This window comes from Micromonospora sp. AB353, assembly GCF_049538395.1.
Lineage (GTDB): Bacteria > Actinomycetota > Actinomycetes > Mycobacteriales > Micromonosporaceae > Micromonospora > Micromonospora aurantiaca.
The window spans coordinates 109,016-165,750 of the sequence record NZ_JBMVFV010000006.1 but is presented as its reverse complement, the minus strand read 5'-3'; the positions used below and the strand labels follow the sequence as shown (position 1 = coordinate 165,750).

Below are 56,735 nucleotides of genomic sequence, written 5' to 3'. Positions count from 1 at the left end.
CCGGGACGTCTCGAACATGATCACCGGGCCGGTGGAGCCACGCGCCTCCAGGTTGAGCACCACCCCGCCGTCGCGGGCGAGCGGATGGTCGCCGGCGAACCCGGCGGCCCCGCACAGGCACGCCTCCTCCGCGTCGGTGAGCACGAAGACGATGTCGTTGCGGGGGCGCGGACCGGTGGTCAGCGCCCGCGCCACCTCCAGGATCGCGGCGGTGCCCGCGGCGTCGTCGTTGCCGCCCGGCCCGGTCTGCACCGAGTCGTAGTGCGAGACCAGGAACACCTTCCCGGTCGGGTCGGTGCCGGGGAGCCGGGCCACCACGTTGCGCACCCGGGCCAGCGTCGCCCCGCCCGCCGCGCCGGACAACTGCCCGGCCTCGGGCGCGACCGCGTCCTGCACCTCGGTCTCCAGGCCCAGTCCGCGCAGCGTCGCCACCAGGTGCTCACGTACCCGATCGTTTGCGGCGCTGCCCGCCACGTGCGGCTCGGCGGCGATCACCTCGACGTTGCGGAACGCCCGGGCGGCGCTGAACTCGCCCTCGGGTGCGTCCGCCGGACGCGGCGCCGGGGTGGAGAGGCCGGCCAGGACGCCCGCCCCGACGGCGAGCAGCGCGACGAGCGCGGCGACGGCGGCGATCGGCCGCCGCCGGGGCCTGGTGAAGGCGCGGTCGGCGGGGCGGGTGGGGGGTGCGCCCACAGGGACTCCTCGGGGTGGATCTACGGGGGTGGGGATCATCCTGCACCCCCGGGGGCTGCGGCGGCAGTCCTCGGTCGGTGCGCTGCGGGCGTGACAGCGCTCCCGGCGTAACATCGTCTGTCGGCCGTGCCGCTGTGGAAGTGGATCGGTCACACGCTCCGCCGCGCCGGTGCCGGTCGCGTTGTGTGCGACTGTTGTCTGAGTCAGGATCAGCAGGGCATTCGGAAGGAGCCCGACATCACCAGCGAACTCCCGCGTCTCGCGGCGGTTACCCGACCGCAGCGGGGTTCCGGCGCGTCGGGTGCCGTCCACATGCCGTCTGCCGGGGCAGGCTTGCACGGCGTACCGCCGGGCGAGCGGCTGCGGGTGCTGCTGGTCGAGGACGACGAGGGCGACGCCTTCCTGGTCGGCGAACTGCTCGCCGAGACCAACTCGATGATCGATCTGCTGGTCGCCACCAGCCTCAGCGAGGCCCGGCAGCGGGTGATGGGCGTGGACTGCGTCCTGCTCGACCTGGGCCTGCCGGACGCGCAGGGCCTGGACGGGCTGCGCCGGGTGCTGGAGATGGCCAGCGGCGCCGCGGTCTGCGTGCTGACCGGCCGCTCCGACGAGCACCTGGGCATCGTCGCGGTCGCCGAGGGCGCACAGGACTACCTGGTCAAGGGCCAGGTCGACGGTGTCCTGCTGACCCGGGCGCTGCGGTACGCGGTCGAGCGCAAGCGGGCCGACGAGAACGCCCGCCGGCTGCGTGAGGTGGAGCTGCGCCAGGCCGAGTCCGCCCGCCTGGAACGCGGCCTGCTGCCGCAGCCGCTGATGACCACCGACGAGGTGTCGGTGCACACGTTCTACCGGCCCGGCCGGCACGCCGCGCTGATCGGCGGCGACTTCTACGACGTGGTGCAGACCCAGCCGGACCGCATCGACCTGATCGTCGGCGACGTCTGCGGGCACGGCGTGGACGAGGCCGCCCTCGGCGTCGAACTGCGCGTGGCCTGGCGGGCGCTCGTGCTGGCCGGGGTGCCGGACGACGAGGTACTGCCCGCGCTGGAGCAGGTGCTGATGAGTGAGCGCCGCCTCCAGGAGATCTTCGCCACGGTGGCCACCACCCGGCTCGACCTGGCGTCGGCGCGGGCCACCGTACGCCTCGCCGGTCATCCGCCGCCGCTGCTGCTCAGCGGTGGGACTGTCGCGCCGGTGCCGGCCAAGGGCGGGTTGCTGCTGGGCGTACGCCCGCGCCGCCCGGTCGCCTTCGACCTGGAGTTCGACACCGACGACTGGTCCCTGCTGATGTACACCGACGGTCTGATCGAGGGCCGGGTGGACGGCGGTGACGAACGCCTCGACGTGCCGGGCCTGACCGGGCTGCTCGCCGACCCGGCGAACCGGGCGGTGCCGCTGGCCGAGCTGCCCGCCTGGCTGGTCGGGCGGGCCGAGCAGATCAACGGCGGCCCGCTCGCCGACGACGTGGCGATGTTGCTGGTGACGCGGGGCAGCGGCCGGTGAGCGCTGAGGGCCCCGCGGTCGAGAACGACGATGATGCGGTGAAGGGCAACGGGGAGGAACCGGTGAAGGCGTACCAGCAGGGGTGGACCCTGCGGCGGCGGGTGGTCGCGCTGCTCGGCGTGGTGGTGGTGCTGCTGCTCGGGCTGGCCGCCGCGGAGGCGGCGGTCGCGGCGAAGAACCGCGAGAACATCGACGCGGTGCTGCTCAAGACCGGTCCGTTGCGCGTGCAGGCGCAGGAGCTGATGAGCGTGCTGCTCGACCAGGAGACCTCGGTTCGCGGGTACGCGGTGAACGGCGACCGCAGCGACCTGGAGCCCTACCGGGAGGGCGTGCAGCGCGAGCAGAGCCTGGTCACCTCGATCCGGAACCTCTCCGCCGACTACCCGGACGTGCGCCGGTCGCTGGACGTGGTGGAGCAGCAGACCGCGCAGTGGCGGGCCCAGGTGGCCGAGCCGGTGATCACCACTGTCGACCGGGACGGCGCGGCGGCCGGCCAGGCACTGATCACGGACGCGACACGTCAGCAGTTCGACGGCATCCGCGCTTCGGTGAACACGCTCCAGGACGAGATCCTCACCGTCCGGCAGGAGACCGCCGAGCGGGTCAACGCGACGAGTAACGCACTCGTCGTGCTGCTGATCATCGCCGCGCTGGTGGTGACGACGGCCGGTGTGGTGATGCTGGTCTCGCTGGACCGGATCCTCATCCGCCCGCTGGCCGCCCTGGTCGGCCAGGTGCGCGAGGTGGCCGACGGCGACTACCGGCACCGCATCGAGGGGTCCGGCCCGCCGGAGTTCCGCCGGCTCGCCGAGGACATCGACCAGATGCGCATGAAGATCGCCCGGGAACTGGACGAGGTACGCGAGGCGCGGGAACGCATCGAGTGGGTGAACAGCCAGTTGCAGAAGCAGGCCGAGGAGCTGACCCGCTCCAACCGTGACCTGGAGCAGTTCGCGTACGTCGCCTCGCACGACCTGCAGGAGCCGCTGCGCAAGGTGGCGAGCTTCTGCCAGCTCCTCCAGCGGCGCTACGCCGGGCAGCTCGACGAGCGGGCCGACCAGTACATCGCGTTCGCGGTGGACGGCGCGCAGCGCATGCAGCGGCTGATCAACGACCTGCTGGCGTTCTCCCGGATCGGCCGGCTGACCACCGGTTTCACCGAGGTCGACCTGAACAAGGTGATGGGCGACGTGGCGGGGCAGACCGAGGCGGCGTTGCAGTACGCCGACGCGGACCTGACCTGGGGCGAGATGCCCACCATCCGCGGCGAGGAGCCGCTGCTGACGAACCTGCTGGTCAACCTGGTCAGCAACTCGGTGAAGTTCCGCCGGCCCGACGTGCCGCCGAAGGTGCACGTGTCGGCGCGGCTGGTGGACGGCGAGTGGGAGATCAGCTGCCGGGACAACGGCATCGGGATCGAGCCGGAGTTCGCCGACAAGATCTTCGTGATCTTCCAGCGGTTGCACTCGAAGGACGCGTACCCGGGCACCGGCATCGGGCTGGCCATCGTCAAGAAGATCGTGGAGTATCACGGCGGCCGGGTCTGGGTGGACACCGACGCCGACGAGGGCACCACGATCCGGTTCACGCTGCCCGCGCTGGAGGCCGACATCGAGGCCGCCAAGGCGGCGGAAGCGGCAGCGGACGGCGACGCCACGGACGGTGCGGAGCCGGCCGAGGCGCCGGCCGCCGAGGGCGCCGAGACCGACCCGGCGGACGCCGGGCGGCAGCCGGACGGCGAGGCACGCGAAGAGCCGCCCGCGGAGGCGGACCGACACGGTACAAACGGTGGCATGAAGGAGACGGTGGGATGACCGCGCCCGCGGACGGCAAGAGCCCGATCGAGGTCCTGCTCGTCGAGGACGACCCCGGCGACGTGCTGATGACCCAGGAAGCGTTCGAGGAGCACAAGCTCCGCAACCGCCTCACCGTCGTCTCCGACGGCGCGGAGGCGCTCGCCTACCTGCGCCGCGAGGGCCAGTACGCGGACGCGGTGACGCCCGACCTGATCCTGCTCGACCTGAACCTGCCCCGCCGGGACGGCCGGGAGGTGCTGGAGGAGATCAAGAAGGACGAGGAACTGCGCCGCATCCCGGTCGTGGTGCTCACCACCTCGCAGGCCGACGAGGACATCCTGCGCAGCTACCAGCTGCACGCCAACGCCTACGTGACCAAGCCGGTGGACTTCGAGCGCTTCATCTCGGTGGTCCGCCAGATCGACGAGTTCTTCGTCAGCGTGGTCAAGCTGCCGCCGCGTGGCTGACCCGCTGCTGGACGACGTCGGCGCGCTGCTGAAGGAGGCGGCGGCCGAGGTCGTCGTGCCGTTGTTCCGCCGGCTCGACGCGTCCGACATCTCCGAGAAGGCGCCGGGCGAGGTGGTCACCGTCGCCGACCGCGAGGCCGAGGTGCTGATCTCCGAGGGCCTGCGGCGGCTGCGTCCCAGCTCGGTGGTGGTCGGCGAGGAGGCCGTCGCCGAGGACCCGGACCTGTTGCGGCACCTGCGCGGCAGCGGCGACGTGTGGCTCGTCGACCCGGTCGACGGCACCTCCAACTTCGCCGCCGGCCGCCGGCCGTTCGCGCTGATGGCGGCGCTGCTCACCGACGGCGAACCGGTTGCCTCCTGGGTGTACGACCCGCTCGACGGCACGATGGCGGCGTGCCGGCTCGGTGCCGGCACCGAGCTGGACGGGGCGTCGCTGAGCGCGCCGCCGGCCGAGCCCCGGGTGGGCGCGCTGCGCGGCACCGCGGCGACGACGTTCCTGCCGCCGGACTTCCGCCGCCGGGTGGAGGAGGGCGGCCGCCGCATCGGTGAGCTGCTGCCCGGCCAGCACTGCGCGGGGCGGGAGTACCTGGACGTGCTCACCGGCGCGCAGCAGTTCGTGCTGTTCTGGCGCACCCTGCCGTGGGACCACACACCCGGCACGTTGCTGGTGCGCGAGGCCGGTGGCGTGGCCCGCCGGTTCGACGGCGCCGACTACCACCCGGCCGACGACGGCCGGGGACTGCTCGTGGCGTCGAGCCCGGAGATCTGGGACGAGGTGAGCGCCGCCCTGCTGGGCGGATGAGCGGCGCTGCGCGACGGGCACGGCACGCTGCGTCGACGTCGGACGCCGTACGCCGTCGCCGGCCTGGCGCGTCGCGTGTGGTCCGGTATCGTGACCGGCGGTCTCCGCCAGCAGGCCGCCGTCCGGCGCCGGCGGAGACGCCGCTCGGTGTACGGGGGCCGGCGGTCGACGGAAGGACCAACACGTGCCCAGGACCAGCCCTACCGGCCGGCGCGTCCGGCGGTCGCTGCTCGCCGCGTTCGCCGCGGTGGCCGTGCTGCTCGGCTCCGGCGTGGCCGCCGGCCCGGCTGCCGCCGTACCCAGCCCGAACGCCCCGAACGAGGGCGGCAGCAAGCAGCTGCGGGCGGCGTTGGAGGCGGCGGCGAAGGGCCACATCGAGGCCCAGAACAAGCTGGAGAACTCCAAGCGCCGCCAGAAGGCGCTCGCCGCCCAGCTCAAGGACGTCGAGGTACGCCTCGTCGGGCTCAGCGCGCAGGCCGGTGAGGTCGCCGCGCAGTCGTACCGGATGGGCCGGCTGACCGCGACGTCGATGCTGCTCGCCAGCGCCGACCCGAACGACTTCCTCAAGCGCGCGGCCGAGCTGGACGTGATGGCCCAGCGGGACAGCAAGCGGCTGCGGGAGCTGGCCGACGCGAAGGCGCAGGCGGCCGAGGCGAAGCTCGCCATCGACGCCGAGGTGCGCGAGCAGGCCAAGCAGGTCGCCGTGCAGGCCCGCAAGAAGAAGGACGCCGAGGTGGCGCTGGCGAAGGTCAGCTCCGGCGCCGGGTCCGGGTTCAACGGCACCTCCTCGTCGGCGAAGCCCGCCCCGCGCAGCTCGGACGGCTCGTGGCCGTCGGAGTCCTGCTCGGTGGACGACCCCACGCCCGCGTCCGGCTGCATCACGCCGCGCACGCTGCACATGCTCCAGCAGGCCAAGGCGGCCGGTTACAAGCGCTACGCCTCGTGTCACCGCAGCGGTGGCGGCGGCGAGCACCCCAAGGGCCGGGCCTGCGACTTCTCCGCCGCCAGCGGCGGGTTCGAGGACAAGACCGCCACCGGCGGCGACAAGGCGTACGGTGACAGCCTCGCCGCCTGGGCGAAGAACAACGCCAACCGGCTCGGCATCATGTACGTCATCTGGTATCGGCAGATCTGGATGCCGAACACCGGCTGGCGCGCGTACAGCGGCGGTGGCAGCCCGGCTGCGGACCACACAAACCATGTTCACATCTCGATGTATTGACCCGGCCCGCCGCGAGCGCTGCGTAGCATCGCCACGGTGAGCAGCACATCGTCAGACGTCATCGCGGGACCGGCGGCCGACGCCCCGGTCCCGCCCCGGGCCCTGCCCAACGGGCTCGCCGCGTTCCTCGTCTTCCTCTCCAGCGGGGCCGTGCTGGTGCTGGAGACCGTGTCGCTGCGCCTGGTCGGCCCGTACGTCGGGGTGACCCTCCAGGTGACCAGCTCGGTGATCGGCATGGCGCTTGCCGCCATCGCGTACGGGGCGTGGTTCGGCGGGTGGCTCGCCGACCGGCGTGACCCGCGCACCCTGCTCGCCCCGGCGCTGGTGCTGGCCGGCATCGCCACCGCCGTCACGCTGCCGATCGTCAGGTACGCCGGTGAGGCGCTGCGCGGCGGCGCGGCGAGCGCGGTGCTCCTGCTGACCGCGCTCACCGTCCTGCTGCCGGCCGCGCTGCTGGCCGGGATCACCCCGCTCGTGGTGAAGCTCCAACTCGCCGACCTGCGCCGGACCGGGCAGGTGGTGGGCAAGCTGTCCGGCATCGGCACGCTCGGCGGCATCACCGCCACGCTCGGCACCGGCTTCGTGCTGGTGGCGGCGCTGTCCAGCACCGTCATCGTGCTGGGGCTGGCCGCCGTGCTCGGGGTGACCGGGCTGGCGCTCGGCGTCTGGCTGCGCCGGCAGGCCGGTCCGAGCGGGCTGTCCGCGCCGGGCCGGGTCAAGGCCGCGCTGGCGCTGCTCGGTCTGGCCGCCGCCGGGCTCACCGCCGCGGCGCCGAACCCGTGCGACGTGGAGACCGCGTACCACTGCGCCCGGGTCGAGGTGGACCCGTCGTGGCCGCAGGGACGCACGCTCTACCTCAACTCGGCCGAGCACTCGTACGTCGACCTGGGCGAGCCGACCCACCTGAAGTACGCGTACACGCAGTGGATCGGCCTGGTCGCGGACGTGGCGCGGCCGGCGAGGCAGCCGATGGACGCGTTGCACCTGGGCGGCGGCGGCTTCACCGTGCCGCACTACCTGGCCGCGACCCGGCCCGGCACCGACAACCTGGTGTTCGAACTCGACGGCGGCCTGGTCGAGCTGGACCGGCGGGAGCTGGGCCTGCGTACCGGATCGGGGATGCGCGCCGAGGTGGGTGACGCGCGGGTGCTGCTGCGCGGCGAGCCGGCCGACAGCCGCGACTTCATCGTCGGCGACGCGTTCGGCCACCTGGTGGTGCCGTGGCACCTGGCGACCCGGGAGATGGCCGCCGACATCCGGCGGGTGCTGCGCCCGGACGGGATCTACGTGCAGAACGTCATCGACTACCCGCCGGGCCGGTTCATCCGGGCCGAACTGGCCACCGTGAAAGCCGAGTTCGCGCACGTCGCGCTGATCGCCCCGCCCGGCGCGATCGACGGGAAGCAGGGCGCCAACTTCGTGATCGTCGCCTCGGACGCGCCGCTGCCGCTCGCCGCGATCCCGCCCGGCCTCAAGCTGCTGCCGGATCCGGCCTCGCTGATGGACGAGGCGGCGGTGACCGCATGGGTCGGTGACGCGATGGTGCTCACCGACGACTACGCGCCGGTGGACCAACTGCTCGCGACCGCCTGAACGGGTGACTTTCCTGACCGATTCCGACCGCTGAGGTGTATCGGGGCCCACTTCGGGCAACAGGACCGACCATGGGTGGACCGGTCAGGAACGGCGTGCAACTGCTCGGCGAGCGATATCGGCTCGTCGAGCAGTTGGGTGCGGGCGGCATGTCGGTCGTCTGGCGCGGCTACGACGAGGTGCTGGGCCGTCAGGTAGCGGTCAAGGTGCTGGCCTCGCGGCTGGCCAGCGACAAGGCGTTCCGGCACCGGATCCGGGTGGAGGCGCAGGCCGCCGCGCGGCTGTGCCACCCCAACATCACCAACGTGTACGACTACGGCGAGTCGGTGCAGGTCGGCCTGACCGTCCCGTACGTGGTCATGGAGCTTGTCGACGGCGGTCCGCTCAGCGGGCGGCTCGGCCGCGACGGGCAGCTTCCCTGGCGGGAGGCCATGACGATCGGTGCGGAGGTCGCCTCGGCGCTGGCCGCCGCGCACGCCCGTGGCGTGGTGCACCGGGACGTGACACCGGGCAACGTCATGCTGACCCCGACCGGGGTGAAGGTCGTCGACTTCGGTATCTCGGCGCTGGTGGGGGAGAGCGACAAGGGGCCGGACGGCGCGCTGCTCGGTACGCCCGCCTACCTGGCGCCGGAACGGCTGGACAACGGGCACGTCTCGCCCGCCACCGACGTGTACGCGGTGGGGCTGCTGCTCTACCGGATGCTCACCGGCCGCCTGCCGTGGCAGGCCAGCACCACCACCGAGATGCTGCGCGCGCACATGTACCGCGACCCGGACCCGATGCCCGCGGTGCCGGGGCTGCCCGAGCCGGTCGCCGCGCTGGTGCAGCGCTGCCTGGCCAAGCGCCCCGAGGACCGCCCGGCGACCGCCGAGGTGGCCCGTACGCTCGCCGAGGCGGCGGGTATCGCGGCGATCGTGCCGGTGTCGCCGGCGTTCGGCCGGACGGACCCGGCGCTCGCCGAGAACGCCGGCACCACGATCCTGCCGTGGTCGGCGGAGACCGACGCGCTGCCGTTCTCGGTGGTGCGGACCCGCACGAGGCGGGCGGCGGCGCGGCGGCGCAAGGTGGAGGCCGGGGTGGCCGCCGTCGGCCTGATCGCGGTGACCGCCACGATGTGGGGACTGACGTCGCGGAGCCCGGCCAGCGGCGGGGTGGAGCCGACCGAGGCGCGGATGAGCATGCCCGAGCCGATCCCCTGCGCTGTCGACTACTCGCTGCGCCGGGACACCGGCAAGGACTTCTCCGCCGAGCTGACGCTCACCAACACCGGCGACCGGGAACTGCGTGGCTGGACCATGAACTTCACGTTCCCCGGCAAGCAGACGGTCACCACGGCCCAGCCCCCGGCACGTCAGGCGGGGCGTACCGTGTCGATCGCCGCACCCGCGACGGGCCCCGCGCTGGCGCCCGGCGCGTCGACGAAGCTGACGCTGGCCGGCCGCTACACCGGGAGCAACACGCTGCCTGTGGAGTTCACGCTCGGCGGCAGCACCTGCGGCGTGCAGGTCTCCGGCATCGCCGGTTCGGCACCGACCACCGCGCCGCCGGTGAAGACGCCGGTCAAACCGGCCACCAAGACCACCACCAAGAGCGGGCCGGCGAAGGCCAAACCGGCGCCGGCGAAACCGAAGCCCAAGGCCGCGCCGAAGCCCAAGGGCAAGGGGAACGGCAAGGGAAAAGCACAGTAGACCGGCCGAAGGGGGGTGAGCACGGCAAGGGCAAGGGTCCGAAGAAGGGCTGACCGGTGCGACCTGTCGTCAGCTCAGCGCGGAGAAGCGCTGCACCTGGGTGATGCCGCCCTCCACGATGAGCACGCTGTCCGCCTCCAGCACGGTGTCCGGCCCGGCGTACCGGAACGGTTCCCCGGCCTGCTTCTCACCCACCACCATCACGCCGTACCGGTCCTGCGGTGCGATGTCGCGCAGCGACCGCCCGACCAGCGGCGCCGGCACCTTGATCTTGGCGATGGCGAAGTCGTCGTCGAACTCGATGAAGTCGAGCATCCGGCTGACGATCAGGTGCGCCACCCGCTCGCCGGTCTCCGCCTCCGGGAAGACCACGTGGTGCGCGCCCACCGAGTGCAGGATCTTCGCGTGCTTCTCCGAGGTGGCCCGCGCCCAGATCTGCTCGATCCCCAGCTCGGCCAGCGCCAGTACGGTGAGCACGCTCGCCTCCAGCGACGCCCCGATCGCGACCACGACCCGGCGGAAGTCCGCCAGCCCGAGTTGCCGCAGCGCCACCTCCTCGGTGCTGTCCGCCTGCACCACCCGGTCCAGGTCGGCCGACCAGTGCTGGACCCGGTTCGGGTCGCGGTCGATCGCCAGCACCTCGTAACCGAGACGGGACAGGGAGTCCGCCAGGCGCGCGCCGAACCGGCCCAGGCCGATCACCGCGATGCCGGTCTCCTCCGGATGTCTAGCCGACAATGGGTTGCTCCTCCGGGTAGCGGTACAGCCGTCGACGGGTGTTCAACGCGATGGCCGAGCCGAGGGTGAGTGGCCCGATCCGGCCGATGTACATGAGCGCGGTCAGCACGTACTGGCCCGGCGGTGAGAGCTGCCCGGACACCCCGACGGTCAGGCCGGTGGTGCTGAACGCGGAGGTGACCTCGAACAACGCGGCCGAGAACGATATGTGCGAGGTCAGCGCGATCAGGCCGACCGTCCCGCCGGCCACGAGCGCCACGCTCAGCAGCGCCACGGTCAGCGCCTGCCGCTGGCTCGCCGCCGCCACCCGGCGGCGCCCGACAGTGGTGTCCGGTTCACCCCGCAGCTCGGCCCAGATGGCGAAGCCGAGCAGGAAGAACGTGGAGACCTTGATGCCGCCGGCGGTGCTGGCGCTGCCGCCGCCGATGAACATCAGGCCGATCAGCATCGGGTAGCTCTCGTCGGTGAGGTGCCCGACGTTTATGACGTCGAAGCCGCCGGTACGGCTCAACGCGATCTGGGTGAACGACGCCAGCAGCTTGCCCGGCACGTCGTACGTGCCGATCGTGAACGGGTTGCCCCACTCGGCCATCAGCAGGTAGGCGACGCCGAAGACGGTCAGCACCACGCTGCCCCAGACGGTCAGCTTCGTGGCGACCGCCCAGCGCGCCGGCTGCCGCCACTCGCGTACCGCCTCGAACAGCGCCGGGAAACCGAGCCCGCCGATGATCGCGCCGATGCTGAGCGGCAGCGCCACCCAGCCGTCGCGGGAGAACGCGATCAGGCCGTCGGAGTAGAGCGCGAACCCGCCGTTGTTGAACGCCTGCACCGAGTGGAACACCGCCGACCAGAGCGCCCGGCCCGGCCGGTAGTCGTACGCCAGGAACAGGCGCGTGGCGATCACCGCAGTCATCAGGGCCTCGGTGACGAAGACGGTCGCCGCGATGCGCAGCAGCAGCCGGCGTACGTCGCCGAGGCCGAACTCGGCGGTCTCCGCCTGCACGAGCAGCCGGTTCCGCAGGCCGAGCTGGCGGGAGACCGCGAGGATCACCAGCGAGGCCCCGGTCAGGATGCCCAGACCACCGAGCTGCGTCAGCACGGTGATCATCACGAGCCCGAAGCCGTTCCAGTAGTTCGGGGTGTCGGTCACCGCCATCCCGGTCACCGACACCGCCGACGTGGACGTGAACAGCGCGGTGACGAACGGGGTGTACCGCTGCTCGCTGGTGGCCCAGGGCAGCATGAGCAGGCCGGCGCCGACCAGGATCACCGCCAGGAACCCCAACGGCACCAGCCGTACGGGCTTCCGGAGCAGGCGGCGCATGCCGTCATCTTCCGTCCGGAGATTCACCGGCAGGTCAGGAACCGACCAACTGGCGGTCAACCACGCCCGATCTGCTGTGCGTACCCATCGACGACAGGAGACGGCGTTGCGACGTACACTTTCCGCCCTCGGCGTGGCCGGCGCGCTGCTCGCGGCCGCTGTGGTGGTGCCGGCCATGGCCGCCCAGGCCGGCCCCGACCACCGCGCCGCCGAGCAGGCCCGCGCGACCCAGCGGCCGATCGTGATCGGCCACCGCGGCGCGAGCGGCTACCGCCCGGAGCACACCCTGGAGGCCTACCGGCTCGCCATCCGCCAGGGCGCCGACTTCATCGAGCCGGACCTGGTCGCGACGAAGGACGGGGTCCTGGTCGCGCGGCACGAGAACGAGATCTCCGGTACGACGGATGTGGCCGCCCGCCCCGAGTTCGCCGCCCGCAAGGCGACGAAGACCATCGACGGGGTCACCGTCACCGGCTGGTTCACCGAGGACTTCACGCTGGCCGAGCTGAAGACGCTGCGGGCCAAGGAGCGCCTGCCGCAGGTGCGGGTCGCGAACACCGCGTTCGACGGCAGGTTCCAGATCCCGACGTTCCAGGAGATCATCGACCTGGCGCGGGCCGAGTCGAAGGCCCGGGGCCGGACCATCGGCGTCTACCCGGAGACCAAGCACCCGACGTACTTCGCCTCGATCGGCCGCGCCTTGGAGGAGCCGCTGGTGGCGGTGCTGCGCCGCAACCGGCTCACCCACCGGGCCGACCCGGTGTTCGTGCAGAGCTTCGAGACCGCCAACCTGCGCAAGCTCGACACGATGATCGACGTACGGCTGGTGCAGCTCATGGACGCGTCCGGCGCGCCCTACGACTTCGTCGCGGGCGGCGACAAGCGGACCTACGCGGACCTGGCCACGCCCGCCGGACTGGCCTGGATCTCCCGGTACGCCGACGGCGTCGGCCTGAACAAGAACCTGATCGTGCCCCGGGACTCCGCCGGACGGCTGCTCGCGCCGACCCCGGTGATCCGTGACGCGCACCGGCAGAAGCTGGTGGTGCACGCGTGGACGTTCCGGGCCGAGAACCAGTTCCTGCCTGTGGACTTCCGCATCGGCACCGACCCGAACGCGCGTGGTGACATCACGTCCGAGTACGAGCTGTTCTTCGACCTGGGCCTGGACGGCGTGTTCAGCGACCACCCCGACACGGCGGTGGCCGCCCGAGCCGGCCGCTGACCCTGCTCCTTCTTCCGGGGTGCCCGCCGCAGCGGCGGGCACCCCGTTAGCGTGCCGGGGGTCCGTCGCGCTCGCCCGCTCCCGAGATCTTGGTACGAAACGGCCCCCGAGGGGCCATCCCGTACCAAGATCTCGGGCCGCTCTATCGATCTTGGACTTGTGGTGCCTCGCGTAAGCCGCGAACCGGGCATCTGAGGCGCCACAACTCCAAGATCGGCGGGGCGGGGCGGGGTGGGGGTGCGCTCGGCGGGGCTCGGTGGGGCGGGGTGGGGGTGCGCTCGGCGGGGCTCGGTGGGGCGGGGTGGGCACCACTTCGGGGAAGTGGCTGCTTCCGGGCGGGATGATGCCGCCAACTCGGCGTAGTGGAGTTGATCAGGCTGGCGGTTCGGCTACGTAGGTGCCTCGGCCGGGCTGGCCGGTGATCAGCTCGCGATCGTGCAGCAACGACATCGCACGGTAGGCCGTGTTCATGTGGACGCCGTAGGACTCGGCCAACTCGCGGGTTGAGGGCAGTCTGTCGCCCGGCTTCAGCTCGCCACTCTTGATCTTTGCGGCGATGTCGTTGGCGATGCGGCGGAACGGTGCTTCTGCTGTGGGCATGGTGGGGACTCCGGTTGGTTCGGCGAATCCGATCCTGCCCTACCTGCACAAGTAACTGCAACAAGTTGCCCAGCGCGTCGAGAGTGGAGGCTCGCGCATAACCAGATACTGGTGTAGGTTGAGTCGCGTCCGGCTCCGGTTGGTTCGGCAAACCTCGGGAGTCGGACCCGGATTGGGCTCCGGGGTCGTACCGCCGAACGGGCTGCGGTCTCGGGGTCGGCGGCCCGCCCGCGTCCCCTGTCTGCGGGCGGGCCGCCTCCACGGCTCGGTGAGGAGGATCGGCGTGCGCAACGTGCTCAACCTGTTCCAGCCAACCCGGCGACGTGGCAAGGGAGGGCCGCCCAACCAGGGCTGGTACCGCTCGGAGTCGTGCCGGCCGCTGAGCGTCGGGCAGATCCGCGAGCGGCGGTTCCGCACCGTGCGGCACGGGCTCGACCCGGCGGAGGTGCACGCCTTCCTCTACCGGGTGGCCGGTGACCTGGCGCTGGCCCGGCGAGACGCGTCCCGGTACGCCGAGGAGAACACGCGCATCAAGGCGGCGCTCAAGAGCTGGCAGTCCCGGTTCACGCCGGGCGCGCAGCGGTGAGCCGGGAGCGGTTCGTCGTACACCTGCCGGTGCTCGCGGCCGACCTCGACGGCGCGCGGGCGTTCGCGCGGGCCATCTGCCGGGCGCTGGGGTTCCTGGCCGACGTGGAGCGCGCCGGGACGACCGTGTCGCGGGAGGATGAGCAGTCCGTACGCCACTGGGTCTGGTGCGACCGCCCGCACGGCGGTGGCCGGCGCTGCCCCAAGGCGGCCGACCACGACGGGGACTGCGGCGGGCGCTGACCCGGCCCGCGATGGCGTGGGCCGACATTCCCGGCGGGGTCTGCGTGGTGGGTGTGGCCATCCCGGGTCGGCGCGGTTACGTGGCGATGTCCGGCGTTGTAACGTGCGGCCATCCCGTCGCGGGTACTTGTGTGCGCCGACCACATAGCCCGTGGGTGACGTCACTTCTAGCGTGAGCCGACAACTGACATTCCCCCTGTCCTCACCTGGAGTCGCAATGACGATCCGGCACACGCGACGGGTGTTCCTTACCGCCGCCACCTCGGTGGCGGTCGCTCTGGCCGCCACGGCCTGTGGCAGCCCGCAGGACACCGCATCCGGCGGCGGCGACGCCGCCCCGGTCAAGGTCGGTCTGGTCTACTCCCAGTCCGGGCCGCTCGCCAGCTACGGCAAGCAGTACATCGAGGGGTTCAAGGCGGGCCTCGACTTCGCCACCAAGGGCACCGGCAAGGTCGGTGACCGCACGATCGAGGTGACCGAGGCCGACGACGCGGGCGACCCGGCCAAGGCCGTGTCCGCCGCGAAGGACCTGATCGGCAAGGGTACGAAGATCATCGCCGGCTCCACCTCCTCCGGGGTGGCGCTCCAGGTCGCGCCGATCGCCGCGCAGAACAAGGTGCTGTTCATCTCCGGCCCGGCCGCCACCGACGCGGTGACCGGCGCGAACAAGTACACGTTCCGCTCCGGCCGGCAGTCGTGGCAGGACGTGGTGACCGCCCGGTCGTTCATCGGCGACGCGGGCGGCAAGAAGGTCGTGGTGTTCGCGCAGGACGGCGCGTTCGGCGACGCCAACGAGGCCGCCGTCAAGGCCGTCATCGGCGGCGCGGGCGCGAACGTCAGCAGCGTCCGGGCCCCGGCCAGTGCCACCGAGTTCACGCCGTTCGCCAGCCAGATCAAGGCCGCCAAGCCGGACCTGCTCTTCGTCGCCTGGGCCGGCACCACCGCCGGCGCCATGTGGCAGACGCTCGACCAGCAGGGCGTCCTCGCCTCCACCACTGTCGTCACCGGCCTGGACATCCGCGCCTCGTGGCCGACGTTCGGCGCGGCGGGCAGCAAGATCTCGTTCCTGTCGCACTACTTCGACGGCGCGAGCGACACCGAGGCCGCCAAGGCCGCGAAGGCGAAGGTGCCCGGTGGCACGCTCGACCTGTTCCACCCGGACGGGTTCGCCGCCGCGCAGATGGTCGTCCGCGCCGTGCAGGAGGGCGGCGACGACGTGGAGAAGATGGTCAAGGCACTGGAGGGCTGGGAGTTCGAGGGCGTCAAGGGCACCATGAAGATCCGCGCCGAGGACCACGCCCTGCTCCAGCCGATGTACCAGGCGAAGCTCTCCGGCAGCGGCACCGCCTTCACGGCGACCGCGCAGAAGTCGCTCACCGGTGACGAGAGCGCGCCGCCGGTCGCGCAGATGAAGGGCTGACCGGTGCTCGCCACCCGCGGTCTGACCTGGCGGATCGGTGAGGTCGCCATCGTCGACTCCGTCTACCTCGATCTGGCGCCGGGGGAGTTCCTCGGCGTGATCGGGCCCAACGGCGCCGGCAAGACCTCCCTGTTCAACCTGATCACCGGCCTGCGCCGGCCCACCGAGGGCACGGTCCTGCTGGACGGCGCGGACATCACCGCGCTTCCGCCGCACCGGCGTGCCCGGCTCGGACTGGGGCGTACCTTCCAGGCGTCCTCGGTCTTCGGCTCGCTGAGCGTGCGGGAGAACGTCCGGCTCGCCGTACAGGCACACCGGGGTGGCTCGATGAAGCTGTGGCGGCGGGCGGCGGCCGACCGGGAGGTGGCCGCCGCCGCCGACGCGGCGCTCGACCGGGTCGGCCTGCACCACAGGGGTACGGCGCTCGCCGGCACCCTCGCCCACGGCGAGAAGCGCAAGCTGGAGATCGCCCTGCTGCTCGCCGGTGAACCCCGGGTGATGCTGCTGGACGAGCCGATGGCCGGGGTGAGCGCCGAGGACGTACCCGAGCTGGTCAGCGTGATCAAGTCGTTGACCGGCGACAGCGGCCGGGCGGTGCTCATGGTGGAACACCACATGGACGTGATCCTGGAACTGGCCGACCGGATCGCCGTGATGCACCACGGCGCGCTGCTGGCGTGCGACACCCCGGACACGGTGATGGCGAACGCCACCGTGCAGGAGGCGTACCTGGGGGAGGCCCTCTGATGGTGGAACCTGTCCTGTCCGTGGCGGACCTGTCCGTGCGGATCGCCGGACTGCACATCCTCCAGGGGGTGTCGTTCGAGGTCGCGCCCACCGGCGTCACGGTGCTGCTCGGGCGCAACGGCGTCGGCAAGACCACCACGTTGCGCGCGATCGTCGGGTTGACGCCGCGCGGCGGCGAGGTGCGCGGCAGCGTACGCATGGGGGCGCGCAGCCTGCTCGCCCGCCCGACCCACCGGCTGGTCCGCGACGGCCTCGGCTACGTGCCGGAGGACCGCTGCGTCTTCGCCGCGCTCACCGTCGCGGAGAACCTGCGGCTGGCGGAACGGCGGGGCGTCACGCCCGCGTACGACAAGGTGTTCTCGCTTTTTCCGGAGCTGGAGCGGCGCGGACGGCAACGGGCCGGCTCGCTGTCCGGCGGGCAGCAGCAGATGCTCGCGATCGGCCGGGTGCTGCTCAACGACAACCGGCTGCTGCTGGTCGACGAGCCGACGAAGGGGCTGGCGCCGAAGGTGGTGACCGAGGTGGCCGAGGTGCTGGAACGGGTGGCGGAATCCGTGCCGGTGCTGCTGGTCGAGCAGAACCTGGCGGTGGTACGGCGGCTGGCGACCGACGCGGTGGTGCTCTCCGCCGGCAAGGTCGCCTGGACCGGCGACGCCCGGGAGTTGCTGCTGGAGACGGCGCTGACGAAGTCGTTGCTCGGTGTGGGTTCCGGCTCCGGGGAGGTGCACGCGTGAACACCGTGGTCCTGCTGACGCTGACCGGGCTGGGCCTGGCGGCGCTGTACTTCCTCGTCGCCTCCGGCCTGTCCCTCGTGTTCGGCCTCGCCGACGTGCTCAACTTCGCGCACGGGCTGTTCCTCGGCGTGGGCGCGTACGCGACCTGGTGGGCGGCGGGCAACCTGCCCGGCGCCGGCCCGGACGGGTTCGGCTTCGTGCTCGCCGTCGTCTGCGGTGTGCTGGCCGGTTCGCTCGTCGCGGTGCTGGTGGAGCTGGTGCTGATCCGGCCGCTCTACTCCCGCACCATCGAACAGGTGCTCGTCACCGTCGGCCTGTCGCTGGCCGGGGTGGCGCTGCTCCAGGCGACCTGGGGTGCGGACCCGCGGCCGTTCCCGCGTCCGGACTGGAGCCGGGGCGTCACATCGGTGCTCGGCGCGCAGGTGCCGAACGCCGGGCTGCTGCTGATCGTCGCCGCCGCCGTGGTGCTCGGCGCGCTGCTGGCGTTCCTGCGCTGGACCCGGTACGGCCTGATCATCCGAGCCGGCGTGGAGAACCGGGAGATGGTGACGGCGCTCGGCATCGACGTGCGCAAGGCGTTCACGCTGGTCTTCGCGATCGGCGGGGCCGCCGCCGCGCTGGCCGGCGCGCTCGGTGGCGTCTACTTCGGCACCGTCTCGCCGGGCCAGGGCGGCTCACTGCTGATCTTCGCCTTCATCGTGGTGGTGATCGGCGGAATGGGCTCGGTGGTCGGGTCCGCGTACGCGGCGGTCGCGGTGGGGCTGCTGCAACAGTTCGTCAACTACTACGGCACATCCGGCCTGGGTGACCTGTGCGTGGTCGGTCTGCTCGCCGTGGTGCTGCTGCTGCGTCCGCAGGGCCTGGCCGGAAAGGTGGCTCACGTATGACCAACTCGGTGGTCGACGCGCCTCCGGCGCAGGTGCCCGACGAACTGACCCCCGGGCGTTCCCGCTGGCACGGCCTGCGTCCGTACCTGCCGTTGGTGGCCCTGGCGGTGGCGGCCGTGCTGCCGTACTCCACGCTGAACCTGCCCGGGATCTTCGAGGGGCCGCTCAACTCGCCGGGGACGCTGCAACTGCTCGCCATCTGCCTGGTGTTCGGCGGGCTCGCGGCCGGCTACGACCTGCTGTTCGGGCGTACCGGGATGCTCTCCTTCGGCCACGCCCTCTACTTCGCCGCCGGCGTGTACGGCACCGACATCCTGGTCACCAAGGCCGGGCTGCCGCTGTGGCAGGCCGCCGTGCTCACGGTGATCGGCGGGACCACGCTCGCCGCGCTGCTCGGCGCGGTGGCCCTGCGGACGGTGGGCATCGCGTTCGCCATGGTGACGCTGGCGTTCGCACAGGTCGGGGCGATCCTGGTGGCCCGCGACTTCGGCGGCCTCACCGGCGGCGAGGAGGGCCTGCCGCTGGACGTGTCGGGGCTGCCGGCTGCCCTGGTGGGCGTCACCAACACGGTGAACCTCTACTGGCTGGCGCTGGCGTACCTGGCCATCGTGGTCCTCGTGGTGCACCGGGTCAGTGCCTCGCCGACCGGGCGGGTGCTGGCCGGGCTGCGCGACGACGAGCGGCGCATCGGGGTGCTCGGGCTCGACCCGTACCGGTTCAAGCTGGTGGCGTTCACGCTGGCCGGCGGTCTCGCGTCGGCCGGTGGGGTGGTCTACGTGCTGATCGTCGGCGGCGCCAGCCCGCACATCACGTCGTCGGAGCTGACGCTGTCGCTGCTGGTCATGGTGGTGCTCGGCGGCCCCGGTACGCGGTGGGGCCCGGTGCTGGGCGGCGTCCTCTACATGTACCTGGACCACCGGCTCACCGCGTTCGGCAGCAGCGACGCGGTGAACAGCCTGCCCGCGTTCCTCAGCCACCCGCTGAGCCAGCCCCTGTTCGTCCTGGGCACGGTGTTCATCCTGGCCGTCTACTTCTTCCCCGGCGGCCTGGCCAGTCTCCGCTCCCGCGTAACCCCCGTCCTGACCGCCCTCCGCCGCTCCCGCTGACCTCCGGCCCACGCCCCGGTCGATCCTGAAGTTAACGGCACGACACGCCGTGTCCGGCCGCGCTAACTTCATGATCGACCGGGGCAAGGTCGGGGGCGGCGGCCCCCCGTGTGGCCACCGCCCCTCGCGCTCACGTCGTGGTCAGCCGTTGAGCATCTCGTACGCCGACGCCGGCGCCTTCTGCACCTGCGAGCCCGTCGGCGCGCTGATCTTCGGCGCCTTGCCGAAGTCGTAGTACTTGGCGACCACCTTCATCGCCTTCTGCTTGCCCGCGGCCGGCAGCTCCAGGGTCAGCGAGGTGAGGTTCCCGTCCGGCCCGACCACAGCGGTGAACGGCACCTTCTTCGCCGCGTCACCGAGCGCGGCCACGTCCACCGTGGTGAAGCTCTCGCGGATGTCGGCGTTCGCGGTCAGGTCGGCGAACCCGGCGTACGTGCCGTCGCCCCGGTCCTCGACCGTCTCCGCGGTCCGGATGACGGCGGCCGTGTTGGCCGGGTCGGCGTTCTGGTAGACCGGTACGCCGGAGGCGTCGTCGAGCTTGGTGCGGTCCAGGAGCATCCAGCGCTTGGGCAGCTTCATCATGTCCTGCAGGCCGGCCATACCGGTGATCTTGACCCGCATCCAGATGTCCTCCTCGATCACGCGGAAGGTCATCCCCATGGTGAACTCGGGGTCCTTGCTCTTCTCCGACATGGACAGATCGAGGCCGCGCGTCGCCGGGTCGACCACCCCGTCGAACTTGTCCGCGCCCTCGATGGTGGAGAACCGGAAGGCCGGGTCCTTCTCGTCCGGCACGGCGGCCAGCAGCGTGGCCTTCGGGTCGGCCGACGGGCTCGGCGCCGGCCCGGCGCTCTCGGCGGCGTCCCCGGTCCCGCACCCGGCGGACAGGGCGGCGGTGGCCAGCACGGCCGTCGCGAGAGCCGCGATCCGCCGAAGGCTGCCGGCGGAACCGTTTCGCTGCGTCATGGTGTTCGACTCACTTTCCCAGGTGATTGTTGCCGGGTAAGTATCGTCAGACGTCACGGCGGTCTCGCTGCCGATATGCTGCCGTCCGACTGCCGTCGGCCACAGTGGGCCACGGCAGCCGACACGGGGGCGGAAACTCGCATGTCAGAGGCGCTGCGCTTCGAACTCCTCGGCCCGCAGCGGGCCTGGTACGCCGACCGTCAGATCGATCTGGGCCCGGCCAAGCAGCGGGCCGTACTGGCTGTGCTGCTGCTCGCCGCCGGCCGTCCCGTGCCGAGCGGGCAGATCGTCGAGGCGGTCTGGCCGGACGAGGCACCCGTGAACGGCCCCAACGTGGTGCAGAAGCACGTGGCCGGTCTGCGCCGGGTGCTGGAACCGGACCGGTCTCCACGTACCCCGGCCCGGGTGCTCACCCTCACCGACGCCGGCTACCTGCTGCACGTGCCGCCCGAGGCGGTGGACGCGGTGCGCTTCGAGCGCGGCGTGCGGCGTGCGCGGTCGGCACAGGTCGCCGGGCGTACGGAGGAGGCGCTCGCCGAGGTGAGCGCCGCGCTGGAGCTGTGGCAGGGGGAGCCGTTCACCGGGTTCGCCGGTCCGTACTTCGACGCGGCCCGGCACCGGCTGGTGGAGATGCGCGCGGTCGCCCTGGAGACGCGTGTCGACCTGGAGCTGGCCGACGGCCGGCACGGCGAGCTGGTCGGCCGGCTGGTCGAGCTGGTCGCCGAGTTCCCGGTCCGGGAACGGCTGCGCCACCAGCTCATGCTGGCGCTGCACCGCAGTGGACGGCAGGCCGAGGCGCTGGCCGCCTACCGTGACTACGCCGGGCTGCTCCGCGACGAGTACGGCATCGAACCGGGCGAGCCGCTCCAGGATCTGCACCGGCGCATCCTGCGCGCCGACCCGGATCTCCTGGCGCAGGCGCCGCGTCGTCCGGCCGGACCCGGCGAGAGGTGGGCGGGCGGCCCGGAGCCGTTTCGGGCCCCCGCCGACGCACCGGCCCGGCCGCTGCCCACCGGCCCGACCGAGAGCCCGCTTCCGCCAACGACGCCGCCCCAGCCCACGGCTCCGGCCCAGCCGACGGCTCCGGCCCAGCCCACGGCTCCGGCCCAGCCCACGGTTTCGGCGCAGCTCACCGTTCCGGTGCAGGTCACCGTCTCGGCGCAGCCGGGTGGTCCGTTTCCGCCGCCACCGCCCGGTGAGTCGCCGACCGGCGTGCCGCCCTGGGTCTCGCCCCCTGCCGCGCCGCTGATCGGTCCCGTGCCGCCGTCCCGGCGTCCATCCGGTGTGCCCGGCTGGTTGAGCGTCGTCGCGACCGTGGGCGGCGCGCTCGTCGCCCTGCTCTCGTTCGGCATGCTCACGTGGCTGGTGGTGCTGCTCTACGGGGTCTGGCGCCGGGGCTGGGGCAGCGTCGTCGCCGCGATCTACTACCTGACGGTGGCCGTGACGTTCGCGGTGGTCGTCGGCGGCAGTGAGACCGAGGAGGTCAGCGGAACCGAGGGCGCGGTGATCCTGATCTGGCTGACCACCTGGGTGGTGGGCGTCCCGCACGTGGTGCTGCTCAACGGCCGGCTGCTCGCCTGGCTGCGCGGTCTCTGGCGGGGCCGGCCGTACGCCGATCGCAACCGGCTGCGCCGGGAGTACGCCCGTTACCTGCTCTACCAGTACCCGTCGGCCCGGGACGACCTGCGCATCGGGCGTCCCGACCTACCCCGCGCGTACGACGACGGCGGACTGGTGGACGTCAACTCGGTGCCGGACCAGGTGATCGCCGGGCTGCCGGGACTGACCCGGTCGCAGGCGCAGCACGTGGTGGTCGACCGGCGGATGCGCGGCCCGTACACGTCGATGGAGGAACTGGCCTCGCGGTGCCTGCTGCCGGCGGCGGCGACTGACGCGCTGCGCGAGCTGCTGATCTTCCTGCCACCCGCACCGACGCCCACGCCCGCGTCCACGTCGCCGTCCGGCCCGCCGGAGTCGTCCGCCCTCCCTGGTAGAAATGCCGGATGAGCCAGGATCGGATGGCCGTCCGGGAGCGTGCCGAGGCGGTGCTGCGGCGGCTGGCGGGCGACCACGCCCGGCTGCGCGAGGACCAGTGGCGGGCGATCGAGGCGCTGGTGGTCGACCGGCGGCGGGTGCTCTGCGTGCAGCGCACCGGCTGGGGCAAGTCGGCCGTCTACTTCGTGGCCACCGCGCTGCTGCGTGAGGGGAACCAGCATGGGCCGACGGTGATCGTCTCGCCGCTGCTGGCGTTGATGCGTAACCAGGTCGAGTCCGCCGCCCGGGCCGGCATCCGGGCCCGCACCATCAACTCGGCGAACCTGGACGAGTGGGACGAGATCACCGCCGAGATCCACGCCGGTGCCGTCGACGTGCTGCTGATCAGCCCGGAGCGGCTGAACAACCCGGACTTCCGCGACGGCGTACTGCCGAAGCTCGCCGCCACCACCGGGCTGCTCGTGGTCGACGAGGCGCACTGCGTCTCCGACTGGGGGCACGACTTCCGGCCGGACTACCGGCGGCTGCGCACGTTCCTGGCCAACCTGCCCGAGCACACGCCGGTGCTCGCCACCACCGCCACCGCCAACGCCCGGGTCACGCAGGACGTGGCCGAGCAGCTCGGCGACGCCCTGGTGCTGCGCGGCACGCTGGACCGGGAGTCGCTGCGCCTCGGCGTCCTCGATCTGCCGAGCCCGGCCCACCGCCTGGCCTGGCTGGCCGACCACCTGGACCGGCTCCCCGGCTCGGGCATCGTCTACACGCTCACCGTCGCGGCGGCCACCGAGACGGCCGACTTCCTGCGCGGCCGGGGCTGGTCGGTCGCCTCCTACACCGGCCAGGCCGAGGACGCCGACCGGCGGGCCGCCGAACAGGACCTGCTGGACAACAAGATCAAGGCGCTGGTCGCCACCAGCGCGCTCGGCATGGGCTTCGACAAGCCCGACCTGGGGTTCGTCGTGCACCTGGGCGCGCCGCCCTCGCCGATCGCCTACTACCAGCAGGTCGGCCGCGCCGGCCGGGCCGTCGAGCACGCCGAGGTGCTGCTGCTGCCGGGCGTGGAGGACGCGGCGATCTGGCGATACTTCGCCTCGCTCGCCTTCCCGCCCGAGGAGCAGGTCCGCGCCGTGCTCGCCGCGCTGGACACCGAACGGCCGATCTCCACCCAGGCCCTCGAACCGGTGGTCGACCTGCGCCGGGCCCGGCTGGAGCTGATGCTCAAGGTGCTCGACGTGGACGGCGCGGTCCGCCGGGTACGCGGCGGCTGGCTCGCCACCGGCGAGCCCTGGGTCTACGACGAGGCCCGGTTGCGGCGCGTCGCCGACGCGCGCGCCGCCGAGCAGCGGGCCATGCGGGAGTACGCCTCGACGTCCGGCTGCCGGATGCGCTACCTGCGGGAAGGGCTGGACGACACCGGGGCGGCCGACTGCGGGCGGTGCGACAACTGCGCCGGCCCGCTGTTCGACGCCGCCGTCACCGACCAGGCGCTGACCGCCGCGCAGACGTTCCTCGGGCGCCCCGGCGTGCCGATCCCGCCCAAGAAGCTCTGGCCGACCGGGTTGGAGTCGGTCGGCGTACCCCTGAAGGGCCGCATCACCCCGGCGGAGCAGGCGCTTCCCGGCCGGGCCGTGGGGCGCCTGTCCGACCTGGGGTGGGGCGGGCGGCTGCGCGGGCTGGTCGGGCCGGAGGCGCCGGACGGCACGGTGCCCGACGACGTGGTGGCCGCCGTGGTCGAGGTGCTGAAGGCGTGGGCGCACGGCGACGACCCGTGGCCCCGGCGGCCGGCGGGTGTGGTCGTGGTCGGCTCCCGGACGCGCCCGCTGCTGGTCGGCTCGCTGGCCGAGCGGATCGCCGCCGTGGGCCGGCTGCCGCTGCTCGGCCACGTCGTCCCGGCCGGGCCTGGCGGTGGCGGGCCGCGCGGCAACAGCGCCCAGCGGGTACGCGCGCTGCACGACGCCTTCCACCTGCCCGGCGATCTGGCCGGCGCGCTGGCGGGGCTGGACGGGCCGGTGCTGCTGGTGGACGACCTGGTCGACTCGGGCTGGACGATGGGCATGGTGGCGCGGCTGCTGCGCCGGGCCGGCGCGCCGGACGTGCTGCCGCTGGCGCTCGCGGTGGCCGGCTGACCCGTCCCCCGGCCTGCGCGAAAAGTTCCCGGGCCGGGCGGAATGCGAGCGTCACCACCGTCGGTGGACCGTCGTCGGGCCCGCACCCGGGCGGCGGTACCGTGGGGTCATGACCGAGCAGCGACCCGTCGTCCAGACGTACACCGTGACCGGGATGACCTGCGGACACTGCGTCAAGGCGGTGACCGAGGAGCTGTCCGCGCTGCCCGGCGTCGACGAGGTCCGGATCGATCTGACGAGCGGCACCGCCACTGTCACCAGCGCGGCGCCGCTGCCCGTCGAGTCCGTGCGTGCCGCTGTGGACGAGGCGGGTTACGAGCTGGTCGGCGGCGGTGCCTGAGTCGCCGTCCGTCACGTCCGGCACCGGCGTCGTCCCCGACGACTCCGAGGCCGGTTCCGGCGCTCCCGCGGCGCGGTCCGTGGACGCGGCGCTGTCCGGGAACGGCGCGAGTGGTTCGGCCGGGGCGGCCGGGCCCGTCGCCGTCGACCGGGAGACGCTGCGGCTGGCCCTGGTGGTGGGCGGCCTTGTGCTCGCCGTCCTGCTCGGCTTCGGCCTCGGGCGGATGAACGCGCCGGCCGGCGCGGCCCGGCCCGCCGGCGCCACGGCCGGGGTCGCCACGGGCGGATCAGACGGCGGCACGCACGCCCACTCACCCGGCACCGGCGCGCACACGCACGACGGCGCCACAGTCACCCAGGGCGGCGGCGACGGCGCGACCGGGTTGTCGATCACCTCGGCCGGCTACACGCTGGTGCCGTCGACCGAGCTGGTCGCGGGCCGCGCCGGTGAGCTGCGCTTCCAGATCCGGGACGACCAGCGCCGGGCGGTCACCCGGTTCGCCGTCGTGCACGACAAGCCGATGCACGTGATCATGGTCCGGCGTGACCTCAGCGGCTACCGGCACCTGCACCCGACGATGGCCGCCGACGGCACCTGGTCGGTGCCGATCACGGCGCCGGACGCGGGCCCCTGGCGGATGTACGCGGACTTCACCGCGGTCGCCGACGACGGCCGTCAGGTCGCCGTGGTGCTCGGCGCCGATCTGACCGCGTCCGGCGCGTACCGGCCCCGGCCGCTGCCCGCCGCCGCCACGTCGGCCACCGTCGACGGATTCACCGCCGGGTACGCGGGCACGCCGGAGGTGGGGAAGTCGGTGCCGCTGCGGTTCCGGGTCACCGGCGCGGACGGCGCGGCGGCGGCGCTGGAGCCGTACCTCGGGGCGTACGGGCACCTGGTGGCGTTGCGCGAGGGCGACCTGGGTTACCTGCACGTGCACCCGGAGCCGGTGCGCGACGGCGACGACGTGACGTTCTGGCTGACCGCGCCAGGGCCGGGTAGCTACCGGATGTTTCTGGACTTCCAGGTGGGCGGCGTGGTGCGGACCGCCGAGTTCACGCTGACGGTGCCCTGAGCCCCGTCGCCCGTCCGGCGCTCAGCCGGCCCGGCGGATCGGTCGGCGGGCCAGGTAGCGGAGCAGGTCGCGGATGTGGTGCTTCTCCTCGGCGGGCACGTTCGGGTCGGCGAGCCGATCCAGGATGACGCGCACGTCGGCCTCCACCGGGCCGTCCTCGGCACCCCGGCGGCGGGGCACCGGCCCGGCGTCGGGCAGGCCCAGCGCGCGGAACGCCGCAGCCACGGGCAGGTCGAGGGCGGCGCAGAAGCCGCGGACCTTCGCGAGTTCGGGGTAGTCCTGCCAGTCGCCGGCCAGCCAGCGGAACACAGTGGAACGGCCGACACCGGTGTGGGTGGCGAGGTCGGTCACCGTCCAGCCGCGCTCCTCGCGTGCGGCGTCGATGGCCCGGCGTACGAAGCGCGCGAAGGCCATCTGTGGCGAAACGTCTGCGGAACCCATCCCTGGTGGATCTGTCCCCCTCCTCCGGTGGCCCGGCTCGCGTATCGAGCCTAGTACGCCGGGCCGGAGAAGTAACTGACTGATCGGTCCGGAGGGCTGAACGGCGGGATCGATCAAATGCGGAAGCACGGTTCGGGCAATCCGGTTCGGGTAAGAGGGCTGGAACCCCAGTACCGAACGGAGGAGAAGCATGGCCGAGCCGGATCGTCCCGTACCGCATCGCCCCGGCGCGGTGAGCCTCTTCTTCGTGGCCAAGGCCGCGTTGTTCGCTCTCGGCTTCTGGATCTGGCTGCTGGTGCTGGCGGTACGCGGAGGCGAGGCGACCGGGGTGCACCTGATCGCCGCGACCGGCGCCATCTGCACCACGCTGGTCTCGGTGGTGCTGGGAACGCGGATGGCGTTGCAGCGCGACGCCGCCCTCCGGCACGCCGAGCTGAAGCGGATGCTCGTGGACATCTCGTGGAACGCCTTCGCCGCCGCCGGCAACGCCGAGCAGCCCGGGAAGGTGGTGCCGTTCCCGAGCGCGTCGTACGACGGCGAGCGGGCATCGAACCGCGGTGAGCGGGTGTCGGTGCTGGACCGGGGCGACCGCAACCGGGGCGAGCGCGGGCGGTAGGACCGCCGCGCTCGGCGCTCCTCAGCGCGCCTCGGCTCAGCGCTCCTCGGCCAGCAACGTCTTTAGCCGGGGCGTGACACCCCACTGGCCGACCAGCTCGCGATACTCGGCGCGCTGCCCGTCGGTGGGCGCGTCCGCCGTCCGCCGTGCCCGGATGAGCAGGTTGCGCGGCGTGTGCTGGGAGTCGACGAACTCCACCACCTCGGCGCGGTAGCCGTGCAGGCGCAGCAGTGCGGCCCGCAGCGAGTCGGTGAGCACGTCGGCGAACCGCTCCCGCAGGATGCCCTGGCGGGTCAGCAGTTCGTACGGCGCGGGTGCCTGACCGGCCCGGAGCTGGGCGGCCAGATCGTGGTGGCAGCAGGGCGCGGCGAGCACCCAGCGGGCGCCCCAGCGCACCGCCCGGGCCAGCGCCTCGTCGGTGGCGGTGTCGCAGGCGTGCAGCGCCAGCACGAGGTCGGGCGCCGGGTCGACGGGCGCCTCAGCGATGGTGCCGGCCACGAACCCGACCCGGTCGGCCCAGCCCAGCCGCTCGGCCAGTTCGGTGTTGCGCCGGCGCTGGTCCTCGCGCACGTCCACGCCGACGAGCGTCACGTCCAGGCCGCGCTGCACGAGATAGCGGTAGGCGGCGAAGGTCAGGTACGCGTTGCCGCAGCCCAGGTCCACCACCCGCAGCGGGCCGGTGAGGTCGTCGGGCAGCGTGGCCGCCAGTGCGCGCAGGAACGCGTCGACCTGGCGGCGCTTGGCGGCCGAGCCGCCGATCTCCCGGAACAGGGGATCACCGGGGTCGAGCAGCCACTCCTTGGCCCGGTCGTGCCCGCCCGGCTCGGCGGCCGGGCGGCTGGCCGCCGCGCGGTGCACCTGCGCCTCGCCGGACTTGGTCACCCGGAGCTGGAGCGTCGCGTCGGCTGTCTCGACGTGCCAGTTGCCGAACGGCTCGGCGAGCAGTTCGTCTACCGCCGCGCCGGCCTCCGTACCGGGTGCCACGTTGCGGGTGTGCGGCCGTGATCCGTCGGAGACGGCGATCTGCAACCGGGGGCCGGCCTTCAGCGTGACCGGGCGCAGCTCCGCGCGTACCACCGAGGGACGCTGCCCGCGACGGCGCCCGGCGGCGACCGCGCGGGTCAGCCCCGGCGCGAGCAGCAGTGCCCGCACCTCGGCGAGCGCCGAGTCCAGCGCTTCCGGCATCAGTACCTACCTTTCCTGGCCGCCACCGCCGTCCGCCCGGGGACGCCCGGGCCCGGTCGATCATGAAGTTGACGGCGCGACACGCCGTGCGCGCCGCCGCCAACTTCATGATCGTCGCAGTGAGGGGAGTGAGGGGAGTGAGGGGAGTGAGGGAGTGAGGGGAGTGAGGGAGTGGGAGGGGCGGGGATGGGGACGGCCTCCGGGACCGGGGTCCGGGAGGCCGTTTCCGTGGTGTTCGTCAGTCGGCGTTCGACGCCTCGGCGGGCGCGCCGGTGCTGCCGCCGCGGCGACGGCGACGGCGACGCGGCTTGCTCGCGGCCTCGCCCTCCGCGGCCTGCGGTGCGGCGGCGGTCTCGGCCGCGCCCTCGGTGCCGATCACCGCGGTCGGCTCACCGGCCACCGTCTCGCCGGCCCGGCGGCGACGGCGCCGACGCGGCGTACGCGGGGCCTCGTCGTCCCCGGCGTCGGCCTGCGCGGAGGTCGAACCGGCGGACGATCCGCCCTCGCCGCCCCGGCCACGGCCGCGGTCACGATCGCCGCGCTCGCGGCCCCGGCTGTCGCCGCGCCGCGCGCCCCGGCGCGACCGGCCGCCGCCGCCCAGGTCCTCCTCGACCTCGGCGGACAGGCCGGCCCGGGTGCGCTCGGCGGTCGGCAGCGTGCCGCTGACGTCCGTCGGGATGTCCAGGTCCGTGTAGAGGTGCGCGGAGGTGTGGTACGTCTCCGGCGGCTCGGGCATGTCCAGCCCGAGCGTCTTGTCGATGATCCGCCAGCGGGGCATGTCGTCCCAGTCGACGAACGTCACAGCGGAACCCGTGGCCCCGGCCCGGCCGGTACGGCCGATGCGGTGGGTGTAGGTGTCCTGGTCCTCGGGGCAGTCGTAGTTGATCACGTGCGTGACGCCCGTGACGTCGATGCCCCGGGCGGCCACGTCGGTGGCGACCAGCGTGTCGATCTTGCCGGCCCGGAACGCCCGCAGCGCCCGCTCACGCGCGCCCTGGCCGAGGTCGCCGTGCACGGCGGCGACGGCGAACCCGCGGAAGTCGAGGTCCTCGGCGACCCGGTCGGCGGCCCGCTTGGTGCGGGTGAAGATCATGGTCAGCCCGCGGCCCTCGGCCTGGAGGATGCGCGCCACGATCTCGACCTTGTTCAGCGAGTGCGTGCGGTACGCGAGCTGCTTGGTCTGCGGCGACGGACCGGTCTCGGCGGTGTGCCCGGCGTGGATGGTCACCGGCCGGCGCAGGAAGCGCCGGGACAGCGTGACGATCGGGTCCGGCATGGTGGCCGAGAACAGCATGGTCTGCCGGTCCTCCGGCAGCATCGCCAGGATCTTCTCGACGTCGTCCAGGAAGCCCAGGTCGAGCATGCGGTCGGCCTCGTCGAGGACGAGCGCGCGGACCCGGTCGAGCCGCAGGTGCTTCTGCTTCTGCAGGTCCAGCAGGCGGCCCGGGGTGCCGACCAGGATCTCGACGCCCTTGCGGAGCGCCTCGATCTGCGGCTCGTACGCGACGCCGCCGTAGATCGGCAGCACCCGGACACCCCGGGTACGGCCGGCGGCGTCGAGGTCCTTGGCGACCTGGATGCCCAGCTCGCGGGTCGGTACGACGACGAGTGCCTGCGGCACGCCGTCGCTGCCCTCGGACGGGGCGAACACGCGCTCCAGCAGCGGGATGCCGAAGCCGAGCGTCTTGCCGGTGCCGGTCGGCGCCTGCCCGATCAGGTCGACGCCGCGCAGCGCGATCGGCAGCGCGTACTCCTGGATGGCGAAGGCGCGGGTGATGCCGGCGGCGGCCAGCGCCTCGACGGTCTCCTGCCGCGCGCCGAGCGCGGCGAACGTGGGTGCCTCCGGGGGGACCGGGGCGGTGGGGGCCAGTGGCTGGCCGGAAATCTGCTCGCTCATATGGATTTGGGGGTGCCCTCTCGTGGTGCGCCCCTCAAGTCCTCAGGGCGCGATCGGTATGGCGCGGGCCACGCGGTCAGGGGCGAATTCGCCGAGCCGGACCGGGCCGCACGCGCGTCGGGGACCGGCGTTGATCAGCAAGTGACCGATTCGGTGCCCACGGCAACTGTCTCATCGTACCTGAACGGTCCCTGAGCCGTCCCGATTCCCAGGTGGTGGCCGTGCGCGCGGGGCGGGTTGTTGTGACTTGAGTCACACCGATGGCGCCGGTAGCCTGCGTTCGTGTCCGCCCCCGACCCCGCCGCCGCCGACCTGTTCGGGCTCGTCGCGTACGGCGAACTGCTCGCCTTCGACCGCCTCGCCGCCGACGCGCGCCTCGCGCCCGACCTGCGCCGCCGCGCCGCGCTCAGCGAGATGGCCGCCACCGAGATCGCGCACTACAGGTGGCTCACCGACCGGCTCGCCGCCTGCGGCGTCACCCCGGAGGAGGCGATGGCCCCCTACGTCGAGGCGCTGCGGGCGTACCACGACTCGACCGAGCCGCGGGACTGGGCGGAGGCGGTGACGAAGGCGTACGTGGGCGACGCGATCACCGACGACTTCCTGCGCGGGATCGCCGACGGCCTGGACGGGCCGGACCGGACGCTGCTGCTGGACGTGCTGCACGACTCCCGGTACGCCGAGTTCGCCGCGGCCGAGATCCGGGCCGCGATCGAGGCCGATCCCCGGGCGGCCGGGCGGCTGTCGATGTGGGCGCGGCGGCTGCTCGGCGAGGCGCTGTCCCAGGCGGGCCGGGTGGCCGCCGCCGACCGGGGCGCGCTCGTCGCGTTGATCGGGCGGACCGGCGGGGACGTGCCGGGGCTGCTGCGCCGGCTGACCGAGGCGCACACCGCGCGGATGACAGCGGTCGGCTTGAACAACTGAGCCGCCGTGGCGGGAGGCCCGCCACGGCGGCCGGTGCCGCGGGAATCAGCGAACGGTGAACCCGACCGCGCGGGGCGACGCCTCGGCGATCTCGACGTAGGCGACCTTGCCGACCGGCACGATCACGCGCCGGCCCTTCTCGTCGGTCAGGGAGAGGGTGCCCTCGCTCTTGGCGAAGGCGTCGGTCACGATCTGCTCGATCTCGGCCGGCGACTGCGCGCTCTCCAGGACCAGCTCCCGCGGCGCGTACTGCACGCCGATCTTGACCTCCACTGTGCCTCCTCAACTGGGGCGAAAAAGCCACCGTGGGAAGGCTATCCGATCCGGCGGCCCGATGTTCAGGCTGACTCACCTTGCAGCGGGAAGCTGGCGATGCCCCGCCAGGACAGGGCCGCGACCAGCGCCTCGGCCTCCGCCTTGGGCACCTGACGGCCGCCGGCGAGCCAGAACTGGGCGGCCGTCTCGGCGGCGCCGACCAGGCCCGAGGCGAGCAGTTCGGCGTGCGAGCGGCTGACCCCGGTGTCCGAGATGATCGTGTCGGTGATGGCCGCGATGCAGCCCTGCTCGACCCGCTCCACCCGCTGCCGGACCGCCGGATCGTTACGCAGGTCCGACTCGAAGACCAGCCGGAACGCCTCGCTCTCGTGGTCGACGAAGTCGAAGTACGCGCGCACCGCGGCGCCGACGCGCTCCTTGTTGTCGTTGGTGCCGCTCATCGCGTCCTGCACGTTGGCCACTATCGCGTCACAGTGCGTGTCCAGCAGCGCGAGGTAGAGCTCCATCTTCCCGGGGAAGTGCTGGTAGAGCACCGGCTTGGAGACACCGGCCCGCTCGGCGATGTCGTCCATCGCGGCGGCGTGGTAGCCCTGCGCGACGAACACCTCCTGAGCGGCGGCGAGCAGCTGCTTACGGCGCGCCGAGCGGGGCAGGCGGGTGGGCCGACCGGCGGTCTGTGCACCGTTCCCCACTGCGGTCATCGGATCCTCCGAGTATCTGCGTACGAGCCGGCACGTATCACCCGAACCGGTCCGGGTTCGTGAACCCGTCGCGGAATTGGCCCGCCGCTGTAACTTATCGCCACTGTCACCACACGGTAGCCTCAGCGGGGGCGACCAAGGAGCGCGCGGTGAGTGAAACAGGGCAACCCGGAGCCGCCACCCCGGGAGAGCACGGCGACGGGACGGGCCAGCAGGACGACCCGGCCCGTACCGGCGGTTGGGCGCCCCCGCCGAACGGCTGGTCCCGCGGTGCTCCGGCGCCCGGCGGCTGGCCCTACGGCGACCTCGGCGGCTGGGCCGCCTCCTCGCCCCGGCACGGCGACCTGCCGGCCCCGCTGCCCGGCCACTCCACGCCGGAACCGGGCCGCGTCAACGGTCGTCACGTCAACGGCGTGCACCACGCCGGGGAGGAGTCGCCAGTGACCCGCCAGGCGCCGGTCAGTGCCCCGCCCGCGGACGAGCCGCCCCGGCCTGCCGACGGCGAACGGCTGGCCGTGCCGGCCCCGCGCCCGGCGCCGACGATCGAGCAGCCGACCGACCCGGGGGAGACCGCCGGTTCCCGGCACGCCGCCGACGACCCGGCCCCCCGGGCCCCGCGCTGGGCCGAGAGCGGGCCGACCTCCGCGCCACCGGCGCTCCAGGTCCCGCCGGTCGGCGCCGCCGCCTCCGGGTTCGAGGTGCCGCCGGGCTACCACGCGCCGAACACCGAATCCACCCCGTCGCTGTCCCGGGGCTGGGCCGACCGGCCGGTCACCCCGCCGCCGGCCGCGAGCCGGGCGGAGCACGCACCGGGCGAGGTGCACCCGCCCGAGGGCCGGGCGGCCGGCACCGAGCCGCGGGCCGCCGCCGACCCGCCGGCGGGTGACGACCCGAGGGCCGCCGAACCGGACTGGTCCGGGCCGTCCTGGAACCGCCCGAGCTGGGGTGACGGCTGGGCCCCGCCGTGGGCCCGCACCGACGAGCCGCCGGCCCGCCGGGCCGAGGAGCCGCCGGCCCGGGGCGCGGAGGAACCGCCCGCCCGCCGGGCCGAGGAGCCCGCCGCCGAGCGCCGGGAGTGGGAGGACGACAGCGCCGCCCACCGCACCGTCCGCGAGGACCGCGCGGCCGAGTGGGCGCCCGAGCCGGTGCGGCCGTACGAGCCGGCCCGCGTCGAGCCGCCCGCCGCCTACGAGCCACCCCGGCCCGAGCCGGTACGGCCGTACGAGCCGCTGCGCGCCGAACCGGCCCCCGGCCCGGAGACGACGCGGCAGTACCCGCCGCCCGCCGAGCCCGAGGCGTCCCGGCCGTTCCGGCTGGCCCGGGGCGACGCCGAACCGCCGCACGGGTACGAGCGGCCCTCCTGGGCCGGGCCGCCGGTGCCGGTCGCGCCGCTGATCACGCCCCCGGGCCCTCCGCCGACGAGTGCCCCGCCCGCGCCCGGCGCGCCGCCCGCGCCGGCCGGTGGATACGCCCCCACGGAGGCAGCCGCCCCCGCCCCACCGACCTCGGGCGTGCCCGCCACGAGCGGCCCGCCGCGGTTCGACCCCACCCCCGCGCCCCACCCGACGAGCGCCCCTCCCTACGCGGCCCGCCGGTCCGCACCGGAACCGGTGCCGGCCGCCGACGCGGTCGCCGAGCCCCGACCGGAGGAACCGTCCCCCGTGCTGCCGCAGCGCGTCCCCTCGGAACCGGACGTGCCCGTCGTGCCGGAGCCACCGGCAGTGGAACCGTCCGCCGAGACCCCCGAACTCGCCCGCATCGCCACCCACCTGCGCCGCGACGACGAACCCGCGCCCCTGCGGGAGCGGCCGGAGGGCTTCGACGTCAACGCGATCCTCGACGCGGTCCGCGAGGTGGCGGGCGTACGCGACGCCGCGCTGCGCCGTACCCCGGCCGGCGCGCACAGCCTCCGGCTCGACCTGGCCGACGGCGCCGACCCGGCCGAGGTGAGCCGCCTGGTGGCCCGGCTGCTCCAGGAGCGGATGGGCCTGGCCGCCGCCCCGCAGAACCTGCCCGGCGCGCCCGCCGTGCCGCCGCCGGCCCCGCTGCGCCGCCGCTCGGCCCGGCTGGAGCGTTCCGGTGAGCCGCGTACGGGCGAGAACCGGGCACCCGGCGCGCCGCCAGCGCCGGTCGAGGCCCGCACCGCGCAGCCCGAGCCGGTCGAGGCCCGCAACGGTGACGAGACGGCCGGCGACGAGATGCCGGCGCGGACCGGTGTGGTCCGTCCGGCCGCGAACCGCTCCGGTGACGCGCGGTTCGGCGCGGACCGCGCCACGCGTCCGGCCGAGGCGCCCGGCGACGCCGACGAGCCGCCGCGCCGCCGCCGGCAGGCCACCCACCGGGGTCGCGCCGCTGTCGACGAGACGTCGCTGGCCGCCGCGCCGACCGGCATGTCCACCGGCAGCCCGGTCACGCTCGGGACGTCGTACTCCGGTGGGCAGATGACCACGACGGAGACCGCGCCGTCGCGACCGCTGGACACCGGCGGCGTGCCGGGGCCCCGGGTGGTGATCGAGCACGTCCTGGTGAGCACGTTCGGCCTGGACGCCACCACCGAGGTCCGTCTGGTCGCTGGCGACCGCACGGCCGAGGGGCACGCCACCGGGCCGGCCGTCGACGGGTACGTGCTGCGGCTCTGCGCGGTGGCCGCCGCCGCCGCGGTGGACGAGCTGCTCGGCGGGAGCGTCCCGGCCGGCGAGCGGGGCCGGTGCTTCGTGGAGCACGCCGCCGTGGTGCCGTTCGGCAACTGCGAGGTCGCCACCGTGGTGGTGCTGCTGGTCTGCGACGGCTGGGTGGAGCAGCTGGCCGGTTCGGCGCTGGTGGCCGGGGATCCCCGGCAGGCGGTCGTGCGGGCCACGCTCGCGGCGGTGAACCGGCGGCTGGAGGCGCTGCTCTCCTGAGCCGGTGTGCGGTACGGCCCGTCCGGGGAAGACTGGAGACATGAAGCGCGCCGCACTGTGGCCGGAGCACAGCCTTCCCGCACACCACGTCCCGCCGCCCTGGCCCGGCCGGCACGTACCCCTCGACGGCACGCTCGTGCACGTCCGCGACACCCCGGCCACCGGTCCCGGCGCGGAGCCCGCGCTGTACGTGCACGGCCTCGGCGGGTCGGCGCAGAACTGGACCGACCTGGCCGGCCTGCTCGCGGACCGGCTCGACGGCCAGGCGATCGACCTGCCCGGGTTCGGGCGCAGCGAGCCCGGACCGCGCTACACGATCCCGTCCTTCGCCGAGCGGGTGATCCGCTGGATCGAGCACAGCGACAGAGGGCCGGTGCACCTGTTCGGCAACTCGCTCGGCGGCGCGATCTCGGTCCGGGTGGCGGCGTTGCGCCCGGACCTGGTCCGCACGCTCACCCTGGTCTCGCCCGCGCTGCCGTTCCTGGACTTCCGCCGCTCGTTGCAGGGGCGGATGCTCCCGTTGCTGGCGATCCCCCGGGGCGAACGCCTGGCCGCCTGGCGGCTGGCCCAGTTCAGCCCGGAGGTGACCGCGCAGCAGGTGATGGAGGCGTGCGTGGCGGACCTGACCCGGATCAGCGAGCAGCGCCGGCAGGAGGCGATCGACGAGATCCGGGTCCGGTACGAGGCGGCTCACTACGCCGCCGCGTACGTGCGGACGTTCCGGGGCCTGGTCGGCAGCTTCCTGCGGTCGTACCTGCCGGGGGAGGGCGCGCTCTGGCGGCAGGCTTCGGCGGTCCGGGCGCCCACGCTCGTGGTGGGCGGGCGGCAGGACCGGCTGGTCGACGTGCGGGTGGCGCCGCAGGCCGCGCGGGTCATCCCGGACAGCCGGCTGCTGATGCTCGACGGCGTCGGGCACGTGGCCCAGCTGGAGGTGCCACGGACCGTGGCGCGGGCGGTGCTCGGGCTGCTCGCCGAGGCGACACCGTCGCCCACCACCGGCATGGGGGAGAGCGGAACGGAGCGTGACATGGCAGGCTGAGCCGGATGCCCAGCTCCCGCCGCCCTCGTGCCACACGCTCCCGTTCCTCGTTTCCGCGCTGGCGGACCGCGCTCGTGGTCTGCGCCTTCGTCGCCGCCGCCGCGGTCGGGGTCGGCGTGGCGGTGCAACTGCCGTCGGCGGGCGCGGGGACGCGGGTCACCGACGGGTTCGTCGCCCAGCCTCCGGCGCCCACGCGGGAGCCGTCCACGCCGAGCGTCGCGCCGCCGCCTCCGGTGGCGCCCAGTTCGCCGGCTGCGCCGGTGCTGACGCTGTCCGGTCCGGGGCCGGCGAAGGGCCGGGGCAGCTTCGCGTACGACGAGCGGACCAGCGGCGTGCTCGGCCGCTCGGGGACGCTGCGCCGCTACCGGGTGGCGGTGGAGAACGGCTCCGGCGAGGAGGTCCGTGCCTTCGGCGAGGCGGTGCAGCGCGCCCTGGCCGGCCCGGGCAGCTGGGTCGACGGCGGCACGCTGCGGTTGCAGCGGGTCGGCCCGGGCGACCGGTACGACTTCACGATCTACCTGGCCACCCGGGACACGGCCGGGCGGCTGTGCGGGGCTGGTGGGATCGACATCCGGGTGGGCGGGGTGCCGTACACGTCGTGCCGGGTACCGGGCAAGGTGGTGATCAACCTGGACCGGTGGCGGACCTCGGCGCCGCACCTGGTCGAGGCCGGGATGCCGCTGGACACGTACCGCCTCTACGTGGTCAACCACGAGGTGGGTCACCAGCTCGGGCACCGGCACGAGGGGTGTCCGGGCGCGGGACGGGCGGCGCCGGTGATGCAGCAGCAGACGCTCTTCCTCAAGGGCTGCCGGCCGAACCCGTGGCCCTACCTGGGCGGGAAGCGGTACACCGGGCCGGCCCTCTGAGCCGTTTTGCGAAGAACATTCGCGGCATAGGCGGCAAAAGCAGCTAAATGCCCGAATTGCGTGGCACGCTGAGGTCATGACGTCGTCGTCCCCTTACGACAACCCCGCCACGCCGCCACCCGAGCGTCCCACCTTGCGCCGGATGCGCCGGCGCCGCCGCCGCTCGGTGCTGCTGCTGGCGATGCTGCTCGCGGCCGTCGGCGGCGCGGCCGGGATCACCCGGTTGAACGCGCCGCCGTCCGGACACGGCGGGACGTCACTCGCCGCCGAACCGTCGCTGGCGCGCGGCGCCGAGGCCGACGTCCCGGCGGCGGCGCCGACCGGCTACCCCACCGCCGGCCCCGGCACGTTCGCGGTGGCCCAGGGCCGATCTCCGGTACGCGGACAGGAGGGCCCGCTGCGCCGCTACCGGGTCGAGGTCGAGCAGGACACGGGGCAGGACGCCGACGAGTTCGCCGCCACCGTGGACGCGGTACTGGGCGACCCGCGCAGCTGGATCGCCTCGGGGGATCTGCAGGTGCAGCGGGTGCCCGAGGCGGCCGCGGCCGACTTCACCGTCTACCTCGCCACCCCCGTCACCTCGGAGCGGATGTGCGCCGAGGGCGGCCTGCGCACCGACCGGTACACCTCCTGCCGGCTGCCCGGCCGGGTCGTGCTCAACCTGGCGCGCTGGATGACAGCGGTGCCCGACTACGGCGCCCCGATCGAGGTCTACCGCACCTACGTGATCAACCACGAGGTCGGGCACGAGTTCGGCGAGCTGCACCAGGCGTGCCCCGCGCCCGGCGCGCCCGCACCGGTGATGCAACAGCAGACGTACGGGCTGGACGGCTGCCTGCCGAACGCCTGGCCGTACGTCGGCGGGGTCCGGTACGAGGGCGAGCCCACCGACGGCGTCTGAGTTATTCCCGGTCCCGCAGTTCGGGCGCAGTGTCCCTCATCATGGCCGATCCCCGCCCGGGCGAGCGACAATGGCGCGGTCACACCGCCGATCCCGGGGAGTCCACCGTGTCGTTGCCCCCGCTCGTCGAACCCGCCGCCGAGCTGACCGTAGACGAGATCCGCCGCTACTCGCGCCACCTGATCATCCCGGACGTCGGGGTCGAGGGGCAGAAGCGGCTGAAGAACGCCCGGGTGCTCTGTGTGGGCGCCGGTGGCCTCGGCTCGCCGGCGCTGCTCTACCTGGCCGCGGCCGGTGTCGGCACGCTCGGCATCATCGACTTCGACACCGTCGACGAGTCGAACCTCCAGCGCCAGGTCATCCACGGCGTCTCCGACGTGGGCCGGTCCAAGGCCGAGTCCGCCGCGGCGTCGATCCGCGAGATCAACCCGCTGGTCAACGTGGAGATCCACAACACCGCGCTGGACCGGGAGAACGTCCGGGACATCTTCTCCCGGTACGACCTGATCGTCGACGGCACCGACAACTTCGCCACCCGCTACATGGTCAACGACGCGGCGGTGCTGCTCGGCAAGCCGTACGTCTGGGGTTCGATCTACCGCTTCGACGGCCAGGCGTCGGTGTTCTGGGCCGAGCACGGCCCCTGCTACCGCTGCCTCTACCCGGAGCCCCCGCCGCCCGGCATGGTCCCCTCCTGCGCCGAGGGCGGCGTGCTCGGCGTGCTCTGCGCGTCGATCGGGTCGATCCAGGTCAACGAGGCGATCAAGCTGCTGGCCGGCATCGGTGAGCCGCTCGTCGGCCGGCTGATGGTCTACGACGCCCTGGAGATGAGCTACCGCAAGATCAAGGTCCGCAAGGATCCGAACTGCGTGCTCTGCGGTGAGAACCCGACCCTCACCGACCTGATGGAGGACTACGAGGACTTCTGCGGCGCCGTCTCCGACGAGGCGCAGGAGGCGGTGGTCGACTCGACCATCACCGCGCTGGAACTGAAGGACTGGCAGGACTCCGGCAAGGACATCTTCCTGGTCGACGTGCGCGAGCCCGCCGAGTACGAGATCGTCCGCATCCCCGGCGCGACGCTCATCCCCAAGGGCGAGATCCTGTCCGGCGAGGCGCTGGCGAAGTTCCCGCAGGACCGGCAGATCGTGCTGCACTGCAAGTCCGGCGTCCGCTCCGCCGAGGCGCTGGCCGCGCTGAAGGCGGCCGGCTTCTCCGACGCGGTGCACCTCCAGGGCGGTGTGCTCTCCTGGGTCAAGCAGGTCGACCCGTCGCTGCCCGCGTACTGAGTCGTGTCGATGGTCCCGCCCGGCGCTCCGGGCGGGCCCATCGTGCTCTCCGGGCCCCTGGCGTGGGCATACGCCCGATCACGGCGACCGCTGGGCCGGGTGGTCCTGACCGAGCTACCGAGGCGTGACGTCGCCCGCGCCAGTACCGTCAGTGCCGTGGTGGACTTGGACGCGGCGATCGGATTCGTCGTCGCTCACGGTGACGCGGTGGACCGCGCCCGCCTCTCCCGGCTGCGCACCGGCGCTCCGGTGCCGCCCGAGGTGCTCGACGCCGCCGAGTCCGGGCAGGCGCCGGGCGGCGGCTGGCCCGCCGTCCTCGACGACGAGGTCGCCTCGATCGACGCGACCTGCTTCCGCCTGGCCGAGCTGGACGACCTCGGCGCGCTGGGCCGCCCCGCCGCCCGGCACGCGCTGGACTGGCTGGCCGCCCGGCAACTACCAGACGGCGGCTGGGACGAGGACCCCTCGCTGGCCGGGCTCGCCCCCGAGTGGGCCACCCCCGGTGATCCCGAGGCCCGGCTCTACCAGACCGCCAACGCCGGGTTCTGGCTGACAGTGGCCGGGCTGGACGCGCGGGCCGCCGGTCCACTCGACCACCGGGTCGGCGGCGCGTACGCCGGTGTGGTGCAGGCGGCGGCCCAGGCGCTCGCCGCGCAGCTCGCCCCGGACGGCAGCTGGCCGTCGTTCCTGCCGGCCGGTTGGCTCGCCGCCGCGGTGCTGCACCGCCAGCAGATGTACTACGAGGCCGCCCGCATCCAGGCGGTGCTGGCCGACCGGATCCCCCGGATGTCCCCGGCCGACGTGGCCTGGCTCGCCGCCACACTGCGGCGGGTCGACGTGGGCGAGGAGCAGTGGCTGCTGGTCTCCGCGCGCAGGCGGCTCACCGAGACGCAGCGCAGCGACGGCGGCTGGGACAGCGACGACGGCCACCAGTTCGACGTGCACACCACGTTGCGGGCGATCCGCGCGTGCCGTCCGAACACGCCCGAGGCGCCGGTGTCCGGGGCGCCGTTCGTGGTGCCGCAGACTGCCGAGCTGCCCGCGCCGCCCGCGGTGCCGGCCCCGCGCCCGCGCCGGCTCCCCGCATCGCCGCCGCCCGCGCCCGACTCTGGGCCGCCCGCCTTCACGCCCGCGTCGCCTGCGCCCGTGTCTCCGCTGCCCGCCCCGGCTCGCCCGTTGACCGGCCCGGCCGAGGCATCGGCCGGACCGGGGATCGCGCCCGCGCTGTCGGACGGCGCGCCGGAGCTGTTTCCGGCCCGGGGTCTCGGGCCTGAGACCTGGTTCCGTCCGGACACCGGGTCGGATGCGATGCCCGGATCGGGAGCAGGGCCTGATCCGTCAGCCGGTGTTGAGGTGTCGGCCGGTCCGGACAGTGGGCAGGGACTGTGGTCCGCCTGGATCGTCACGCCCGATCTGCTCCCCGACGAGAGCACCAGGCCTGCCGCACAGCTGGCACCGGAGCTGCTGTCCGGCCCCGTGCCGCCCGTTCTGCCTCCGGCGGTTGCGGTGCCACCGGCCGCCCCGGTGTCTCCGGATTGCCTCCGCTCGTAGTCCCCGGGCTGATGATCAACACCAGATCGGGGAAGTAGCGGCATCAAAGGTGCCGGGATACCCCCACTTCCCCGATCTGGCGCGTGACTGGAGATCAGCGCAGGTGGCCGTCTCCGGTCACCACGTACTTGGTGCTGGTCAGCTCCGGCAGACCCATCGGGCCGCGCGCGTGCAGCTTCTGCGTCGAGATGCCGATCTCCGCGCCGAACCCGAACTCGCCGCCGTCGGTGAAGCGGGTGGACGCGTTGACCATGACCGCTGCCGAGTCCACCCGGGCCACGAACTCCCGGGCCGCCCGCTGCGAGTCGGTGACGATCGCCTCGGTGTGGCCGGTGCCGTACCGGCGGATGTGCGCGACCGCCGCGTCGAGCGAGTCGACCACGGCCACCGAGATGTCGGCGGAGAGGTACTCGGTGCCGAAGTCCTCCTCGGTGGCCGGCACCACGGCGTCGGAGTGGGCGGCGACAGCGGGCGTGCCGTGCACAGTCACCCCGGCCTCGGCGAACGCGGCCAGCACGGCCGGCAGGAACGCGTCCGCCACGTCCCGGTGCACCAGCAGCGACTCGGCGGTGTTGCAGGTGGACAGGCGCTGGGTCTTGGCGTTCAGCGTGACCGCCAGGGCCTTGCCGAGGTCGGCGGCGGCGTCCACGTACACGTGGCAGTTGCCCACGCCGGTCTCGATCACCGGGACCGTCGACTCCTCGACCACGGCGCGGATCAGCGACGCGCCGCCGCGCGGGATCAGCACGTCGACCAGGCCGCGGGCGCGCATCAGCTCCTTGACCGAGTCGCGCGTGCTGGAGTCGAGCAACTGCACCGCGTCCGCCGGCAGCCCGGCGCCGGAGACCGCGTCGCGCAGCACCGCGACCAGCGCCGCGTTGGAGTGCGCGGCCGACGAGGAGCCGCGCAGCAGCGCCGCGTTGCCGGACTTCAGGCAGATCCCGGCGGCGTCGACAGTCACGTTGGGCCGGCCCTCGTAGACGATGCCGACCACCCCGAACGGCACCCGTACCTGGCGCAGCTCCAGACCGTTGGGCAGGGTCGAGCCGCGTACCACCTCGCCCACCGGGTCGGGCAGCGCGGCCATCTGGCGCAGCGCGTCGGCGATCGCCGCCACCCGGCCCTCGTCGAGCGCGAGCCGGTCCAGCACGGCCGCGGACAGCCCGGCGTCGCACCCGGCTGCCAGGTCCGCCGCGTTCGCGGTCAGGATCTCCGGTGTACGCGCCACGAGCGCGTCGGCCATCGCGTGCAGCGCGGCGTCCTTGACGGTACGGGTGGCCGTGGCCAGGGCTTCCGCCGCGTCCCGGGCTCGCCGGGCCTGCTCGACGACGCTCATCGTGCGTACTCCTTCGGGGGTGGTTTAAGGAAGGGCCCCTTATTAACAGACGTCTGTTAATAAGGGCCCCTTCCTTACAGCAGGACCAGGTCGTCGCGGTGGACGACCTCACGTTCGTACGCCGGGCCGAGCGCCGCGGCGAGCTCGGAGGTGGACCGGCCGAGCAGGCCGGGCAGCTCCACCGCGTCGTAGTTGACCAGTCCCCGGGCCACCGGTGCCCCGGCGGTGTCGACCAGGTCGACCGGGTCACCGGCGGTGAACGCGCCGTCGACGGCGGTGATCCCGGCGGGCAGCAGCGACTTGCGGCGGCCCACCACCGCCTGCACCGCGCCCGGATCGAGGTGCAGCCGGCCGCGGGGGGCGGTGGCGTGCGCCAGCCAGAACAGGCGGGCTGCGGGGCGGCGGCTGCTCGGGTGGAAGTACGTGCCGACCGGCTCCCCGGCCAGCGCCGGCGCGGCCAGCGGCGCGGCGGTCAGCACCACCGGAATGCCGAATCCGGTGGCGATCCGGGCCGCCTCGACCTTCGTCACCATGCCGCCGGTGCCCACCCCGGCCCGGCCGGCCCCGCCGACGTCCACGCCGGCGAGGTCGCCCTCGCCGTGCACCTCGGTGATCCGGGTGCTGCCCGGGCGGGCCGGGTCGCCGGTCCAGAGCGCGTCGACGTCGGAGAGCAGCACCAGCAGGTCGGCGTCGACGAGCGCGGCGACGAGCGCGGCCAGTCGGTCGTTGTCGCCGAACCGGATCTCCTCGGTGGCCACCGTGTCGTTCTCGTTGACGATCGGCACGGCGCGCAGGTCGAGCAGCTTGCGCAGCGTCCGGTACGCGTTGCGGTAGTGCGCGCGCCGGGTCACGTCGTCCACGGTGAGCAGGACCTGCCCGACGGTACGGCCGTGCCGGGCGAACGCGGCGGCGTACCGGCCGATCAGCAGGCCCTGGCCGACGCTGGCGGCGGCCTGCTGGGTGGCCAGGTCGCGCGGACGCCGGGGCAGCCGCAGCGGGGCGAGCCCGGCGGCGATCGCGCCGGAGGAGACCAGTACCACCTCGCGTCCGGAGGCGGCGAGCCCGCCGAGCGTGTCGACGAGCGCATCGACACGGGCGTCGTCGAGGCCGCCCGTCGCGGTGGTCAGCGAGGACGAACCGATCTTGACGACGATCCGCCGGGCCGAGGTGACTGCTTCGCGCACCCGACCATTCTGCGCGCTGCGGTCTGCGGGGCCGCGGTGCGTTCCCATATCGTGGCAGGTCGCGACCGGTGCTCCGACGAAGCTCACACGAAATCGGTTGCTCGTCGAACGAACAGTTTTGATCGTCCGGTTAGCGGCACACATCCGCGGATTCCGCTACATAGCGTCTTCTTCGCCGAGTACGCCGACACGCTGCGGGCGGACTACCCGGTGCCGGACCTGACGGGCACCGTGCAGTTCGAGCCCGGGACACACGTGGGTCACACGTACGACGCCAAGGGCGCCGTCACCGGCCGGCGCGCCGTCACGCTGGAGCGGCCGAGCCGGTTCGCGGCGGACGAGCGCATCCGGGTGCGCGGCCGCGGCATCAGCTACCACGTGAGCGGTGGTGAGCTGGGCGGCTACTGGCTGGCGGCGCGGGGAGACCTGGCCATCGCGACGCTCGCCGGCTGAGGCCCCTTATCGTGGCTTCCCGTGACACCTGACGAGTACGTCGAGGCGGTGCTGTCGCTGGTCGAGCGGATCCCGCCGGGGCGGGTGATGTCGTACGGGGCGGTGGCCGACGCGCTGGCCGAGCGCTCGGGGCGGGCGTCGCCGCGACTGGTCGGCTCGATCATGGCCCGGCACGGTGGCGGGGTGCCGTGGCACCGGGTGGTGAACGCGGCCGGCCGGATGCCGCCGGGGCACGAGCGCAAGGCCCGGGAGCGACTGCTCGCCGAGGGGTGCCCGCTGCGCGGGGACCGGGTGGACCTGGCGGCGGCGTCCTGGTCGCCGGACGAGGGGATGTGACGCGGGCCATAACGTGAGTAGCATTCGGCTCCATGACAGCTTCGGGCCTGCCCCGCCGGGTGCACCTCGGGTACGCGCTGGGTTCCCTGGTCACCGGCGCGTTCGGCACCGTGCCCGGACTGCTCCTGCTGCCGTACCTCACCGACACGCTCGGCGTCGCCGCCGGGCTGGCCGCGCTGCTGGTGCTGCTGCCGAAGGCGTGGGACGTGCTGGTCAACCCGGTCGCCGGGCGGATCTCCGACCGGACCCGCTCCCGCTGGGGCGCGCGCCGTCCGTATCTCCTCGGCGGCGGACTGGCGCTCGCCGTCCTGTTCGCCTCGATCTTCGCCGCGCCGTTCGCCGACGGTCCGGCCGCCGCCGCGTACGTGGCGCTGGCGTTCCTGGCGACGGCCACCGCGTTCGCGTTCTTCCAGGTGCCGTACGTCGCCATGCCGGCCGAGCTGACCGCCGACCCGGCGGAGCGTACCCGGTTGATGACCTGGCGGATCGCGGTGCTGGCGCTGGCCATCCTGGTCTCCGGCGCGGTGGCCCCGGCGGTGGTGAGCGCGGGCGGCGACGGCGTGCCCGGCCACCGGTGGATGGGCCTGTTCGTCGCCGTGCTGATCGTCGCCGGCACCGTCGGCGTGTTCCTGGGCACCCGGTCGGCGCCGACCGGGACGGTGGGGGAGAGCGAGCCGAGTTTGCGCGCGCAGCTCGCCGTCGCCACCGGCAACCGGCCGTTCCGGGTGCTGCTGATCTGCTTCGTGATCCAGTCCGCCGGGGTGGCCACCGTGCTGGCCGGGGTGAAGTACTTCGCCGACCAGGTGCTGCGCGAGCCGGACAGCGGCCCGACGCTGCTGTTCGCCTGCTTCGTGGCACCCGCGCTGCTGGTCATGCCGCTGTGGTCCCGGGCAGGTGCCCGGCTGGGCAAGCGGGCGTCGCTCGCCGCCGCGTCGCTGATCTTCGCGGTGGGCGCGCTGGCCCTGGTCGCCGCGCCCGCTCTGCCCGCCGCCGCGGCCTACGCGGTGGTCGCGGTGATCGGCGTCGGGTACGCGGGCCAGCAGGTGTTCGCGCTGGCCATGCTGCCGGACTGCATCGCGTACGACACGGCGCGCACCGGGCGGCGGCAGGCCGGGGTGTTCACCGGGCTGTGGACCGCCGGGGAGACGTTCGGGCTGGCGCTGGGGCCGGGCATCTACGGGCTGGTGCTCCAGCTCTCCGGTTACGTCTCCTCGTCCACCGGGACGGCCGCCGTCCAGTCCGGCTCGGCCCGGCTCGGCGTGCTGCTCGGTTTCACGGTGCTGCCCGCCCTGCTGGTGGCGATCCCGCTGGTGCTGCTGCGCGGCTACACCCTGACCTCGGCCCAGCTCGCCGCCGTGCCGGACGCCGCCGCCTCCGGGGCCGCCGCGCCCGGGGCCGGCTCGCCCGGAGCCACCGGGTCCGGGGCCGATGCCCCGGTCACGCGGGCGTGAGCACCGCACCGTCCGGCCCGTCCACGAGAGGAACCACCCGATGACCGACACGGCAGGCGGAGGCGCGCTGCCCGCGCGGGGGATGCCCGCGACGGACGTACTAGGCGAGATCCGCGCGCTGCGGGCCGCCGACCGGCCGACGCACGGCGGGCGGCTGTTCGCGTACGTCTACGACCCCGGCGTGGCCGGGCTGGACGCGCTGGCGCAGGCCGCGTACGCGGAGAGCGCGCACGTCAATGGCCTCGACCCGACTGCGTTCCCGTCGCTGCTGGCGATGGAGAACGCGCTCGTCGGCGCCGCCGCCCGGCTGCTCGGCGGCGGTCCCGGCACCGGCGCGCCGGACGTGGTCGGCAGCGTCACCAGCGGCGGCACCGAGTCGCTGCTGCTCGCCGTCAAGGCGGCCCGCGACGCCCGCCCGGACCTCGCCGAGCCGCGGATCGTGGTGCCGGCCACCGCGCACGCGGCGTTCGCCAAGGCGGCGCACTACCTGCGGGTCGCGCTCGACACCGTGCCCGTCGACCCGGTGACGCTGCGCCCTGATGTGGCGGCGGTGGCCGCGGCGGTCCGCCCGGAGACCGTGCTGGTGGTGGCGTCCGCGCCGTCGTACGCGCACGGGGTGGTCGACCCGGTGCCCGAGATCGCCGCCGTCGCGCAGGCCGCGGGCGTGCGCTGCCACGTGGACGCCTGCTTCGGCGGCTGGGCGCTGCCCTGGCTGCGCCGGCTCGGTGCGCCGGTGCCGCCGTTCGACTTCGCCGTGCCGGGGGTCACCTCGATCTCGGTCGACCTGCACAAGTACGCGTACGCGCCGAAGGGCGTCTCGGTGCTGCTGCACCGCGATCCGGCGCTGCGCGCCCCGCAGTTCTTCGCGTACGCCGGCTGGCCCGGGTACACGATGGTCAACCCGGTGATCGCCTCCACCCGGTCCGGTGGGCCGATCGCCGCCGCGTACGCCACACTCCGCCACCTCGGCGAGGACGGCTACCTGCGGCTGGCCGCCGCCACCCGGGACGCGGTCGCCGGGCTGGCCGACGCGGTACGCGCCACCGGCGGCCTGCGGCTGATGGCCGAACCGGAGACCACAGTGGTCTGCTTCACCAGCGACGATCCGCAGCTCGACCTGTTCGTGCTGGTCGACGAGCTGACCGAGCGTGGCTGGCACACCCAGCCCCAGCTCACGTACGCCGATCTGCCGGCCAGTGTCCACCTCACCGTCACCGCGGCGGTGGCGCCCCGGGTGGCCGAGTTCGGCCCGGCGCTGGCCGAGGCGGTCGCGGCGGCCCGGGCCGCCGGGCCGGTGGTGCTGCCGCCGGAGCTGCTGGCGCTGGCCGGCAGCCTCACGCCGGAGGCCCTCACCCCGGATCTGGTGGCCGGGCTGGCCGGCGGACTCGGCCTGGCCGGCGGACTCGGCCTGGCCGGCGGCACCGGCGTGCCGGACCGGATGGCGATGGTGAACACGCTGCTCGACGCCGCCCCGGCGCGGCTGCGGGAACGGCTGCTCGCCGAGTTCGTCGGGCTGCTCCAGCGCCCGGCCTGGTGACGGGAGGCTCGTCCGTTCGGCGGAGAAGTCGGGCGTTTCGGCGACCGGAACCCGTGTCCGTCCCTGCCTAGCATCAGGGCACATCGATGACACGGGGAGTGTTCACATGATCACTGCTAAGTCACCACCTGTCCGCCGGCTCGTCGCAGTGGTCGCGGCCGGCGCGATGGTCGGCCTGGCACCGGCCGGTACCGCCCCGGCCGCACCGCAGGGCCCGGACCGCAGCGCCGACGTCTCCGTCGTGGACCCCGGTTGGGTGCCCGACCCGCTGGCCGACGGCGTGCCGCAGCTGCCGTCGCGGGACGTGACGAAGACCAAGGAGCAGCAGCGGCGGGTGCGGGCGAGCGGGGCCACCGCCGCTGCCACGTACGTCCGCGACGGGCACCTGCCGAAGCCGCTGCCGCTCGCCGCCCAGCCCACGAACAGCAACCCGGCACCGCTCGTCGACAGGGGACTGCACGACGCGCAGGGCGTCCGCATGTTCAGCTTCGCCGGGAAGACCTGGAACCACCCGGTCGGCCAGGCGCAGTGGGGCCTGAGCAACCTGGCCGCCTACCGGGCCAGCGGCGACAAGCGGTTCCTCGACCGGGCCGTCGCCAACGCCCAGCGCAACATCGACCGCCGGGTCGAGTCCCGGGGCGCCTGGTGGTACCCGTACGACTTCGACCTGAGCCGCTGCGCGGGCCGTCCGCTGCTGCGCGCCCCCTGGTACAGCGGGATGGCGCAGGGCGAGATGCTGAGCCTCTTCGTCGGCCTGGCCGAGATCACCGGCGAGGCGAAGTGGCGGACGGCGGCGGACCAGACGTTTCTGAGCCTGACGCTGCCGGTCGTCGCCAACGCGCCCTGGGCGAGTTGGGTCGATCCCAACGGCTACCTGTGGCTGGAGGAGTACCCGGTGACCTTCGGCACCACCGGGGAACGGGTGCTCAACGGGCACACCTTCGCCCTCTACGGCGTGTACGACTACTGGCGGCTCACCGGCGACGAGCGGGCGGTGGCGGTCTTCGACGGCGCGGCGAGCACCGTCCGGCGGTACCTGCCGACCCACTTCCGGGTCACTCGGTGGGCCAGCAAGTACTCGATGGGCTGCGCGCAGCCGCACGTGAAGTACCACCAGGTCCACACCGCGCAGAACCTCAAGCTCTACGAGATGACCACGTCGGCCGTCTTCGCCACGTACGCGTACCTGCTGCGCTCGGACTACCCGGCGCCCGCCGTCAACGGCGCCGTGTCGTTCGCCGCCGGCACCCACGTCGGCTACACCTTCTCCAGCAGCGGGGCCGTCACGAGCCAGAAGACGCTCAAGCTCGCCCGGGCCTCCGGCGCCCAGGCGAGCCAGCGGGTCCGCGTGTACGGGCGGGGCATCTACTACCAGATCGCCAACGGCGCGCTCGCCGGTTACCTCGTCCCCGAGGCGTACGGGCAGCGCGTCCTGCTCGGCAAGGCGGTCGAGCACCGGTACGACCCGGCCCGGACGCTCTCCTTCCAGCCGGGCACCTACACCGGGTACGCATACGACGCGGCGGGCAACGTGACCGGCTCCAAGCGGCTCACGTTCCCGTCCGCCTCGATCGCGCCGCTGGGCGCCACCGCCTGGGTGAACGGGCGGCTCAGCTACCAGGTCACCGCCGGGGCGTACGTCGGTTACTGGCTGCCCCACACCACCGGGCTTGCCTTCACCTGAGCCTGAGCAACGTGCGGCCCGCCCGGAGTCCGGGCGGGCCGCACGTGTCGGATGGCTCAGTCGGCGGCGCGGACGCTGAACGTCGTGGTGTCGTCCGCCGGGTCGACGTCCGCCACCGGCTCGCTCCTCGCCCGGCATGAACCGGCCGCCGGGCACGTCGAACCAGTCCGGGAAGCTCGGCAGATCCTGCGGGTCGGTGGCCCACACCTCGACCCCGGCGGGCAGGCTCGCCCGCACGTCGAGCCGGAACGACGGGGCGTCGTTGCCGTAGCGCACTGTCACCGGCGTGCAGGCGGAGGGTCACGCTTGCGCCGGCCGGGACCCGGCCGCCGTAGCTCTCGACGACCCGGCGGTTCTGCTCCATCCCCACCGTGAACCAGGGCGAGCCGTTGTCGAGACCGGTGAAGGAGCCACCGGCCGGCTCGGTGATGCGCAGGCCGGCGGTGGCGTCGGCCCGGCCCCGGTTGCTGATCGTCGTGGTCAGCGCCCCGACGTACCCCTTGCCGGTCGGCGTCAGCACCAGCGTCCCGGTGTCGACGGTCAGGCGCGCCGTGGTGGCGCCGGCCGCGGTGGCGGGCGCGGCCGGCGCGAACAGCGCCGCCGCCCCGGCGAGCAGCGCGGCTGCCACTCGTGTGGTCCGTGTGGTCAGGACAGGTCCTCCCGTGATCCCCGTGGTGGGCGGCGGTGGGTCCGTCCGCCCGACGGTGGTGACACACGCCGGCACCGCTGATCGTTGCGCGGGTGCCCTGTCGGGGGTACGACACCGGAACGCTGTGGTTGACTGGCACCTCGGGGTTCTGCGAGGGAGGCCAGAGATGCAGGTGCCGGCCGTGCTCGGCGAGCCGATCCGGTTCGTGCTGAACTGGGGCCGCCGCTACTCGCTCTGGGTGTTCAACTTCGGCCTGGCCTGCTGCGCCATCGAGTTCATCGCCACCAGCATGGGCCGGCACGACTTCATGCGCCTCGGTGTGATCCCGTTCGCCCACGGGCCCCGGCAGGCCGACCTGATGGTGGTCAGCGGCACCGTCACCGACAAGATGGCCCCGGCGGTCAAGCGGCTCTACGACCAGATGCCCGAACCGAAGTACGTGATCTCGTTCGGCGCCTGCTCGAACTGCGGCGGCCCGTACTGGGACTCCTACTCGGTGACGAAGGGCGTCGACCAGCTCATCCCGGTCGACGTGTACGTGCCCGGCTGCCCGCCCCGGCCGGAGGCGCTGCTGCACGGCATCCTGCGCCTCCAGGAGAAGATCGCCGCCGAGCAGTCCGGCATCGGCGGCGTGCCCCGGCCGGACGCGCTCACCTCCCCGGCGGACGCCGTCGCGGGGCCGGTCGAGGCGCTCACCGCACCCCCGGTACGTCCGCCGGTCGGCTGAACCGCCAGGTGGCGGCGCGGGGCTAGCCTGCGGCTCATGACCGACCTCGCGGAGAAGCGCTCCGCATTCATCATCGACGTGCTGACCGAGGAGTTCGGCGCGTCCATGGCGATCGACCCGGCGGCGTTCCGCCGCAAGTTCCGCAAGATGGCGGCGTCACCGTTCGCCTTCTACCGGGGCAGCGCCGCGCTGTTCTACGCCGACCAGCGCGGCGACTTCGGCAGCGACCGGTTCCTCGACGAGCGGACCAGCCGGGTGTGGATCCACGGCGACCTGCACGCCGAGAACTTCGGCACCTACATGAACGCGTCCGGGCAGCTCGTGTTCAACGTCAACGACTTCGACGAGGCGTACGTCGGGCCGTTCACCTGGGACCTGAAGCGCTTCGCCGCGAGCGTGGCGCTGCTCGGCTACGCCAAGGCGCTCTCCGACCGGGTGATCGGCGAGCTGGTGACCGGCTTCGCCCGGTCGTACCTGGCCGAACTGCGGGCCATCGCCGCGGGCGGGGACGACGCGATCGGGTCGATCACGCTCGACAACGCCGACGGTGTGCTGCGCCGGGTGCTCCAGCAGGCACGGCTGAACACCCGGGTGGACCTGCTGGCCGCGCAGACCACGATCGACAACTACGAGCGCCGGTTCTCCCTCGGCGACGGCGTCCACGAGATCGACGACGCCACGCGGGAGAAGGTCTGCGCGGCGTTCGCCGACTACCTGCACACGCTGCCGGAGTCGGCCGCCCGGATGCGCCCGGTGGCCACCGGCATCAAGGACGTGGTGCTGCGCAAGGGCGTCGGCATCGGGTCGGCCGGGCTGCCGTCGTACAACCTGCTGCTGGAGGGGCACACCCAGGCGCTGGAGAACGACGTCGTCATCTACATGAAGCAGGCGCAGGTGCCGGCCGTGGCGCGGTACGTCGGCGACGAGCGGGTCCGGTCGTACTTCCGGCACCAGGGGCACCGCACCGCCGAGTCGCAGCGCGCGTTGCAGGCGCACGCCGACCCGTGGCTGGGCTTCACCGAGCTGGACGGCGTGGGGCAGCTCGTCGCCGAGGTGTCCCCGTACGCGGCGGACCTGGACTGGGCCGACGTGAACGAGCCGGAGGATCTGGCGGGCGTGCTCGCCGACCTGGGCCGGGCGGTGGCCCGGATGCACTCGGTCGCCGACGACGAGTCCAGCCACGACCTGGTCGACTACTCCACCGAGGAGGCGATCGTCGCGGTCGTCGACGCGGATCCCGACGGGTTCGTCGACTACCTGGTCGACTTCGGGCACCGGTACGGGATCCGGGCGCGTGAGGATCACCAGCTCTTCGTGGACCTGTTCCGCAACGGCCGGCTACCAGGCATCTGAGGGGCCGGGGCGCCCGGTCCGGCGTCCCGGCTCACTGCGTGAAGTCCAGCACCGCCTTGATGTCCTCACCGACCGGCGCGTACGCCTGCCGGTAGCTCGACAGCGGCACCCGGCGGGTGATCAGCGACGTCAGCCACGACTGTTCGGCCTGGGCGAGCGCCTCGGCGGCCATCTCCCAGTGCCGCCGGCCGGCGTTCACCGAGCCGAACACCACGTTGTTCTCCAGCACCAGCTCCCGGTTGAGCGCACCGGCGTCGAAGTTGATCGTCCGGCCGCCGCTGGAGACGCCGGTCAGGCAGACGATGCCGGTGGGCGCGGCCTTGCACATGGCGTCGAGCACCACAGTGGGCGCGCCGGTGCACTCGATCACCACGTCCGGCTTCACGTCCAGCTCGGGCACCGTCGTCGTGTGGTACGTCGCCCCCAGCGCCCGGACCAGCTCCGGCTTCGGCCCGGTGGTGTTGCGGTCCAGCACGTGCACCGTCAGCCCACGCTGGCTACCCAGCAGCGCGGCCAGCAGCCCGATCGGCCCGGCGCCGGTGACCAGCACGGTCATCGGTTTCCACTCGGCCCGGCGGCCGATCCGCTCGATGTGGTCCCACGCCTTCGCCACCACGCTCGTCGGCTCCAGCAGCACGCCGACCGAGGCGAGCGCCGGGTCCAGGCCGACGGCGAACTTGGGCTGCAACCGCCAGCGTTCCCGGGCGAAACCGGGCAGCGCCTTGATGCCGTGCTCGGTGTACTGACCGTTGCGGCACATGTCCCACTCGTCCACCGCACAGTTTGCGCAGGGCACCGGGTCGGGGTGGCGGACCACGCCGGCGACCAGGTCGCCGGCCTGCAACGTGCCGGTCGGGTCATCCAGCACGCGGCCCAGCGACTCGTGCCCGAGCACCAGCCGCTCCTGGCCCGGCGGCGCCTCGCCGTACTCGCCGGCCACGATCTCGTGGTCGGTGCCGCAGACACCCACCGCCAGTGCCTCGACCAGGATCGCGCCCTCCTCGGGCGGCGGCTCGGGCCAGTCCTCGGCGAGCCGCAGCGAATCCGGGACACCGGGGGTCACAGTCACAGCGCGCACGGACCTCATCTTTCCGTGCGCGGCCGCCGCCCGTCCGGCAAAGCGGCGATCCCGGCACGGACGGCCCGACCCGGCCGGCAGCCGTCGGCCATAGGATCAGCGCATGACTCCGGAAGAGGTCGGCCGGCGAGTGGTCGCGCTGCTCGCGCCCGTCGAGGCCACCGCGTCCGTGTCCGGCGGTCAGGGGTACGCCCGCGCCACCGTCGACGTACCCCCGACGAGCTGGGCGGACGCGGTGCGTGCGGTGCGCGACGACGCCGAGCTGGATCTCGACTTCCTGGACTGGTTGTCGGCGGTGGACGAGCTGGCCGACGGCTTCGACGTGGTGCTGCACCTCTGGTCGGTCCGGCACCGGCACGGGCTGCTGCTGCGTACCCGGGTGCCCCGGGACACGCCTGTCGTCGCGTCGGTGGTCGGCCTGTTCCCCGGCGCGGCGTGGCACGAGCGCGAGACGCACGAGATGTTCGGCATCGACTTCGCCGGCCACGGCGAGCTGCGTCCGCTGCTGCTGCCGCCCGAGTTCGAGGGGCACCCGCTGCGCAAGGAGTTCGTCCTCGCCTCCCGGGTCGCCAAGCCGTGGCCCGGCGCGAAGGAGCCGGGCGAGTCGGAGGCGGGCGGCGGCCGCCGGCCGGTCCGGCCGCCGGGCGTGCCCGCGCCGGGTGAGTGGGGCACGACGCCCACGCCGGCGGGTGCGGCGGGCGCCGGTGAGGGCCCCCGAGGGGGTACGCCGGCGCGCCCGGCCCGGGAACGCCCGGCACGGCCGGCTGCCGCTGAGCGTCCGGCGCGGCCCGCTCCGGAGCGGCCTGTTTCCGGGGAGGCCGAGGCAGGGTCCGCTGTTGCTCCGGCGGCGGATGACGTGGGTCCGCTCGGGCGGCCGTTGCCGGGGGAGCGGCCGACCGGGCCGCCCCGCCAGGAGCCGGAGCCCGGCGCGGCGGGGGAGAGCTGATGCCGGACTGGTTGGAGCTGGTCCTGCGCGTGGCGGGGGTGCTCGTCGCGTTCCTCACGCTGCCGCTGATCGTGGGTCAGGCCGAGCACAAGGTGATGGCGCACATGCAGGGCCGGCTGGGCCCGATGTACGCGGGCGGCTTCCACGGCTGGGCGCAACTGGTCGCCGACGGCATCAAGTTCGTGCAGAAGGAGGACGTCACCCCGCGCGACGCGGACCGGCCGGTGTTCCGGCTGGCGCCGGCGGTGGCGCTGGTCCCGTACCTGCTGGTGCTGCTCGTCATCCCGCTCGGGCCGGGTGACCTGGTCGCCCAGCCGCTCGACATCGGCCTGTTCTTCGTGCTCGCCGTGGTGGGCGTCGGTGTGCTGGCGGTGCTCATGTCCGCGTGGGCGTCGGCGAACAAGTACAGCCTGCTCGGCGGGCTGCGCGGCGCGGCCCAGCTGCTCGGGTACGAGCTGCCGCTGGTGCTGGCCGCCGCCTCGGTGGCGATGGCGGCCGGCACGCTCAGCCTGCCCGGCATCGTGGAGGCGTGGCAGCCGTGGTGGCTGCTCTGGCAGGCGCCGGCCATGGTGATCTTCTTCGTGGCCGGGCTGGCGGAGATCCGCCGCCCGCCGTTCGACATGCCGGTGGCCGACTCCGAGCTGGTCTTCGGCTACATGACCGAGTACACGGGCCTGCGGTTCGCGTTCTTCCTGCTCGCCGAGTACGTGGGCATCGTGGTGATCGCGGCGCTGACCACTGTGCTGTTCCTCGGCGGCTGGCAGGGCCCGTTCGCCGACGCGCAGCTCGGCTGGCTGTGGACGCTGCTCAAGGTCTTCGCCGTCGCCTTCGTGATCATCTGGCTGCGGGTGAGCTACCCGAGGCTGCGCGAGGACCAGCTCCAGCGTCTCTGCTGGCTGGTCCTGGTCCCCCTGGCCCTGGCACAGCTCGTCCTCACCGCCGCAGTCCGCCTGGCCCTGTAGCCCACCCGCCCTCTCCGCGGCGATCTGTGAGTGGAGGTCGTCAAGCGGTGTCCGGCTCCCGGCTCCCGTGGAGATCTTGGTACCAAACGGCCCCCATAGGGGCCCTTTCCTGCCAAGATCTCCACCGCTCCCACCATGCGGAACGCCCATCTTGCTTGACGGGAGGCAAGCCCCGCGATCTTGCACTTTCCTCCCGGCATCCCCGGGCCCGCGACTGCAAGATCGTCGAGGGCTGGAGCACCGGGCAAGCCGAGTCAGCGCAACGGGGTGTGGGAGGGGTCTACGCGCTCGGACTCGGGTGGGGGCGGGGGTGGGGTGCCGTCGCCGAAGGGGCGGCCGCCCAGCTCCTCCCGGCCGTGCGGGGTGAGCCAGTTGCTCAGGTCGGGGCCGAGCGGCACGATCCCCGTCGGGTTGATGTCCCGGTGGACCTCGTAGTAGTGCCGCTTGATGTGGTCGAAGTCGATCGTGTCGCCGAACCCGGGCGTGGTGAACAGGTCCCGCGCGTACGCCCACAGCACCGGCATCTCGCTGAGCTTCTGCCTGTTGCACTTGAAGTGCCCGTGATAGACCGGGTCGAAGCGGACGAGCGTGGTGAACAGCCGAACGTCGGCCTCGGTGATCGTGTCGCCGACCAGGTACCGCTGCCCGGCCAGCCGCTCGCTGAGCCAGTCCAGCCGGTCGAACAGCCTGTGGTACGCCTTGTCGTACGCCTCCTGGCTGCCGGCGAAGCCGCACCGGTAGACGCCGTTGTTGACGTCGGCGAAGACGACAGCGTTCACCTCGTCGATCTCGCCGCGCAGCGGTTCCGGGTAGAGGTCCGGCGCGCCCGGCCGGTGGTGCGCCGTCCACTCGGTCGTGAGGTCCAGGCTCATCTGCGCGTAGTCGTTCGTCACGACCTGCCCGGTGGGCACGTCGACGAGCGCCGGGACCGTGATGCCGCGCTCGTAGCCGGGGAAGCGGGCGAAGTACGCGTCGGCCAGCCGCTCGATGCCCAGCACCGGGTCCTTGCCGTCCGGGTCGAGGTCGAACGTCCAGCTCCGCTTGTCGTGGGTGGGCCCGGCCACCGCCATCGAGATCGCGTCCTCCAGCCCGAGCAGGCGCCGGACGATGATCAGCCGGTTGGCCCACGGACAGGCCCGGCTGACCGCCAGCCGGTAGCGCCCCGGTTCCACCGGCCAGCCGTCCCGCTCGTCCGCGGTGATCCGGGTGGCGATGTAGCGCTGGTCGCGGGTGAACTCGCCACCCGGCTCCACGTACTTGCCGCCGGTCCGGTCCAGGACCTCGTCGTCGCTGCCCACACCCACCTCCGAGTTCGCTTCTCGTTCCCATCATGGTCGCTCCGGCGGCTCCCGGCAGGGCGAGTGCCCCGGAGACCGGCAGGGCGACTGCTCCGGACAGGGGCATAGGCTGCCCGCCGTGACCGATGTGGAGGCGGCAGCCCGGCGTTTCGTCGCCGACGTGTGGAACGCGGGGCGCGAGGAGAGCGCGTACGAGCTGGTGGCGGCGGACTGCCCGGGCCTGGGCGGTACCGGCCCGGCGGCGATGCTGGCGTGGCACCGGGACCGGCGGGCATCGTTCCCCGATCTGCGCTACAAGATCGTCGACGTGGTGGCGACCGGTACGCGGGTGGCGGTGCGCTGGCGGGCCGCCGGCACCCAGGCCGGGCAGTTCGGCCCGGTGCCGCCGACCGGCCGCGTGGCCAGCTATTCGGGCGCGACGTTCCTGCGCTTCGACGACGACGGGCGGATCGTGGACGTGTGGAGCGTCAACGAGCTGTTCCAGCTGCTCCAGCAGCTCGGCGTGGAGATGCTTCCCCCGCTCACACCCGGCGAGGCGTGATCCGACCGCACGCCGGGGCCAAAGCGCCGGGGGGTGGTCGCGCGCGCCCGGGCCACAGGGCAGGATGGGCGGCATGAGCGAGCACGGTGGAGTGCCCGGCGGGGGCCTGGTGAAGGGCCTGGCGGTCACGTTGAAGACGATGACCCGCCGCTCGACCACCCAGCAGTACCCGGACGTCGAGCCTGAGCTGCCGCCCCGCTCCCGTGGCGTGATCGCGCTGCTGGAGGAGAACTGCACCGTCTGCATGCTCTGCGCCCGCGAGTGCCCGGACTGGTGCATCTACATCGACTCGCACAAGGAGGAGGTGGCGGTGCCCGGCGCCGCCCGCCCCCGCCAGCGCAACGTGCTCGACAAGTTCGACATCGACTTCTCGCTCTGCATGTACTGCGGCATCTGCGTCGAGGTCTGCCCGTTCGACGCGCTTTACTGGTCGCCCGAGTTCGAGTACGCCGAGTACGACATCAAGAACCTGCTGCACGACAAGGACCACCTGGGCGAGTGGATGGCCACCGTCCCGCCGCCGCCGGCCCACGACCCGCTCGGCGACCCGTCCAAGGAGGAGACCACCGCCGCCCGGAAGGCGGCGGGTCCGTCGGCCCGTCCGGCTCCTTCCCGGGTACGCCCCGACGCCGCCACCGATCCGGGCGGAGGCACCGCCTCATGACCGGTGCGGACGTCCTGCTGCTGGCGCTGGGCGCGGTGGCGGTGGGCGCGGGTGCGCTGGTGGTCGCCACCC

52 protein-coding genes and 1 pseudogene (2 of these 53 running past the window's edge) are annotated in these 56,735 nt (G+C 73.5%); 39 read left to right on the top strand and 14 right to left on the bottom strand.

The annotated features are described in order from the left end of the window. Positions 1-693, bottom strand: the 5' end (the start) of a protein-coding gene (locus tag ACPCK6_RS05475; protein ID WP_423480491.1) for a M28 family peptidase. It extends 1,686 nt beyond the left edge of the window; the window shows 693 of its 2,379 coding nt (coding positions 1-693); the start codon lies at positions 691-693; its stop codon lies off the left edge, out of view. Positions 694-1,005: 312 nt separating this feature from the next. On the opposite strand from ACPCK6_RS05475, the gene ACPCK6_RS05470 reads away from it, so the two are divergent. The 7 genes from ACPCK6_RS05470 (at position 1,006) to ACPCK6_RS05440 (ending at position 9,767) form a co-directional block, all read left to right on the top strand. Then, entirely contained in the window at positions 1,006-2,196 is a 1,191-nt protein-coding gene (locus tag ACPCK6_RS05470; protein WP_423480490.1) for a PP2C family protein-serine/threonine phosphatase, read from the top strand. A gap of 62 nt (positions 2,197-2,258) precedes the next feature. Further along, the gene (locus ACPCK6_RS05465) at positions 2,259-4,010 is read left to right on the top strand and encodes a sensor histidine kinase (protein ID WP_396881107.1); all 1,752 of its coding nucleotides are present in this window, start codon (positions 2,259-2,261) and stop codon (positions 4,008-4,010) included. Further along, on the top strand, positions 4,007-4,459 hold the full coding sequence (locus ACPCK6_RS05460) for a response regulator (RefSeq protein ID WP_091569521.1): 453 nt from the start codon (positions 4,007-4,009) through the stop codon (positions 4,457-4,459). Before ACPCK6_RS05465 ends, ACPCK6_RS05460 begins: the two co-directional genes overlap by 4 nt. Continuing rightward, entirely contained in the window at positions 4,452-5,261 is an 810-nt protein-coding gene (locus ACPCK6_RS05455; RefSeq protein WP_423480489.1) for an inositol monophosphatase family protein, read from the top strand. Before ACPCK6_RS05460 ends, ACPCK6_RS05455 begins: the two co-directional genes overlap by 8 nt. Positions 5,262-5,445: 184 nt before the next feature. Next, positions 5,446-6,483: a coiled-coil domain-containing protein gene (locus ACPCK6_RS05450; protein WP_356957534.1), complete on the top strand. Its 1,038-nt coding sequence runs from the start codon at positions 5,446-5,448 to the stop codon at positions 6,481-6,483. A gap of 36 nt (positions 6,484-6,519) precedes the next feature. After that, a complete protein-coding gene (locus ACPCK6_RS05445) occupies positions 6,520-8,076 on the top strand; it encodes a fused MFS/spermidine synthase (protein WP_396881051.1) in 1,557 nt (518 codons plus the stop codon). Positions 8,077-8,147: 71 nt separating this feature from the next. Continuing rightward, positions 8,148-9,767: a serine/threonine-protein kinase gene (locus ACPCK6_RS05440; RefSeq protein WP_423480488.1), complete on the top strand. Its 1,620-nt coding sequence runs from the start codon at positions 8,148-8,150 to the stop codon at positions 9,765-9,767. 69 nt (positions 9,768-9,836) lie between these two features. On the opposite strand, the gene ACPCK6_RS05435 is transcribed toward ACPCK6_RS05440, so the two are convergent. Both ACPCK6_RS05435 and ACPCK6_RS05430 read right to left on the bottom strand, forming a co-directional pair. Beyond that, complete coding sequence (locus ACPCK6_RS05435) at positions 9,837-10,505, bottom strand: potassium channel family protein (protein ID WP_356957540.1); 669 nt, start codon at positions 10,503-10,505, stop codon at positions 9,837-9,839. Further along, a complete protein-coding gene (locus ACPCK6_RS05430) occupies positions 10,495-11,829 on the bottom strand; it encodes a TrkH family potassium uptake protein (protein ID WP_423480487.1) in 1,335 nt (444 codons plus the stop codon). The genes ACPCK6_RS05435 and ACPCK6_RS05430 overlap by 11 nt, the downstream gene beginning before the upstream one ends. Positions 11,830-11,935: 106 nt before the next feature. Here ACPCK6_RS05430 and ACPCK6_RS05425 point away from each other — a divergent pair, with 106 nt between their 5' ends. Further along, positions 11,936-13,054, top strand: coding sequence for a glycerophosphodiester phosphodiesterase (locus tag ACPCK6_RS05425; RefSeq protein WP_423480486.1), 1,119 nt, complete (start codon positions 11,936-11,938; stop codon positions 13,052-13,054). Positions 13,055-13,426: 372 nt separating this feature from the next. On the opposite strand, the gene ACPCK6_RS05420 is transcribed toward ACPCK6_RS05425, so the two are convergent. Beyond that, positions 13,427-13,654, bottom strand: coding sequence for a GntR family transcriptional regulator (locus ACPCK6_RS05420; RefSeq protein WP_069088015.1), 228 nt, complete (start codon positions 13,652-13,654; stop codon positions 13,427-13,429). Positions 13,655-13,937: 283 nt separating this feature from the next. On the opposite strand from ACPCK6_RS05420, the gene ACPCK6_RS05415 reads away from it, so the two are divergent. The 7 genes from ACPCK6_RS05415 (at position 13,938) to ACPCK6_RS05385 (ending at position 19,376) form a co-directional block, all read left to right on the top strand. Continuing rightward, positions 13,938-14,240: a DivIVA domain-containing protein gene (locus tag ACPCK6_RS05415; RefSeq protein ID WP_355506052.1), complete on the top strand. Its 303-nt coding sequence runs from the start codon at positions 13,938-13,940 to the stop codon at positions 14,238-14,240. Then, a complete protein-coding gene (locus ACPCK6_RS05410; protein ID WP_396881055.1) occupies positions 14,237-14,482 on the top strand; it encodes a hypothetical protein in 246 nt (81 codons plus the stop codon). Before ACPCK6_RS05415 ends, ACPCK6_RS05410 begins: the two co-directional genes overlap by 4 nt. Before the next feature lie 217 nt (positions 14,483-14,699). Continuing rightward, a complete protein-coding gene (locus ACPCK6_RS05405) occupies positions 14,700-15,902 on the top strand; it encodes a substrate-binding domain-containing protein (RefSeq protein WP_128136766.1) in 1,203 nt (400 codons plus the stop codon). Positions 15,903-15,905: 3 nt separating this feature from the next. Continuing rightward, positions 15,906-16,649, top strand: a complete 744-nt coding sequence (locus ACPCK6_RS05400; RefSeq protein WP_013288706.1) for an ABC transporter ATP-binding protein — start codon at positions 15,906-15,908, stop codon at positions 16,647-16,649. Continuing rightward, complete coding sequence (locus tag ACPCK6_RS05395; RefSeq protein ID WP_423480485.1) at positions 16,649-17,383, top strand: ABC transporter ATP-binding protein; 735 nt, start codon at positions 16,649-16,651, stop codon at positions 17,381-17,383. The genes ACPCK6_RS05400 and ACPCK6_RS05395 overlap by 1 nt, the downstream gene beginning before the upstream one ends. After that, positions 17,380-18,270: a branched-chain amino acid ABC transporter permease gene (locus ACPCK6_RS05390; protein ID WP_423480484.1), complete on the top strand. Its 891-nt coding sequence runs from the start codon at positions 17,380-17,382 to the stop codon at positions 18,268-18,270. Before ACPCK6_RS05395 ends, ACPCK6_RS05390 begins: the two co-directional genes overlap by 4 nt. Next, positions 18,267-19,376, top strand: a complete 1,110-nt coding sequence (locus ACPCK6_RS05385) for a branched-chain amino acid ABC transporter permease (protein ID WP_423480483.1) — start codon at positions 18,267-18,269, stop codon at positions 19,374-19,376. The genes ACPCK6_RS05390 and ACPCK6_RS05385 overlap by 4 nt, the downstream gene beginning before the upstream one ends. A gap of 141 nt (positions 19,377-19,517) precedes the next feature. On the opposite strand, the gene ACPCK6_RS05380 is transcribed toward ACPCK6_RS05385, so the two are convergent. Further along, on the bottom strand, positions 19,518-20,342 hold the full coding sequence (locus ACPCK6_RS05380; RefSeq protein ID WP_396881058.1) for a hypothetical protein: 825 nt from the start codon (positions 20,340-20,342) through the stop codon (positions 19,518-19,520). Between the two features lie 141 nt (positions 20,343-20,483). On the opposite strand from ACPCK6_RS05380, the gene ACPCK6_RS05375 reads away from it, so the two are divergent. From ACPCK6_RS05375 to ACPCK6_RS05360, 4 genes are all read left to right on the top strand, one after another. Then, a complete protein-coding gene (locus ACPCK6_RS05375) occupies positions 20,484-22,349 on the top strand; it encodes an AfsR/SARP family transcriptional regulator (RefSeq protein ID WP_423480482.1) in 1,866 nt (621 codons plus the stop codon). Further along, a complete protein-coding gene (locus tag ACPCK6_RS05370; RefSeq protein ID WP_396881060.1) occupies positions 22,346-24,463 on the top strand; it encodes a RecQ family ATP-dependent DNA helicase in 2,118 nt (705 codons plus the stop codon). Before ACPCK6_RS05375 ends, ACPCK6_RS05370 begins: the two co-directional genes overlap by 4 nt. 109 nt (positions 24,464-24,572) lie before the next feature. Continuing rightward, entirely contained in the window at positions 24,573-24,803 is a 231-nt protein-coding gene (locus ACPCK6_RS05365; protein WP_013288699.1) for a heavy-metal-associated domain-containing protein, read from the top strand. After that, the gene (locus tag ACPCK6_RS05360; RefSeq protein ID WP_423480481.1) at positions 24,796-25,875 is read left to right on the top strand and encodes a DUF8832 domain-containing protein; all 1,080 of its coding nucleotides are present in this window, start codon (positions 24,796-24,798) and stop codon (positions 25,873-25,875) included. The genes ACPCK6_RS05365 and ACPCK6_RS05360 overlap by 8 nt, the downstream gene beginning before the upstream one ends. Before the next feature lie 21 nt (positions 25,876-25,896). On the opposite strand, the gene ACPCK6_RS05355 is transcribed toward ACPCK6_RS05360, so the two are convergent. Continuing rightward, positions 25,897-26,316: a helix-turn-helix domain-containing protein gene (locus ACPCK6_RS05355; RefSeq protein WP_396881062.1), complete on the bottom strand. Its 420-nt coding sequence runs from the start codon at positions 26,314-26,316 to the stop codon at positions 25,897-25,899. A 190-nt stretch (positions 26,317-26,506) separates the two neighbouring features. Here ACPCK6_RS05355 and ACPCK6_RS05350 point away from each other — a divergent pair, with 190 nt between their 5' ends. Then, complete coding sequence (locus ACPCK6_RS05350; RefSeq protein ID WP_396881063.1) at positions 26,507-26,932, top strand: hypothetical protein; 426 nt, start codon at positions 26,507-26,509, stop codon at positions 26,930-26,932. 36 nt (positions 26,933-26,968) lie between these two features. Here the strand turns inward: ACPCK6_RS05350 and ACPCK6_RS05345 are convergent, their stop codons facing one another. Further along, positions 26,969-28,117 (bottom strand): class I SAM-dependent methyltransferase, encoded by a 1,149-nt coding sequence (locus tag ACPCK6_RS05345; RefSeq protein ID WP_423480480.1) that lies wholly within the window; start codon positions 28,115-28,117, stop codon positions 26,969-26,971. Positions 28,118-28,355: 238 nt separating this feature from the next. Continuing rightward, a complete protein-coding gene (locus ACPCK6_RS05340; RefSeq protein ID WP_318335776.1) occupies positions 28,356-30,014 on the bottom strand; it encodes a DEAD/DEAH box helicase in 1,659 nt (552 codons plus the stop codon). A 282-nt stretch (positions 30,015-30,296) separates the two neighbouring features. On the opposite strand from ACPCK6_RS05340, the gene ACPCK6_RS05335 reads away from it, so the two are divergent. After that, positions 30,297-30,938 carry a ferritin-like fold-containing protein gene (locus ACPCK6_RS05335; protein WP_396881065.1) on the top strand — a complete coding sequence of 214 codons (642 nt, stop codon included), beginning with the start codon at positions 30,297-30,299 and terminating at the stop codon, positions 30,936-30,938. Between the two features lie 45 nt (positions 30,939-30,983). Here ACPCK6_RS05335 and ACPCK6_RS05330 read toward each other — a convergent pair whose 3' ends face one another. Next, on the bottom strand, positions 30,984-31,211 hold the full coding sequence (locus ACPCK6_RS05330; RefSeq protein WP_013288692.1) for a DUF3107 domain-containing protein: 228 nt from the start codon (positions 31,209-31,211) through the stop codon (positions 30,984-30,986). 65 nt (positions 31,212-31,276) lie between these two features. Then, on the bottom strand, positions 31,277-31,915 hold the full coding sequence (locus ACPCK6_RS05325) for a TetR/AcrR family transcriptional regulator (RefSeq protein WP_013288691.1): 639 nt from the start codon (positions 31,913-31,915) through the stop codon (positions 31,277-31,279). Between the two features lie 149 nt (positions 31,916-32,064). Between ACPCK6_RS05325 and ACPCK6_RS05320 the strand changes: the two genes are divergently transcribed. The 6 genes and pseudogenes from ACPCK6_RS05320 to ACPCK6_RS05295 all read left to right on the top strand — a co-directional run. Continuing rightward, complete coding sequence (locus ACPCK6_RS05320; protein WP_423480479.1) at positions 32,065-34,815, top strand: hypothetical protein; 2,751 nt, start codon at positions 32,065-32,067, stop codon at positions 34,813-34,815. Between the two features lie 40 nt (positions 34,816-34,855). After that, positions 34,856-35,854, top strand: a complete 999-nt coding sequence (locus ACPCK6_RS05315) for an alpha/beta fold hydrolase (protein ID WP_423480478.1) — start codon at positions 34,856-34,858, stop codon at positions 35,852-35,854. 5 nt (positions 35,855-35,859) lie between these two features. After that, positions 35,860-36,723 carry a DUF3152 domain-containing protein gene (locus ACPCK6_RS05310; protein ID WP_396881068.1) on the top strand — a complete coding sequence of 288 codons (864 nt, stop codon included), beginning with the start codon at positions 35,860-35,862 and terminating at the stop codon, positions 36,721-36,723. A gap of 76 nt (positions 36,724-36,799) precedes the next feature. Beyond that, positions 36,800-37,624 (top strand): DUF3152 domain-containing protein, encoded by an 825-nt coding sequence (locus ACPCK6_RS05305; protein ID WP_423480477.1) that lies wholly within the window; start codon positions 36,800-36,802, stop codon positions 37,622-37,624. A gap of 41 nt (positions 37,625-37,665) precedes the next feature. Then, positions 37,666-38,913: an adenylyltransferase/sulfurtransferase MoeZ gene (gene moeZ, locus ACPCK6_RS05300; RefSeq protein ID WP_030269268.1), complete on the top strand. Its 1,248-nt coding sequence runs from the start codon at positions 37,666-37,668 to the stop codon at positions 38,911-38,913. Positions 38,914-38,922: 9 nt separating this feature from the next. Beyond that, a pseudogene (locus tag ACPCK6_RS05295) lies at positions 38,923-39,888 on the top strand (hypothetical protein); the annotation flags it as partial. Between the two features lie 670 nt (positions 39,889-40,558). Here the strand turns inward: ACPCK6_RS05295 and ACPCK6_RS05290 are convergent. Next, a complete protein-coding gene (locus ACPCK6_RS05290) occupies positions 40,559-41,800 on the bottom strand; it encodes a glutamate-5-semialdehyde dehydrogenase (protein ID WP_396881070.1) in 1,242 nt (413 codons plus the stop codon). 74 nt (positions 41,801-41,874) lie between these two features. Beyond that, positions 41,875-42,984: a glutamate 5-kinase gene (gene proB, locus ACPCK6_RS05285; RefSeq protein WP_396881071.1), complete on the bottom strand. Its 1,110-nt coding sequence runs from the start codon at positions 42,982-42,984 to the stop codon at positions 41,875-41,877. A gap of 210 nt (positions 42,985-43,194) precedes the next feature. Here proB and ACPCK6_RS05280 point away from each other — a divergent pair, with 210 nt between their 5' ends. From ACPCK6_RS05280 to ACPCK6_RS05250, 7 genes are all read left to right on the top strand, one after another. Further along, on the top strand, positions 43,195-43,437 hold the full coding sequence (locus tag ACPCK6_RS05280; RefSeq protein ID WP_423480476.1) for a hypothetical protein: 243 nt from the start codon (positions 43,195-43,197) through the stop codon (positions 43,435-43,437). 21 nt (positions 43,438-43,458) lie between these two features. After that, positions 43,459-43,773, top strand: coding sequence for an MGMT family protein (locus ACPCK6_RS05275; RefSeq protein WP_396881073.1), 315 nt, complete (start codon positions 43,459-43,461; stop codon positions 43,771-43,773). A gap of 32 nt (positions 43,774-43,805) precedes the next feature. After that, entirely contained in the window at positions 43,806-45,224 is a 1,419-nt protein-coding gene (locus tag ACPCK6_RS05270; protein WP_423480475.1) for an MFS transporter, read from the top strand. Between the two features lie 40 nt (positions 45,225-45,264). Then, complete coding sequence (locus ACPCK6_RS05265) at positions 45,265-46,761, top strand: pyridoxal phosphate-dependent decarboxylase family protein (protein ID WP_423480474.1); 1,497 nt, start codon at positions 45,265-45,267, stop codon at positions 46,759-46,761. Between the two features lie 106 nt (positions 46,762-46,867). Next, positions 46,868-48,445 carry a D-glucuronyl C5-epimerase family protein gene (locus tag ACPCK6_RS05260; protein WP_423480473.1) on the top strand — a complete coding sequence of 526 codons (1,578 nt, stop codon included), beginning with the start codon at positions 46,868-46,870 and terminating at the stop codon, positions 48,443-48,445. Positions 48,446-49,260: 815 nt separating this feature from the next. Further along, positions 49,261-49,821 carry an NADH-quinone oxidoreductase subunit B gene (locus ACPCK6_RS05255; protein WP_423480472.1) on the top strand — a complete coding sequence of 187 codons (561 nt, stop codon included), beginning with the start codon at positions 49,261-49,263 and terminating at the stop codon, positions 49,819-49,821. A 36-nt stretch (positions 49,822-49,857) separates the two neighbouring features. Then, positions 49,858-51,174 carry a DUF2252 domain-containing protein gene (locus tag ACPCK6_RS05250; protein WP_396881078.1) on the top strand — a complete coding sequence of 439 codons (1,317 nt, stop codon included), beginning with the start codon at positions 49,858-49,860 and terminating at the stop codon, positions 51,172-51,174. 31 nt (positions 51,175-51,205) lie between these two features. On the opposite strand, the gene ACPCK6_RS05245 is transcribed toward ACPCK6_RS05250, so the two are convergent. Continuing rightward, entirely contained in the window at positions 51,206-52,252 is a 1,047-nt protein-coding gene (locus tag ACPCK6_RS05245) for a glucose 1-dehydrogenase (protein ID WP_396881079.1), read from the bottom strand. A gap of 103 nt (positions 52,253-52,355) precedes the next feature. On the opposite strand from ACPCK6_RS05245, the gene ACPCK6_RS05240 reads away from it, so the two are divergent. Both ACPCK6_RS05240 and nuoH read left to right on the top strand, forming a co-directional pair. After that, positions 52,356-53,198: an NADH-quinone oxidoreductase subunit C gene (locus ACPCK6_RS05240; protein WP_423480471.1), complete on the top strand. Its 843-nt coding sequence runs from the start codon at positions 52,356-52,358 to the stop codon at positions 53,196-53,198. Then, positions 53,198-54,160 carry an NADH-quinone oxidoreductase subunit NuoH gene (nuoH, locus tag ACPCK6_RS05235; protein WP_013288672.1) on the top strand — a complete coding sequence of 321 codons (963 nt, stop codon included), beginning with the start codon at positions 53,198-53,200 and terminating at the stop codon, positions 54,158-54,160. The genes ACPCK6_RS05240 and nuoH overlap by 1 nt, the downstream gene beginning before the upstream one ends. Before the next feature lie 254 nt (positions 54,161-54,414). On the opposite strand, the gene ACPCK6_RS05230 is transcribed toward nuoH, so the two are convergent. After that, on the bottom strand, positions 54,415-55,458 hold the full coding sequence (locus tag ACPCK6_RS05230; RefSeq protein ID WP_423480470.1) for a glutathione S-transferase family protein: 1,044 nt from the start codon (positions 55,456-55,458) through the stop codon (positions 54,415-54,417). Positions 55,459-55,576: 118 nt separating this feature from the next. Between ACPCK6_RS05230 and ACPCK6_RS05225 the strand changes: the two genes are divergently transcribed. From ACPCK6_RS05225 to ACPCK6_RS05215, 3 genes are all read left to right on the top strand, one after another. After that, positions 55,577-55,999, top strand: coding sequence for an ester cyclase (locus ACPCK6_RS05225; RefSeq protein WP_423480469.1), 423 nt, complete (start codon positions 55,577-55,579; stop codon positions 55,997-55,999). Positions 56,000-56,072: 73 nt separating this feature from the next. After that, positions 56,073-56,663, top strand: a complete 591-nt coding sequence (locus tag ACPCK6_RS05220; protein WP_013473729.1) for a NuoI/complex I 23 kDa subunit family protein — start codon at positions 56,073-56,075, stop codon at positions 56,661-56,663. Next, on the top strand, positions 56,660-56,735 hold the beginning of the coding sequence (locus ACPCK6_RS05215) for an NADH-quinone oxidoreductase subunit J family protein (RefSeq protein ID WP_396881082.1). It continues 449 nt past the right edge of the window; the window shows 76 of its 525 coding nt (coding positions 1-76); its start codon is at positions 56,660-56,662; its stop codon lies beyond the right edge, outside the window. The genes ACPCK6_RS05220 and ACPCK6_RS05215 overlap by 4 nt, the downstream gene beginning before the upstream one ends.

Bases quoted from the DNA above. Each gene is read 5' to 3' on its own strand.
- ACPCK6_RS05470 (WP_423480490.1), top strand. From the start codon at position 1,006: ATGCCGTCTGCCGGGGCAGGCTTGCACGGCGTACCGCCGGGCGAGCGG.
- ACPCK6_RS05460 (WP_091569521.1), top strand. From the start codon at position 4,007: ATGACCGCGCCCGCGGACGGCAAGAGCCCGATCGAGGTCCTGCTCGTC.
- ACPCK6_RS05440 (WP_423480488.1), top strand. From the start codon at position 8,148: ATGGGTGGACCGGTCAGGAACGGCGTGCAACTGCTCGGCGAGCGATAT.
- ACPCK6_RS05430 (WP_423480487.1), bottom strand. From the start codon at position 11,829: ATGCGCCGCCTGCTCCGGAAGCCCGTACGGCTGGTGCCGTTGGGGTTC.
- ACPCK6_RS05420 (WP_069088015.1), bottom strand. From the start codon at position 13,654: ATGCCCACAGCAGAAGCACCGTTCCGCCGCATCGCCAACGACATCGCC.
- ACPCK6_RS05405 (WP_128136766.1), top strand. From the start codon at position 14,700: ATGACGATCCGGCACACGCGACGGGTGTTCCTTACCGCCGCCACCTCG.
- ACPCK6_RS05395 (WP_423480485.1), top strand. From the start codon at position 16,649: ATGGTGGAACCTGTCCTGTCCGTGGCGGACCTGTCCGTGCGGATCGCC.
- ACPCK6_RS05385 (WP_423480483.1), top strand. From the start codon at position 18,267: ATGACCAACTCGGTGGTCGACGCGCCTCCGGCGCAGGTGCCCGACGAA.
- ACPCK6_RS05380 (WP_396881058.1), bottom strand. From the start codon at position 20,342: ATGACGCAGCGAAACGGTTCCGCCGGCAGCCTTCGGCGGATCGCGGCT.
- ACPCK6_RS05375 (WP_423480482.1), top strand. From the start codon at position 20,484: ATGTCAGAGGCGCTGCGCTTCGAACTCCTCGGCCCGCAGCGGGCCTGG.
- ACPCK6_RS05370 (WP_396881060.1), top strand. From the start codon at position 22,346: ATGAGCCAGGATCGGATGGCCGTCCGGGAGCGTGCCGAGGCGGTGCTG.
- ACPCK6_RS05365 (WP_013288699.1), top strand. From the start codon at position 24,573: ATGACCGAGCAGCGACCCGTCGTCCAGACGTACACCGTGACCGGGATG.
- ACPCK6_RS05355 (WP_396881062.1), bottom strand. From the start codon at position 26,316: ATGGGTTCCGCAGACGTTTCGCCACAGATGGCCTTCGCGCGCTTCGTA.
- ACPCK6_RS05350 (WP_396881063.1), top strand. From the start codon at position 26,507: ATGGCCGAGCCGGATCGTCCCGTACCGCATCGCCCCGGCGCGGTGAGC.
- ACPCK6_RS05345 (WP_423480480.1), bottom strand. From the start codon at position 28,117: ATGCCGGAAGCGCTGGACTCGGCGCTCGCCGAGGTGCGGGCACTGCTG.
- ACPCK6_RS05340 (WP_318335776.1), bottom strand. From the start codon at position 30,014: ATGAGCGAGCAGATTTCCGGCCAGCCACTGGCCCCCACCGCCCCGGTC.
- ACPCK6_RS05325 (WP_013288691.1), bottom strand. From the start codon at position 31,915: ATGACCGCAGTGGGGAACGGTGCACAGACCGCCGGTCGGCCCACCCGC.
- ACPCK6_RS05315 (WP_423480478.1), top strand. From the start codon at position 34,856: ATGAAGCGCGCCGCACTGTGGCCGGAGCACAGCCTTCCCGCACACCAC.
- ACPCK6_RS05310 (WP_396881068.1), top strand. From the start codon at position 35,860: ATGCCCAGCTCCCGCCGCCCTCGTGCCACACGCTCCCGTTCCTCGTTT.
- ACPCK6_RS05305 (WP_423480477.1), top strand. From the start codon at position 36,800: ATGACGTCGTCGTCCCCTTACGACAACCCCGCCACGCCGCCACCCGAG.
- moeZ (WP_030269268.1), top strand. From the start codon at position 37,666: ATGGCCGATCCCCGCCCGGGCGAGCGACAATGGCGCGGTCACACCGCC.
- ACPCK6_RS05290 (WP_396881070.1), bottom strand. From the start codon at position 41,800: ATGAGCGTCGTCGAGCAGGCCCGGCGAGCCCGGGACGCGGCGGAAGCC.
- ACPCK6_RS05270 (WP_423480475.1), top strand. From the start codon at position 43,806: ATGACAGCTTCGGGCCTGCCCCGCCGGGTGCACCTCGGGTACGCGCTG.
- ACPCK6_RS05265 (WP_423480474.1), top strand. From the start codon at position 45,265: ATGACCGACACGGCAGGCGGAGGCGCGCTGCCCGCGCGGGGGATGCCC.
- ACPCK6_RS05260 (WP_423480473.1), top strand. From the start codon at position 46,868: ATGATCACTGCTAAGTCACCACCTGTCCGCCGGCTCGTCGCAGTGGTC.
- ACPCK6_RS05255 (WP_423480472.1), top strand. From the start codon at position 49,261: ATGCAGGTGCCGGCCGTGCTCGGCGAGCCGATCCGGTTCGTGCTGAAC.
- ACPCK6_RS05250 (WP_396881078.1), top strand. From the start codon at position 49,858: ATGACCGACCTCGCGGAGAAGCGCTCCGCATTCATCATCGACGTGCTG.
- ACPCK6_RS05240 (WP_423480471.1), top strand. From the start codon at position 52,356: ATGACTCCGGAAGAGGTCGGCCGGCGAGTGGTCGCGCTGCTCGCGCCC.
- nuoH (WP_013288672.1), top strand. From the start codon at position 53,198: ATGCCGGACTGGTTGGAGCTGGTCCTGCGCGTGGCGGGGGTGCTCGTC.
- ACPCK6_RS05220 (WP_013473729.1), top strand. From the start codon at position 56,073: ATGAGCGAGCACGGTGGAGTGCCCGGCGGGGGCCTGGTGAAGGGCCTG.